This window comes from Pseudomonas sp. M47T1 (assembly GCF_000263855.1).
Classification (GTDB): domain Bacteria; phylum Pseudomonadota; class Gammaproteobacteria; order Pseudomonadales; family Pseudomonadaceae; genus Aquipseudomonas.
In genome coordinates this window covers 111,881-168,148 of record NZ_AJWX01000010.1, presented here as the reverse complement: position 1 = coordinate 168,148, position 56,268 = coordinate 111,881, and the positions used below count along the sequence as shown (strand labels likewise).

Here is a 56,268-nt window from a genome sequence, read left to right as displayed (position 1 = left end):
GCGTATTTTCGCCAGCATCAGCCGCCGCTGCTGGCGGTCTGGGGCAAGCATGACCCGGCGTTCATCCCACCGGGGGCGCAGGCCTACCGCAAGGACATTCCAGATGCCGAAGTGCACTTGCTGGACACCGGCCACTTCGCGCTCGAAACCCATGCACCGCAGATTGCCGAGTACATTCACGAGTTCCTGTCGCGCACGCTCAAGGGACTGGATATCCTCGGTGAGGCGTAGGGCCAGCGCAGCCTTCGGCCGCGGCTACGGGGTTGAATTCAACAATGTCCGCGCCAACGCCACCCACGCCTGTGCCGCAAACGACAACTGCCCATGCCGCCGCCACGCCAGCACCAGCTTCCAGACCAGCGCCGGTGAGCGCACCTCGGCAATGGTGAATTGCTCGGGGCGCAGGGTCTGGCAGTACATTTTCGGCAGCAGGGCGATACCCACGCCCAGCCCCACCAATGAGGCAATGAAGTCCCACTGGCCGCTGCGCCCGCTGATGCGCGGTACAAAGCCGGCTTCCGCGCAGGCGTCGCCCACCAGGTCATTGAGGGCGAAGGCGTCACCGTAGAAGATGAAGTCGCAGTCGGCCAGTTCCCGCAGTTCCACCCAATCACGGCCCGTCCAGGGCGATTGCGCAGGCGCCAGCAGGCACAGGGGCGATTCGGACAGGGGCAGGGCGTCGAACTCTGACCAGATGTCGGCCACCCGCGGGAAGTCCAGCAACGTGCCCAGTTCCAGGCCGCCGTCGCGCAGGTCGGCGACCGTGGCGTTGCTGCCGATCTCGAACAGTTTCAGTTCGATCTTCGGGTAATAGGCATGGTAGGCCGCCAATACCGGCGCCAGCACCGTGTGAGTGAAGGGCGACAGGCCCATGCGCAGCACGCCGCGCTCCATTTGCTGCAAGTCCTGGACCTCCACTTTCATGGTGTCGTGCAGGGCAATCATCTCCCGCGCCCGCTGCAGCACGATCGCCCCCGCATCGGTCACCTGAAAGCGCTTGCCATCGCGCGCCAGCAGGGCCACGCCGAAGCTCTGCTCCAGTTGCTGGACCATCTTGCTCACGGTGGGCTGGGTCACGTGCAACTTCGCCGCAGCGCGGGTGAAGCTTTGCTGGTTCACCACTTCGACGTAATAACGCAGTGCGCGAATGTCCACGGATGCATTCCAGATTGGCATGATTTTAATGAAGTTAATTCATTATATCTTTCATGGTCAACTGGCTAGCATGGCACCTCTTCGCCTGACCTATCGCGCTTTCCTGGAACACCGACCATGTTGACCTCTTCCCCTCAAGAACCCCTGGTTTCGCCCGGCGATGCCCTGCGCAAGACCGGTATGCGCTGGTTGCAGACCATCGGCCAGATGCTGTGTCTGATGCTGTTGTGGGCCGTGGCCGACCGCCTGGCCACGGCGTGGCACCTGCCGGTATCGGGGGGCATCCTGGGCTTGCTGATACTGGTGGCGCTGATGGCGGCCGGAGTGGTCAAGGCACCGATGTTCGATCGCGGCGCCGAGGTATTGCTGGCCAACATGCTGTTGTATTTCATTCCGCTGGTGGTGTCGGTGGTGCAGTACACCCAGTTGTTTGAAAGTGAAGGGCTGAAGCTGATGGTGGCCATTGGCGTGGGCTTTGTGTCGGTGCTGGTGGTCACGGCGCTCACGGTCGAATGGGCGTGTGCCTGGACGCGCAAGCGCCAGTTGCAACGCCTGACCCAGCAGCGCCGAAGCCGCCCGGCTCGCGCCCTCGTGCTGCCCGCCGGCGAGGGGCGAGTGCGATGAAGAACTCGATCATTTCCCTGGTGTTTCTGGTCATCACGGTGGGCGTCTTCTATGGCAATCAGGCCATTTATCAGCGTCACAAGCGCATCTGGCTGATGCCGGCCATCGTCACGTCGCTGGTGCTGATCCTGCTGGTGCAGGCTACGGCCACGCCCTACACGCTGTATTTCCAGGATGCCCACTGGCTGGTGTGGCTATTGGGGCCAGCGACCGTGGCCTTCGCCTTGCCGATCTACCAGAACCGTCGCCTGATCCAGAAATACTGGCTGGCCCTGTGCGTGGGCAGCGTGGCGGGTATTGCCGCGTCTATCCTCACTACCGAGCTGCTGGTCAAGGCCATGCACATTGACACCCCCGTCGCTCGCAGCCTGCTGGCACGTTCGGTGTCCACGCCGTTCGCGGTGGAAGCCACCCTGCACCTGGGCGGTACCGCGCAACTGACCGGGTTGTTCGTGATCATCACCGGCCTGTTCGGCATTGTGCTGGGGGAGGTCATCCTGACGCTGCTGCCCCTGCGCTCCCGGGTGGCCAAGGGCGCGCCCTTTGGTGCGGCGGCCCATGGTTTTGGCCTGAGCGTGGCCCGGGCGGTCGGGCCGGAGGAGGGCGCGGTGGCGAGTTTGACGATGATTTTCAGTGGGGTGCTGACGGTGCTGTTGTCGCCGGTGATTGCGATGGTGTTGGGGTGACGGGGCTGCTCCAACCGCCGCTTTCCCCTGTAACAGCAACGGTCGTCTTGCCAGTGAGCGTTTCGGGCCTCAACCCGGCGAAAGACTGAACGCCTGCTTCCCGGTGCTCTCGAATTCAGTAGTGCTGCCACGCCGGTCGAAACGGACCTTGTGCGGCTCCCCCTTTGAATCCAGGAGCATAGGCCATGGAAACGTCATTCATTTTCGACCTGGACGGCACGCTCACCGACAGCGTCTACCAGAACGTCGCTGCCTGGAAGGAGGCCCTTGACGCCGAGAAAATCCCGCTGGCCATGTGGCGCATTCATCGCAAGATCGGCATGAGCGGCGGCCTGATGCTCAAGTCGCTGTCGCGGGAAACGGGGCTTGAGCTCAACGAACAGCAGGCCAAGCGCCTGAGCGACCACCACGGCAAGGCCTACGAGCGATTGCAGGGGCAGATTATCGCGCTTCCCGGTGCCGTTGAACTGCTGCATGCGCTGACCCACGCCGGGTTCAAGTGGTGCATCGCCACCAGCGGCGGCAGCGATACCGCGACCATCAACCTCAAGGCTTTGGGGTTGGATATGAAGGATGTGACCCTGATCACCCGCGACGACGTGAAGCAGGGCAAACCCGACCCTTCGCTATTCCTGGCGGCAGCACAGCGCATGGCGGTGCCCATCGAAAACTGCCTGGTGGTTGGCGACGCGATCTGGGACATGCTGGCCGCCCGCCGTTGCAAGGCTACCGGTATTGGGGTGTTGTCAGGCGGCTATGACATTGCCGAGCTGGAGCGGGCAGGGGCCTTGCGGGTTTACGAGGATGCGTTGGACCTGCTTAATCACCTGGATGAGGTGGCGTCGCGGCCATGAGTCGACGGTGCTTGGATGGCTTATGGCTAGCATCGACGGTTGCCGCGCCGGGTGAAACACTCCAGCCCTCTGGCGCATTAGGGGGTGACGTGGACATTCAGTGGGAGGGCCTGCAAGGCATACAGGGCGAGGTTGTTGTCGTTGAGGACGATCCAACGCTGCGTGAGCTGATGGTGGAGATTGTCCAGCAGTTGAACGCACCCTGTGTGGCGTTCAACAATGCCGATGATGCGCTTATCCATATGCTTCAGCCTGGCAGCGAGTTTGCTTTGCTGATTGCCGATCATGGTGTGCCGGGGAGTATTCAGGGGCTGGAACTGTCGTCGATGGTGCGCAGTAAGTGGCCTGACGTCGGCATTATCCTGACCTCGGGGTATTTGCTGGAGGCGGCGACGTTGCCGGCGGGTGTCGCGTATCTGCTCAAGCCTTGGGCGATTGATGATCTGGTGATGACGATTGCCCGGTTGGTGCAGCCGGAGCGGGTGTTGCGCAAGAAGGGCGGTTGAGTCTGATACGCCAAGATCAACTACAGTGAGCGCTCATTCCTGTGCTCCAAGGCCTGCCACTCAAGGAAAACACCGTGTCATCAGCCAATCGAATCGCAGCAGCCCTGTTCAGCCTGCTGTGCAGCCAGCCGCTGTGGGCTGTGGAAGCGCCAACGCGCCTGCAGGTGCCCACGTTGGCCTACGATGATCACCAGATCATGCTGGTGTGGGACAAGCCAAGCGCTCACGCCGACATCAAGGACTACCACGTCTACGCCAATGGCACGCTGCTGGGCAGCGCCAATGCCAACTACGCCGAGGTCTCGCCGGCCAGCCCCTACGTGAAACGGTTCTACCAGCAGGACACCGCCGGCTTTCACCAGCCCATCGGCATTCACAGCTTTACCGCCCAAGGGCTCACGCCCAACACCGCGTATGGCTTCACCGTGCGGGCCGTTGGCGCTGACGGCAAGGAGTCGGCGGACAGCCCGATGCTGGTGCATGGCACGGCACCGGTCGCGCCGGTGTTCGACGTGCGTCGCTACGGCGCGATCGGCGACGGCGAGCACCTGGACACCGCGGCCATCCAGCGCGCCATCGACGCTTGTACCCGCGGGGGCAAGGTGTTGCTGCCCAAGGGCGTCTACAAAAGCGGCGCCCTTTACCTGAAAAGCAACATGACCCTGGAGATTGCCAAGGGGGCGACGCTGCTGGGGTCGGAACGTGCTGAAGACTACCCGCTCAAGGGCTATGCGCAGTACAGCTACTCCACGACGCAGCGGCCTGCGTCGCTGATCAATGCCGTGGCGCGCGATCCGCATCAGCCCCTGGAGAATATCCGCATCGTGGGCAGGGGCATCCTCGATGGCAATGGCTGGAAGCGCAGCGCGGACGTGGTCGACCCGTCCGGGCATGCCATGGCCGTGTACGCCGCCAGCAACAACGCCCGTTACCAGCAGGATGGTGTGCTCGCCAAGGCCCAGGTTGACGCCGCCGTGGCAAGCGGCATGGACGTTACGGACGCCTACGGGCAGATGCGTTCGTCGCTGATCACCCTGAGCCACGTGAACAATGTGTTCTATGGCGGCCTGACCCTGGTGAACCCGGCCTTTCACGGCATCATGAACCTGGAAACCCGCAACGTGGTGCTGGCCAACACCTCCATCCGCACCTATGACGCCAACAATGGCGACGGTGTCGAGTTCTCCAATAGCCGGGGCGCCATGGTGTTCAACAACTTCTTTGCCACCGGCGATGATTGTGTGAACTTTGCCGCCGGCACCGGTGCCGATGCGGCCGGTCAGCCGCCTCAGGAAAACGTGTGGATCTTCGATAACTACTTCTACAAGGGCCATGGCATGGTCGTGGTGGGCAGCCATACCGGGGCGTGGATTCAGAACATCCTGGCGGAAGACAACGTAGGTGACGGTACCGACACGGGCCTGCGCATGAAGAGCACGAGCTTCATGGGCGGCGGCGGTCGCAACATCACCTTCCGCGACTCGGCGCTGCGCAACATCGTCAAGCAGGCCTTCATCTTCACCCTGGACTACAACGACCCCAACGCCAAGCTGGACTTCAAGCCTGCGGCGGCCGGGCAGTTCAGGGATATTCATGTGAGCGCTGTCAGTGTCCAGAACACCCTGGGCACGGCTATCGAGGTCAAGGGCGACAACCAGCGCAAGGCGTACCACCAAGGGCTGGTGTTCAAGGACGTGCGATTCAGCGGGGCGGCCAAGGTGCATATCGACGGGTTGAAGGATTCGCGTTTCGAAGGGGTTGAATTCAGTGGCAACGGCGGGGTTGATCCGTGGCAGGTGAGTCATAGCCACGGGTTGGTTTTCGAGCACGTGACGCCAACACCCGCGTCGGCAGAAGGAACCCTGTAGCCGCAGGGCCGTATCGCCGCTGCGGCATACGATTTATGCCTGGCAGGCATGGCATGCGCGCGCGTAGGCCACACGCGGTTTATACCTTTACGAACTAACAACCAGATTTTTCAGTATTTTATTTTCCATCGGATACACCTCTATCGTGCGCCTGACTTCCATCCTCCCGATGGCATTTGCAGGAGCATCTTCCATGTCACCCTCCCGTTTCTTGCGTCCGTTGTTTGCCGTCTCTCTGGCGGCCTGCCTGGTGTCCGGCGCCGCGTGGGCCGATGCCGTGAAAGAAATCCGCATCGCCGTGCCCGACATCAGCGCCGGCACCACCCCCAGCGGCGCCGGTATCGTCGATGTGCTGCGCGACCAGCAAACGCTGGAAAAGGAATTCGAGAAAGACGGCATCAAGGTCCGCTGGGACTTTTTCAAGGGCGCAGGCCCGGCGATCAACGAAGCCCTGGCCAACGGCCAGGAAGACTTTGCTTTCCTGGGCGACCTGCCGGCCATCGTCGGCAAGGCCGGCGGCCTGGACACCCGCCTGCTCAGCGCCACCGCCCGCGATATCAAGCTTTACCTGGCCGTGCAGCCGGGCAGCGGCATCACCTCGCTGCAGGCGCTGAAGGGCAAGCGCGTGGCGATTTTCCGTGGCACCGCCACGCAGCTGTCGTTCGCTTCGGCCTTGGCCAGCCAGGGCCTGAAGGAAAGCGACTACAAGGTCATCAACCTCGATTACAACGCCGCCAATACCGCTCTGGTGGCCAAGCAGATCGACGCCACCTGGTCCGGTGCCGGGCTGATCGCGCTCAAGGTGCGCGGCCTTGCCGAGCTGCCCGTCAGCACGGTGGACCTCAACGGTGCTGGCAGCGTGCAGACCGTGCTGCTGGGCCGCGGCGCCTTCGTCGACGCCCACCCCGATTTGACCGCACGCCTGCTCAAGGCTCAGCAACCGGCCGTGGCTTGGTTGCGTGACGAAGCCCATAAACAAGCCTACGTAGATCTTGTGTCGCGCCTGGCCAGCTACCCGGCAGCCATCCTCGCCACCGACGCCGCCGACCAGTCCTTCACACGTATTTTCGACCCGCAACTGGACGCCGGTTTTGTCGGCAACCTGCAGCACAGCGTCGACCTGGCGCTGCAGGCTAAACTGATTCGCAAGGGCTTCCAGGTCAGCACCTGGGCCCAGCCACAGTACCTCAATGCCGCACTGCAACCTGACACCACCCCACAAGCCAGCCGCTAAGGACCTGCCATGACCACGCTGTTCATTTTTCCGGGCGCCTGCTCGTTTGCCGCCCACGTTGTGATTGATGAGCTGGAGCTGCCCATCGACGTCGAGGCGGTGGTGCTCAACAGCCCCGACTCGCCTTACCGCAGCATCAACCCGCTGGGCCGTGTGCCAGCCCTGCGCCTGGACGATCACACGCTGTTGACCGAGAACACCGCGATCCTGCCATACCTGGCCGACCAGCGCCCGGGTACGCCGCTGTTTGCCGCGGCGGGCACCGTGGAGCGTGCGCAGATTCAGTCATGGCTGGGCTACATCGCCACCGAGATCCATACGGGCGCCTTCCGCAGCATCAACCGTCCCGAGCGTTTCACCCCCGATGAGCAGGCCTTCGCCGGCATCCGCAGCAAGGGCGTGCAACGCCTGGCCGACGCGCTCAAGCCACTTGAGGCGCGCCTGAGCAGCCAGGACTACCTGGTGGGCAACCGCTTTACCCTGGCCGACGCCTACCTGGGCGTGTTCGTGGGCTGGAGCGCGCGGGCCGGCGTGCTGCTGCAGGACTTCCCTGCGCTGCAGGCGTTCCTGCAGCGCTATCGTGCGCGCGAATCGGTGGTTCGCACCCTGGCCGCCGAAGGCCTGTCCTGAATCACCCAGCATGAACCGAGGCTGAGGAGGCACCATGTCGACATTCCACACCATTGCCACCTGGGCCCAGGTCATCGCCCGCACCCTGGAGGCGCAGGGCATTGCCAGTGGCCCGCTGTTGCACGAAGCGGGCATCGGCCGCTTCAACCTGCATGACCCCAATCAGCGCATCGAGCTTGAGGGCATGAGCGCATTCTGGCGCGCGGCGCGGCGGGCCAGTGGTGACGAGTGCTTCGGTTTGCGCGTGGCTGCCTGCAGCTACCCCACCGACTTCCACGGCCTGCAGTTCGCGGTGCAAAGCAGTTCCACCTTCATTGAGGCCTTGGAGCGCGGCGTGCGTTTTGCGCCGGTGATTACCACCGCCGCGGTGATGGGGCTATTGCGCGGGCCGCAGGTCACGCGCCTGATCTATGGCGTGGCGGACGGCGCGCAGGTTGAACAGATGGCCACCGAAGCCTCCATTGCCTGCGCGGTCAGCTTCACCCGGCAGACCTGGCCGGGGCTGCCGATTGTGCTGGGCGTGCACCTGGCCCGGGCGCTGCCGGCCAACCCGCAGCGCTGGGCGGAGCTGTTAGGCTGCCCGGTGCACTTTGGTGCCGCGCACAACGCCATCGACTACGCCAACCGCTGGCTGCAGACGCCGTTGAACACCGCCAACCTGGAGGTGGCCCAAGGGTTGGACGCGGTGCTGGACGGCTACCTGGAGCGCCAGCGGCGCCTCAACCTGCCGCAGCGGGTGCGCAGCGCCATTCTGCGTGACTTGCCCCTGGGCGAAGTGCAGCAGAGCCGCGTGGCCGATGAGCTGGGCATGAGCGTGCGCAACCTGCACCGGCACCTGCTCAAGCATTCCACCAGTTTCAAGGCGCTGGTGGACGATTGCCGGCGCCAGCTGGCGTTCGGTTACCTGCGCCGCAGCGACTGCTCCATCAACGAAGTCTGCTACCGCCTGGGCTTCAACGAGCCCAGCAGTTTCAACCGCGCGTTTCGCCGCTGGACCGGTGCCAGCCCTGGCCAATGGCGGCGTCACGACCAGGGTGGCATGGCTTCTGCGCAGGCCCCGCAACACCTTTCCATCGCGGTATAGGGAGGCTGTCCGGCGCGGACCACAGGTTGTCCGCCCAGGCCCCATTCACCACGCTCGCACCCTCTAGCATGAGCATCCTGAACGTGCATTGGCCCATGTCGCCGCACGCAACCCAAGGAGCCTTTGCCCATGCTGTCACGCTACGCGGCCACCACGGCCCACCGCCTCAAACCCCTCAGTCTGTCATTGGCCATGGCGTTGCCAAGTGGCTTGTGGGCCACCGCCAGTAACGCTGCCGATGACAGCGCCCCGGCATCCAGCGAAGCCCAGGCTGACAGCAGCAGCCCACGCCTGGCGCCGGTGACCGTCACCGCCCGGCGGCGCGCCGAAGCCTCCCAGGACGTGCCCACGCCCATCACCACCCTGAGTGGCGATAACCTGGAAACCCAGCGCGTGTACAAAATTCAGGACCTGCAACAGGCACTGCCCAGCGTCAACGTGGCCTACGTGCATGCGCGGGTGTCGAGCTTCGCGGTGCGCGGCATTGGCAACAACCCGGCCAGTGACGGCCTGGAAGGCAGCGCGGGCATCTACCTGGACAACGTGTACCTGGGGCGCCCGGGCATGGCCGCCTTTGACATGCTCGACGTGGACCAGATCGAACTGCTGCGCGGGCCTCAGGGTACGCTGTTTGGCAAAAACACCACGGCCGGCGTGCTGAACATCACCACCCGCGGGCCGACCTTCACGCCCGAGCGCAGCCTGGAAGTGTCGGGTGGTCAGGACGGCTATTTCCAGGGCAAGGGCACGGTCTCCGGGCCGCTGACCGACACCCTGGCCGGGCGCCTGTCGTTCTACCGCACCCGCGACGACGGCTACCTGGACAACAAGCATGACAGCCGCACCTTGCTCGGCGGCGAACGGGAAGGGCTGCGCGGGCAGTTGCTGTTCAAGCCCAACGACGATTTCAGCCTGCGCTGGATCAACGAGTACAACACCGAGAACTCCAGCAGTGGCAGCAGCGTGATCTACGGCGCCGGCCCGCTGTTCTGGAAACGCGCCACCCTGGTGGGGGCCAACCCGATCCTGGGCCACAGCAACATCGACGGCCGCCAGAACGTCAGCGTGCACCAGAATGCCAGTTCCCTGGAAGCCAACTGGAACCTGGCGGGCGGCTACACCCTGACCTCCATCAGCGCCTACCGCTATTGGCACTTCAACCCGGCCAACGACGCCGATCAATTGAACGTGCCGGTGATTCGCGACTTCGGCTATGAAGTGCACGACCGGCAGTTCTCCCAGGAAATACGCCTGGCCTCGCCCAAAGGCGAGCACTTTGACTACGTGCTGGGTGCCTACGCCTTCAAGCAGGACCTGGGCAACCGCATTTTCACCCACTTTGGGCCGCTGGCCGACCTCGACCTGATTGGCGCCAACCTCAATGCGCTGAACAACGTCGACAGCAAGGTCAATGGCAAGGTCGACACCGAGAGCTACGCCCTGTTTGCCCAGGGCACCTGGCACCTGACCCCGCGCCTGGACTTCAGCGCCGGGCTGCGCGGTACCTACGAAGAGAAAGACGCCAACGTGCAGCGCTTCGCGCCCACCGGTGGCGGGGCGGCGGTGGTGATTCCCGGGGTGGTGGACGGCAATGCCATTCGGGCCGGGCAAGTGGGCGCTTATGACAGCGGCAACCTGCACCTGCACAACGCCGCGCCGTCGATGCTGGCCAGCCTGAGCTACCGGTTTACCGACGACGTGCTGGGCTATACCTCGCTGTCCCATGGCGAGAAGTCCGGCGGGGTCAACCTGGCCGTCGGCTCGGCGCCCAGCGCGGGGGGCGAATCGTTGCTGGTAGGGCCCGAGCGGGCCAACGATGCCGAACTGGGCATCAAGAGCCAGCTGTTCGACCACCGCCTGCAACTCAACGCCAACCTGTTCTGGACCGGCGTCAACGGTTACCAGGCCACCACGTATTACCAGCCGCCTGGCTCGCTCACCGGCTACCAACTGTTGACCAACGCCGGCACCGTGCGCTCGCGCGGCGTGGAGTTCGAGGCCACCACCGTGCCGGTGCGCGGGCTGACCGTGAACGTCAATGGCTCGTTCAACGACGTCACCTACCTGTCCTTCAAGGACGCCCCGTGCCCCGCCGAGAATACCACCGCGGCCACCTGCGACCTCAGCGGCCAGCGCGTGGCCGGGGCCTCGCGCTGGATCGGCAACGTCAACGGCGAGTATAAGTGGCCGCGCATCAACGGCATCCAACCCTACGCCACGGCCAGCTACGCCTACCGTTCGGCCAGCGAAGGCACGCTGGACAATTCGGCCTTGTCGAAGATCGACGGCTACGGCCTGGCCAACTTCTCGGTGGGTGCCCGCGTGGGCTATGGCGACGGCCTGGTGGACGCGTCGTTGTGGGTCAAGAACGCTTTCGATCGCGAGTACTACCTGGCCGTGGGCAGCGCCTCCAACGGCCTGTACACCGCTTCCCCGGGCCAGCCGCGCACGGCTGGCATCACCCTTCGCTATGACTTCTGAGGCATACATGAGCACACCACACATGAGCCTGGGCGCTTTTCTCATGGGCAGCGGCCACCACGTCGCCGCGTGGCGCCACCCCGGCGCCTGGAACGGTGGCGGCCTGGACTTCGAGCATTTCAAACAGCTGGCGAAAACCGCCGAGCGCGGCAAGTTCGACGCGGTATTCTTTGCCGACAACCTGGCGCTGATGGGCTCGCCGGAACTGGGCCAGTACACCACCGCCGGTGACGTGTTCGACCCACTGGTGCTGCTGTCCGGCCTGGCCACCGTCACTCAGCGCATCGGCCTGGTGTCCACGGTGTCCACCAGCTACAACGAGCCGTACCTGCTGGCGCGCAAGTTTGCCTCCCTGGACCACCTGAGCCAGGGGCGCAGTGGTTGGAACCTGGTGACTTCGGCCACTGACCTTGAGGCACTGAACTTCGGCCGCGAAGCGCATTTCGAGCACGGCGACCGTTACCAGCGCGCCGAGGAATTCATCGATGTGGTGACGGGCCTGTGGGACAGTTTCGAAGACGACGCCTTCTTGCGCGACAAGGCCAGCGGCGTGTACTTCCAGCCCGGCAAGCTGCACACCCTGGGGCATCGGGGCGAGCATTACCGGGTACGTGGCCCGCTGAACATTCCGCGCTCGCCCCAGGGCTACCCGGTGTTGATCCAGGCGGGCTCCTCGGAGCCGGGCAAGGTCCTGGCCGCGCGCACCGCCGAAGTGATTTTCACCGCGCAGCAGACGCTGGCCAACGCCCAGGCGTTCTATGCTGACGTCAAAGGCCGGCTGGCGGCATACGGGCGTGGGCCTGAAACACTGAAAATCATGCCGGGGATTTCGCCGGTGATCGGCCGCAGCCAGGGCGAGGCCGATGACTTGTTCGGGCAGTTGCAGGACGCTCTGGACCCCCGCGTTGGGCTGGGCTTGCTGGCGGGCATGGCCGGTGGTTTCGACCTGTCCGGGTATGACCTGGACGGGCCGCTGCCGGAGCTGCCCGTCAGCAACGCCATGCAAAGCCGCCAGGCGCTGTTCATTGACCTGGCGCGCCGGGAAAACCTGAGCATCCGCCAGCTGTACCTGAAAGTGGCGGGCGCCCGCGGCCACCACACCGTCATCGGCACCGCTGCGACGGTGGCCGACACGCTGGAGCAGTGGTTTGTGGAGCAGGGTGGTGATGGCTTTAACATCATGCCGCCGGTGCTGCCGCGCGGCCTCGATGACTTCGTCGACGGGGTTGTGCCGATCCTGCAGCGGCGCGGCCTGTTTCGGCGCGACTACAGCGGCAGCACCCTGCGCGACCACCTGGGCCTGCAACGGCCGACCAACCGCTACGCCTGAAGCAGCCTCCAGCAGCAACGGTCCGGTATGAAGTAGGTAGGCGCTGACGTCAGGCTGCGAAAAGATCCGCAGGACCTTCAGCGGTGTCGTCTTGATCGCGGGCGCGCGTTGCGCACCTTCGCAGCCTTCGGCAGCGGAGACGGTTATGTTAAAGGGGTTGGTTTTGGGCGATGTCGTTGCCGCAGCGCCAATGGCAGGTGGCGGCTTCGTCGCTGGCGGCGAAATCAGGGTGGTGCGCGGCAAACTCGATGGCGTCGACATGGGCCTTGAGCTTGGGCCAACTGCTGAACCCCGGCGCCTTGGCGACCTGCCAGTGGGCATCGGACAGGGAGGGTGCGGCGGCGTCAACGGGGGCCTGTTGGCGGAGGTGCCTGAGCAGTTCCTTGGCGCGCTTGCGCTGCTGTTCCAGGTTGATGCGCCCGTCGTTGGATGAAGCCTGATGAGAAGCGGGCATACGATCTCCTTGTGCATACCTTGTCCGCTTTAAGGTCGGGAGTCGTAATGACAGGAATGATGTGAATGTCCTGGGCGCAGCCCTTTGCGCGGGTGGTGGCGTGGATGACGCCTGACGGCCATATAGGCAATCGACGAAGGCTTTGCAACGCGGTACCTCGCACCTCGCCTTATAGCCCTACGGCATAACCCGGCACCATCCATTATTGGACGCCTGCCACCCTGGCCACCGATGCTGGCGTTATTTGCACTGCCACAGGGAACCTTGCCCATGAGCACCGCGCGACAACTCAAACTGGGCGCTTTCATGCGCCCCGTCAGCATCCACACTGGCGCCTGGCGTTACCCGGGCGCCTGGCCGGACGCCAACTTCAATTTCCAGCACCTCAAGCGCCTGGCCCAGACCCTGGAGCGGGGCAAGTTCGACGCCTTTTTCATGGCCGACCATCTGGCCTTGCTGAACATGCCGTTGGACGCGCTGAAACGCAGCCATACGGCCACCTCGTTCGAGCCTTTTACCCTGCTGTCCGCCTTGAGCCAGGCCACCGAACACCTGGGGCTGGTGGCCACCGCGTCCACCAGCTTCGACGAGCCATTCCATATCGCCCGGCGCTTTGCTTCCCTGGACCATCTGAGCAACGGCCGTGCCGGCTGGAATATTGTCACCACGTCAAACCCGGACGCGGCCCTGAACTTCGGCCTGGAGCAGCACCTGGACCACGACCAGCGCTACGCCCGTGCGCGCGAGTTTTACGACGTGGTCACCGGGTTGTGGGACAGCTGGGCTGACGACGCTTTTGTGCGTGACGTGCGCAGCGGAGAGTTTTTCGACCCCGCCAAGCTGCACACCCTCAACCACAAGGGCGAGCACTTGTCGGTGCGCGGCCCGCTGCACATCGCCCGGCCGGTGCAGGGGTGGCCGGTGATTGTGCAGGCAGGGTCTTCGGAGCCGGGCCGGCAGCTGGCGGCCGAGACGGCGGAAGTCATTTTCGCCGCGCCTGCCACCCTGGAGGAAGGCCGAGCCTTTTATGCCGACGTGAAAGCGCGGCTGGCGCCGCTGGGCCGCGAGCGCGATCACGTGAAAATTCTACCAGCAGCCTTCGTGGTGGTGGGCGACACGTTGCAGCAGGCCCGTGACATCCGCGCCCGGCTAGATAGCCTGGTACATTACCAGAGCGCCATTGCCTCGCTGTCCATCGCCCTGGGCACCGATGCCTCGCGCTTCGACCCGGACGGCTACCTGCCACCGATCCCGCAGACCAATGACAGCCAAAGCAGCCGGGAACGGGTGCTGGCCATCGCCGACCGCGAGCAGTTGACCGTGCGCCAGTTGGCCCTGCGCCTGGGCGGCTACGCGGGCCTGGCGTTCGTGGGCACGGCGCAGACTATCGCCGACCAGATGCAGGAATGGCTGGAGCGCGAGGGCAGCGATGGCTTCAACGTGATGTTTGCGTGGCTGCCGGGCGGTGTGGATGACTTCGTCGACAAAGTGGTGCCGGAACTGCAAGGGCGCGGCATCATGCGCCGCGAATACGAAGGCAGCACGCTGCGTGACAACCTCGGCCTGCCACGCCCCGCCAACCGCTTTTTCCCCCGATAACGCAACCCCGTCTTGTGCGAGATTGATACGTAGGCCCGTGGCCGCGAAGCAGGCGCTGCGGTTTATCGGGTAGAGCGCGGCATGGCCTTCGCGGACACGGTCCGCGCCTACAGGGTTACGCGGTACCGTAGGCGCTGCGGGGGGCGCGTCTTGCGACGCGACGTCAGGCAATGCGCGGTGCTTTTGAAGCGGCCAGCACGGTGTTTTTCAGCAGGTAGGCGATGGTCATCGGGCCCACGCCGCCGGGTACCGGGGTGATGGCGCTGGCCACCAGGCGCGCGCTGTTGTAGTCCACGTCGCCCACCAGCTTCGGGCCGTGGGGGGTGTCGATGCGGTTGATGCCCACGTCGATGACCACCGCGCCCGGCTTCAACCAGCTGGCGTCGATTAGTTTCGGTTTACCCACCGCCACCACCACGATATCGGCCAGGCGGCACAGTGCCGGGGCGTCGACGCTGCGCGAATGGACAATGCTTACCGAACAGTGGGCCTGCAGCAACAAGGTTGCCATGGGTTTGCCGACAATGTTGGAACGGCCGATCACCACCGCATGCTTGCCACTCAGGTCGCCGCAGGTTTCCTCCAGCAAGCGCATGCAGCCGCTGGGCGTGCAGGGCGTCAGGACGTCCTGGCCCTGCACCAGGCCGCCAACGTTTTCACGGTGAAAGCCGTCGACGTCCTTGGCCGGGTCGATGGCATGGATCACGGCCGCTTCGTCGATGTGCGCCGGTACCGGCAGTTGCACCAGGATGCCGTGCACGCCCGGGTCGGCATTGAGCATGGCGATCACTTCGAGCAGTTCTTGCTGGCTACAGGTGCTCGGCAGGCGGCGTTCGATGGACACGATACCCGCTTCGCCCGCCCGCAGGATCTTGTTGCGCACGTACACCTGGCTGGCCGGGTTATCGCCCACCAGCACCACGGCGAGCGCCGGGTGAATGCCCTGCGCGGTCAGTTCGCGTACCTGTTCGGCGACCTCGCCAAGCACGGTGGCGGCGATGGCCTTGCCGTCGATGTCGCGGGCCAGGGTAGCGGGGCTGTTCATGGTGGGCGTGTCCTTGTCTGGGCAGCGAAAGGGCGCCAGGCGCGCCCCGGAAAAGTCGCCCATGGTACGTCATCCGCCGTCAGGCGTCCTTGAGCACCGAGCGCAAAATGGCGTCCAGGTCCAGCCAGGGGTATTGGTCAACGTCCGTGCGTGCCGCGCAACCGGCCAGGTGCGTGAAGGGCGCATAGGCCTTGCTGGCCAGCTGCGACTGGCCGCAGGTGGGGCACTGCAGGTGGTCGCCCAGCAGCCGCCAGGCGCGGTCCCAGTTCCTGAGTTTGAGTGGTCTGTCCGGCATGGCTCAAGGCCTCGCAACAGGCGGAACGCGTATCATGCTCTCCCACGTGGGCGGTTGAACACTGGCACGCTCAGCCGTTGGTCGGGACCGCAGCGCTGACCTTATGCAGCCGTTTGCAACGCATGGGCAATGGCCTGGTTGAACGCCGGCAAGTCATCGGGCGTGCGCGAAGTGATCAGTGTCCAGCCGTTGGCCGGGCACTGCTTGACGGCCTCATCCACCCAGCCTGCGGCCTTGGCGTTAAGCAGGTCTGTGCGCACGCTGGGGTAGGAAGTCAGCGTCTTGCCTTCAATGACTCCGGCATCGATCAGCGCCCAGGGGCCATGACAAATCGCCGCCACGGTTTTGCCGGCGCTGACGAACTCCTTGATCAGGCGCCGGGCATCACTGTCCTGGCGCAGGGTATCGGCGTTGACCGTGCCGCCGGGAATCACCAGGGCGTCGAAATCCGCTGCCTTGAGCCCGGCCAGTGTAGCGTCCGATTCCACCGTGCGGTCTTTCTCGGTGTCGTGCTGGAAGGTCTGGGTGCTGCCGCCCTTGATCGAGCCGTGAACCAGGGTGGCACCAAAGCCGCGCAGTGCTTCCAGAGGCCTGAGCAGCTCGTCGCGCTCGATGCCGGTGTTGCTGGTGATGACAAGGATGTGTTTGCCGTTCAATTGAGTGCTCATGATGAAACTCCTTCTGTGGTTATTACCGTTGCCTGACGGCAGCGGTTACGCAATGTCCCAGCTGTGGATCAGGGCCTGCGCCTGCTCGCGGCCAAGCGGCTGCTTCATGCGTTGGGCCAGGGCCGCCATGGCGCGCGAATAGCCGCAGGCCACGACTGCCAGGACCTGGTCGGCGCGGCAGTGCATGGCAATGAATTGAAAGCGTGGCAGGTCGCCTTCCAGTGTGGTGTGGTCCCAGTCACTGGCGTGCCCCAGTACCTCGAGGGTCTTGTTGTGGTGGTAGGTCCAGAAGAACGGCACGTCGGCGTACACCTGGGCGTCCCCCAGCAGGTTGTCGACAGCCACCCAGGCCTGTTGCTGGGCCACGCGCCAGTGCTCGATGCGCACTGCCTGGCCGTTGAACGGGAAGGTGACCATGTCACCGGCCGCCCACAGGCCTTCGGCCGCGCTCAGGTGTGTATCGACCAGCAGCGATTGGTCCTGCGCCAGGGGCAGGCCCTTGAGCAGGTCGGTGGCAGGCTTCACGCCGGTACCGAACAGCACCAGGTCGGTGGCCAGGCGCTCGCCGTTGGCCAGCAGCACGGTCTGTACGTGGGTGTCGCCTTCCACGGCCACCGGCTCGGTGGGCGCATGGAACACCACGCCATGCTGCTGGTGCAGGTCACGCAGCGCCCGGCCAATCTCATCGCCCAGCACCTTGGCCATGGGCACTGCGTGGCGGCTGACCACGTGCACCTGCACGCCCAGTTGGCACAGCGCCGAAGCTGCTTCCAGGGCAATGAAACTGCTGCCGATGATCACCACTCGCCGGGCCTGGCGGGCCGCGTCGAGCAACTGCGCGGCGTGGTCGCGCGAGCGCAGCACATGAGTGCCGGGCAGGAGCGCACCGGGAATATCAGGGCGCTGGGCGATGCCGCCGGTGGCCACCAGCGCCCCGTCGTAGGCCAATTGCTGCCCGTCCGCGAGGGTGATGGCCTTGGCCTTGGCATCAATGTGGTTCACCGTGGCGTGGAGGTGCAGCAGGTTGGGACTGGCCTGAGTCTGTTCATCCAGCAGCGCAGGTGTTTGCTCGGCAGGCATGTCGCCGGCGATGACAAATTTGCTCAGCGCGGTGCGGTCGTAGCTGGGGCTTTCCTGCGCATCCACCCACACCAGGCGCCCGGCGAAGCCCTTGCTGTCCAGCCTGGCGACGGCTGCGGCCCCTGCGGCGCCACCACCAACAATCACCAGGCTGCGTGCCGGTTCGCGGGGCGTGGGCACAGGGGCCGGTTGCGGTTGGTCATCCACCCACACCTCACCCTTTTGCACATGGGCCGGGTAGCGCGTCAGTCGGCTCAGGGCAGGGGGTTCGCACACCTCGCCATCGTCCACGGCAAAGGCTGCCTTGTGCCACGGGCAGATCAGCCGATGTTCGCACACGGCGCCTTCGTCAAGGGGGGCGCCGGCATGGGGGCAGTCAGCCTGAAAGGCGCGCACGTTGTCGCCAACGCGCAGCAACACCACGTCCTGTTCGCCAGCCTTTACGCGGGTGGCGTGGCGCTCGTCGAGTTGATCCAGGTGGGCGACAGCATGCAGGGCCATGACAATCCTCCAGGGCAGGCAAGCAGCAGGTTTGCGTCTTGACTGCCAGGCCAACCGTGCGACTGCACTGGTTCGACGAACGGTTGCACATTCACCACTCGTCAGCGATTGGCGTAATTCTCTGAACGCAGGGGGCGCTACGCCTGATCTGATTTCTAGTAAGCGCGTCAATTTTCTTCGTCTACCTCCACAGGAGAATCACATGAAAGCAATCGTCTACAACGGCCCCCGCGACGTCAGCGTGCAGAACGTTCCTGATGCCAAAATCGAAAAACCGACCGATGCCGTGGTGCGCATCACCACCACCAATATCTGTGGCTCGGATCTGCACATGTATGAAGGCCGTACTTCGTTTGAACAGGGGCGGGTGTTCGGCCACGAAAACCTCGGCGAGGTGATTGAGGTGGGTGCCGGTGTCGACCGCATCAAGGTCGGCGACCGGGTGTGCCTGCCGTTCAACATTGGCTGCGGCTTCTGCGAAAACTGCGAAAAGGGCCTGACCGGTTTCTGCCTCACTGCCAACCCCGGCAGTGCGGGGGCCGCCTATGGCTTTGCCGAAATGGGCCCCTACCAGGGCGGCCAGGCTGAGCTGCTGCGCGTGCCCTACGCCGACTTCAACTGCCTGGTGTTACCCGAGGACGCCCAGGAGCGTGAAGATGACTACGTGATGCTGTCCGACATCTTCCCCACCGGCTGGCACGCCACCGAACTGGCCGGCCTGCTGCCGGGTGAAAGCATTGCCATTTACGGCGCCGGCCCCGTGGGCCTGATGGCCGCACACTCGGCCATGATCAAGGGCGCCGCGCAGGTGTTCGTCGTCGACAGTCACCCGGACCGTCTGCAATTGGCGGCCAAGCTGGGGGCTACGCCGATCAACTCCCTGGAGCAGGAAGCGGTGGACCAGATCCTCAACCTGACCCATGGCAAAGGCACCGACCGCGGCTGCGAATGCGTGGGTTATCAGTGCTGCGACCGTCACGGCCACGAAGCCAACCATCTCACCATGAACAACCTGGTGGCCTCCACCAAGGCCACCGGCGGCATTGGCGCGGTGGGGGTATTCGTGCCCCAGGACCCGGGTGCGCACAACGAACTGGCGAAGGAGGGCAAGATGGCCTTCGACTTCGGCGCCTTCTGGTTCAAGGGGCAACAGATCCGCACCGGCCAGGCCAACGTCAAGGCCTACAATCGGCGCCTGGCCGAGCTGATTCACCACGGCCGCGCAACGCCATCGCAGATCATTTCCCACCGCCTGAAACTGGCTGAAGCGCCCAAGGCCTACGAGCATTTCGATGCCCGTGACAATGGCTGGACCAAAGTGGTGCTCAAGCCCGCTGCCTGAGCCCGTCCTGGCAGGGCGGCGCTTGCGTGCCTGCCTGTAACCGTGAACCGCGCGGGCCACAGGTCATCAAGAACCTGCCTGCCAGGCGCGCCGTCATTGACCTGATGAGGTGTCACCATGAGCGCCAACCCCCTGGGCGTAGAGCCGGTCGTGTTCCAGCCCGACTTTGAGCAAATCCCCTATGACGAGGCGCAGACCAGCGCCGAGCTGGTGCAGGCCATGCACAGCATTCTGGAGAAAACCCAGGCAGACTACGGCCACCCGGTGCGCAGCGTGCACGCCAAGGCCCACGGTTTGCTGGCCGGCAGCCTTGAGGTGCTGACAGGGTTGCCGGCCGAGCTTGCGCAAGGGTTGTTTGCCCAGCCTGGCACTTACGGCGTGGTGATGCGCCTGTCCACCAACCCAGGGGACATGCTTGACGACAACGTGTCCACGCCACGGGGCATGGCCATCAAGGTCATCGGCGTGCAGGGCGCGAGGCTGCCTGGCAGCGAACACGACACCACCCAGGATTTCGTGATGCAGAACGCCCGCGCTTTCACCGCAGCGACGCCCAAAGCGTTTCTCAAGACGTTGAAGCTGCTGGCCAAGACCACCGACAAATTGCCTGGCCTGAAGAAAGCCATGTCGGCGGCCCTGCGCGGCATCGAGGCAACGGTGGAGGCCATGGGCGGTGAAAGCGGCACTTTGAAAAGCCTGGGCGGCCACCCGCGTACGCATCTCCTGGGCGAGAGCTTTTTCACCGTGGTGCCTATGCTGTACGGCAGCTATTACGCCAAGGTCAGCGTGGTGCCGGTATCGCCGCCACTGCGCGCGCTCACCGGCCAGGAAGTGGACCTGGATGGCAAGCCCGACGGCCTGCGCGAGGCCGTGGGGCAGTATTTCGCCAGCCATGAAGGCGTGTGGGAAGTGCGCGTGCAACTGGCCACCGACACGGAAAAAATGCCTATCGAGGATGCGTCCGTGGTGTGGCCGGAAGACCTGAGCCCCTACGTGACGGTGGCGCGCCTGCATGTGCCGCAGCAGGACGCCTGGTCAGCGCAGCGGGTCAGCCATATTGACGATCGCATGGCGTTCAGCCCGTGGCATGGCCTGGCGGCGCATCGCCCGCTGGGTGGCATCATGCGTGTGCGCAAGCCAGCCTATGAGCACTCGGCGGGATTTCGGGGCGAGCACCTGGGTTGCCCCATGCACGAGCCGCGTAAGGTGGAAGATGTGTAGCGAAGGGAGGTAAAAAGGTGTGGAGTACATGTGTACTCCATTACCGTTAATACAACCGTCGGGCCCCGATCAGGGCTCGGCGGATTCCGATGACGTGGTGGCGTCACTGTCCGCGCGCGCGGTTCGCTGGCCGGCCAGGCGCCATTTCACCTCGGTGATGCCGTAGCGCTCGGCCATGGGCTTGCTGACCTGACGCACCTGCTGGCGGCCGAATTTGGGAATGATCCCGACGCCGGCATCGCAACTGGCCCAATGCCAGGCGAGGGCATTGTCCATTTTCTCCAGGCGAATGATGAACGTGGCCGGCTTGCCGTGAAGCCGGTATTCGATGACATAGAGCTGTGGGTTCATGGGCGCCTCCGGTCAATCCCTGAAAATGGGATTGCAGGGGGCCGGCAGTAATTCAAAAAAAATGCTTATGGAAGCGATAAGTGGCGCATCTGCACGGCAGGCGCCGTTTTCCTGACGCACTGGCCAAACACCGTAGCCGCCCTGTGTTGTGAGGGGGTGTAGCCGCCGCTATAGGTCCTTAGCCCAACCGCGCCAACGCCGCCGCACAACAGGCCTGCAGAATCTCATCCGCCAGCGCCGAGTCGTCCGGGCAGGCTCGGGACAGCATCACCGCGCCGGCCAGCTGCGCCATGGCATCGATGCGTCGCGCACGCGCTTCGCGGCGCGCGTCCTCGCCCTGGTCGGCAGCGTCGTCAGCAGCCTTCGCCAGCGCGCGCTCGATGCTGTCGGCGAACACTTGCTTGACCGGCGGCGGCTGGCGCGCAGCGTCCGATGACAGTGACGCCAGCGTGCAGCCTTCGCCAGGCGAGTCGCGGTGCTCGCGGGACAGGTACTGCTGGATCAAGTCGCAGCGGTCGGCCTGGTCGGTGACCGCCTGGGTCTGGGCAAAACCGCAGGCAGCCGCCTCCACCATCAGGTCGGCCTTGGAGGCGAAGTGTTTGTAGAAACCGCCGTGGGTAAACCCAGCGGCGGCCATCAGGTCGGCCACGCTTACCCCGTCGTAGCCGCGTTCGCGGAACAGGGCTGAGGCGGTTTCAACGATGTGCGCGCGGTTGGCCTGGACCTGCGCTTTGCTGACTTTCATAAAAACTCCCGCGTTGAAGCAGATAACAGGCCCCATTATACATTGATGTCGTTCAACATCAAAATGCTTGACGGTTTAGATTTCGATCATCATCATAAAGTCATGCCCTTGGCCGTTCCGGCGGTGCATCCCCCCTCATTCAGGAGCAACACTTCATGAGCAAGCTTCCCACCGTTCTGATCACCGGCGCTTCCAGCGGCATCGGCGCTACCTATGCACAACGCTTCGCCCGCCGTGGCCACAACCTGGTGCTGGTAGCACGGGACAAGGGGCGGCTGGACGCCCTGGCGGCCCGGTTGCGTGACGAAAGCGCGATCACCGTCGACGTGGTGCAGGCTGACCTGACCCACGCCGCCGACCTGGCCAGGATTGAAACGCGCCTGCGGGAAGATGCCAGCATTGGCATCCTTATCAACAATGCAGGCGTTGGTCAGAACGGTGGGTTTGCCCAGCAGACCGCCGACAGCATCGACAGCCTGGTGGCCCTCAACATCACCGCACTGACCCGGCTTGCCGCCGCCATCGCTCCACGTATCTCCCAGGCAGGCGAGGGCGCCATCGTCAACATCGGCTCGGTGGTTGGCCTGGCGCCGGAACTCAACATGACCGTGTACGGCGCCACCAAGGCCTACGTGCTGTTCCTCTCCCAGGGACTGCAACTGGAACTGGGCCCCAAGGGCGTCTACGTGCAAGCCGTGCTGCCTGCGGCTACCCGCACCGAGATCTGGGCGCGCTCGGGCATGGACATCGACCAACTGCCGGAAGTGATGGAAGTGGGCGACCTGGTGGACGCGGCGCTGGTGGGCTATGACCGCCGTGAAGCGGTAACCATTCCGCCACTGCATGTGGCCGAACGCTGGGACGCCCTGGACGGTGCCCGCCGGTTGCTGCTGTCCGACCTTCGCCAGGCCCAGCCTGCCGAACGCTACCGCGCCAGCTAAGCCACCCCGTTCATGAAGGCATTCATCATTGAGGGTTACGGCAAGGGTAGCGTCGGCAGGGTTGCCGACCTGCCCGAGCCAGTGGTGCACGAAGATGATGTACTGATTCAGGTGCACGCGGCGGGGGTCAACGCCCTCGACGCGGAGATCAGCAACGGCGAATTCAAGAGGATCCTGCCGTATGCATTGCCGCTGATGCTGGGCAACGACGTGCCGCGCCGGTCACTGCGGGTACTGAAACCGGGCGGGCGAAGGGCAAGGTGGTGGTGAAGGTGCGCTGATCAGCCCACCATCGATTCCAGCAGCCACTCCCGAAACACCTCGGCACACGCCGAGCGTTTGCGATGCTTGACCGACACCAGGTATTCGCCGTTGCCGGTCACGCACTCAAACGCCGTTACCCGTTGCAGTTCGCCCTTGGCCAGGGCCTCGTCGGCCATGAAACTCCACGCCAGGCCAATGCCCATGCCTTGCTGCACCGCGCGAAACGCCAGGGTCAGCTGGTTGAACACTGGCGCCTTGTCCTGTGGGCTGTAGTCGATGCCCAAATGACCGAACCACTGGTGCCAGTCCATGCATTGCCAGGCCGCGGTGTCGATTTGCACCAGGTTGGCCTGGGCCAGTTGCGCCAGGGTTTTCACCGACGCGACCGGCAGGGCGGGGTGCGCCACGGCGTAGACGATTTCCGGCAACAGGAAGTCGCTGTCCAGCGTCGACCACTCACCTGAACCGTAGAGAATGCCCACGTCGAAATCGTTGAGGCTAGCCGCCTCGAATTCGTTCATGGCGTGCACGTGCACGGCGATGTCAGGGTAGGCCTTGTTGAACTCGATCAGCTTGGGGAACAGCCAGAACTGCGCCAGTGCATGGGTGGCCAGCACCGAGACCGCGTTGCTCTGGTGCACGTTGCGGATGCGCGTGACGCTTTGGTACAGGGTGGTCAGCAGCACATTGACGGTCATCATCAGCTCGTCCCCGGCGCTGGTCAGGCTGACGCCCCGCGGTTTGCGCTCGAACAGCGGCACGCCCAGGCTGTCTTCCAGCTGGCGCATCTGTTTGCTCACTGCGCTTTGAGTGACGAACAGCTCGGTGGCCGCAGCGGTGAAGCTGCCATGGCGCCCCACGGCTTGGAAGGTGACCAGGGTTTCCAGCGGCGGCAGGGTACGCAGGTAACGGTTGATGATGATGCTCCTGGTCGTGGGGTATGCCGCTGGGGAATGGGTAGCCTACTTTTTATCGCAGGTGGCGGTTGAATGCCAGGGATAGAATGCCGCTGAACACAACCTGTCCGAGTGCAGATGATGAACAGTGGCGTGATGTATGCGGTGTTGGCGGGAGCGATCTGGGGCGGGGTGATCATCGGCCCGGCGCTGTTGCCTGAATTCAACGCCGTGCTGATCAGCAGCGTGCGCTTTGCCTTGTACGGGTTGATCTCGCTGGCGCTGGCCTTGCCCCTGGCGTCCCGATTGCTGGCCCGGCTGACCCGCCGCGACGTGATGATGCTGCTGCGCTTGGCGCTGACGGGCAACGTACTCAACTACGCGCTGCTGGGTGCGTCGGTGCAGTTGAGCGGGGTGACCACTGCGGCGCTGATCAACGGCATGCTGCCGGTGGCCATCACCTTCCTGGGGCGTGGCGACGCGGGCTCCCTGCCGGTCAGCAAACTCAAGTTGCCGCTGCTGATGGTATTCCTGGGCATCGTGGCAGTGAGCCTGGCGCACACGGGCGGGCCACTGTCGCAGCCATCGCTGTCGTCGCGTTGGCTGGGGCTGGCCTGCGGGCTGAGCGCGGTGGTGTGCTGGTCGTGGTACGCCACGCGCAACGCCCGTTATCTGAAGCAAAGTCCCTTCAACAGCCATGAGTGGTCGACGCTGCTGGGTATTGTCACCGGCGTGGTGGCGATGGCCTTCGGTGCCGTGGCGTTGCTGCTGTTCCCCAACCTGGTGCCTGCGCAGGTCGACCACAGCCGCTGGGTGAGTCTGCTGTGGGTGTGCCTGTTCCTGGCACTGTGCGGTTCGTGGATTGCCAACGGCTTGTGGAACGCTTGCTCGCGGCGCATGCCGGCGTCGCTGAGCGGCCAGATGATCGTGTTCGAAACGCTGTTTGCCTGTGTCTACGGCTTTCTGTTCAGCCAGCGTGTGCCCGGGTTGATGGAGGTGACCGCCATTGCGCTGCTGGTGGGCGGGGTGGTGTGGGCGGCGCGGCGTCATCAGGGGGGGCCGGCGTTGACCTCGGTCTGACCGACGTGTATCCGTTGGCGCCAGGTTGTCAGTCATTCAAAAATACCCTCAAAACCGCCCAAGCCGGTAGGGCGTCACCGCCGGCAACCCTTGCAGGGAACCTGGCTGCACCAACTGCGCCACCATCTGTGCCGTGATGGCGGCCTGGGTCAGGCCCAGGTGCTGGTGGCCGAAGGCAAGCAGGACCTTGCCATCGCAGACCTTGTCGATCACCGGCAGCGAGTCAGGCAGCGATGGCCTGAATCCCATCCACTCGGTGGCGCCTTCGGCATCCAGTTCGCGCGTGAACAAGCCTCGGCTCAGCCGCTGCAATTGCCGTGCGCGGCCCATGGACGGTGGTGCGTGCAACCCGGCGAACTCCACGGTGCCGGCCAGGCGCAAGCCGTCCTGCATGGGCGTCATGATGAACTTGCGTTCCAGTGACGTCACGGCGAACGGCAGACGCTGCTGTTCGCGCGGCAGCATCAAATGGTAGCCGCGTTCGGTGTCCAGCGGCACCCGCTTGCCGGTCAGGCGCGCAGTGAGGTGGGCCGAATGAGCGCCGCAGGCAATCAACACCTGGCGTGCCTGGAAGGTGCCCTGATCGCTGCTCAGCGTCACACCGGCGGAGTTCACCTGGCCGTCCGTGACCGCTTGCTGATGAAACTCCACGCCGCAGGCCTTGGCCGCCGCCACCAGCTCATTCACTACCCGGTAAGGGTCGATGAAGTGGCCGGTGGCGGGGAAAAACAGGCCGCCCTGCAGGTGTTCGCTTAACTGCGGAGCTGCCTGGCGAATGGCGTCGGCCTGCCACACGTCCACCGGCACCTGTTGCTGGCGCAAACGTGTCTGCAAGGCGTCGATGGCCTGGCGCGATTCGGCACGCTCGAACACCAGCAGCGAGCCATCGTGCTTGAGCAGATGGGGCCGTTCGATGGACTGCAAAAGGCGCTGCCAGGCGCCCAGGCTGTTTTCATTCAGCGCACGAATGCCTGCCACCGTGCGCTGGAACGGCGCCGTGCGCAGGTTCAGCAGCAGGCGGGTAAACCATGGCAAGGCCTGTGGCAGGTATTTCCAGTCCAGGCGCAGCGGGCCCATGGGGTCCATCAGCATGGCCGGCAGGCGCTTGAGTATCGACAGGTCGGCGATGGGAAATACCTGCTCGGTGGCCAGGTGCCCGGCGTTACCATAAGAGGCCCCCATGCCCGGTGGCTGACGGTCGAGGACCGCCACCCGGAGGCCTTGGCGAGCCATCGCCAGGGCGCAGCTGACGCCGATGATGCCGGCGCCGATCACGGCAATGTCAGTGGTACGGTTGGCGTCGGTCATCACGTCAGGCTTCCCGCTGGCCGTCGAGCAACCGACGCAAGTGCAGGGGGTTGGCCTGGCCCAGGGCTACCGGCAACAGGCTGTCGGGGAAGTCCTGGTAGCACACCGGGCGCAGAAACCGCAGGATGGCTGCCGTGCCTACCGACGTGCCGCGGGCATCGGAGGTGGCCGGGAAGGGCCCGCCATGCACCATGGCATCACACACCTCCACGCCGGTCGGCCAACCGTTGACCAGCAGGCGTCCGGCCTTGCGTTCAAGGGTGGGCAGCAGCGCCCTGGCCAGCGGCAGGTCGCTGTCATCCAGGTGCAGGGTGGCGGTCAATTGGCCTTCAAGGTGCTCGGCTACCTGGCGCATTTCGGCCTCGTTGGCGCATTGCACGATCAGCGCCGTGGCGCCGAACACTTCGGTGTGCAGCGCCGGGTCGGCGAGCAGGTGCCGGGCGCTGGTCACGAACAGATGGGCCTGGCCTTGGTTTGGGCCTTGGGCACCAGCACCGCTGGCGGCAAGGTGCGCATGGCTATTGGTGTTCAACGCGCTGACGCCCTGCTGGTAGGCCTGGTAAATGCCGGGGGTGAGCATGGTCTGCGCCGGGCAGTGCGCCAGGTGCGCCGACGCGGTGACGATGAACCGGTCCAGGTCGGCACCCTGGTGAGCGAGCACCAGGCCGGGGTTCGTGCACAATTGCCCCGCGCCCTGGGTCAGGGACGCGATAAAGCCCTGGGCCAACGCGTCGCCGCGTGCGCGCAGGGCCGCTGGAAATAGGAGTACCGGGTTGATCGAACTCATTTCCGCGTACACCGGGATCGGTTCCGGGCGGGCGTGGGCCACGTCGCACAGGGCCAGGCCACCACTGCGCGAGCCGGTAAAGCCCACGGCTTTTACGCGCGGGTCGCTGACCAGCGCCACGCCCACTTCGCGCCCCGAGCCGAACAGCAGCGAAAACACCCCTTCGGGCAAACCACAGTGCTGCACCGCGCGGGCCACTGCCTGGCCCACCAGCTCACTGGTGCCGGGATGAGCGCTGTGAGCCTTGACCACCACCGGGCAGCCGGCCGCCAGCGCCGAGGCGGTGTCGCCGCCGGCCACCGAAAAGGCCAGGGGGAAATTGCTGGCGCCGAACACCGCCACCGGCCCCAGGGCAACCTGCCGCTGGCGCAGGTCGGCGCGTGGCAGGGGCTGGCGTTGGGGCAGGGCCGGGTCAACGCGCGCGTCCAGCCATTGGCCGGCACGCACCACGCGGGCGAAGCTGCGCAGTTGCTGGCAGGTGCGCCCGCGCTCGCCCAGGATGCGTGCGCGGGCCAGGCCGGTTTCCGCCACCGCGCGGTCGATCAGCGTGTCGCCCAGCGCGTCGATTTCGCTGGCAATGGTTTCCAGAAAGGCGGCGCGGTTTTCCAGTGAGGTGTCCCGGTAGGCATCAAAGGCGGCCCAGGCCAGGGTGCACGCCTGCGCCACATGGGCGGCCGTGCCACCCGGGTAGCCTGGTTCCAGCGACTGGTCGGTGGCCGGGTTCATCGCGTGGAGTGCCTCGCGGCTGCCAAGGATGGCCCGTTGGCCAATCAGCATCTTGCCTGTCAACGTCATGGTGCTTCCTTGAAAAAGTAGACGGGGCCGGGCGCGCACGCCCGGTGCGGCAAGGGCTCAGGCCAGGTTCTGCTCGGCCGACCACGCCGCGTACCACTGGCGGAACAGGGTGTACTGCTGCTCGGCGTAACGGCGCTGGGCATCGCTGAGCACGTCGGTTTGGTTGAAGTGCAGGGTGTATTCGGTGTCACCGTTAAGCACCATCAGGTGCTTGTAGTACAGCACCAGGTCGCAGCCTTCATCGAAGGACGACAGTACCGCCAAGGCCGTTTCCAGTTCCCGCGCCAGGCGACGTGCGCGCGCATCGCCCTTGGCCGCCTGCTTACTCAGCGCCACCAGGTGCAGCACTTCGCGTGGCAGGGCGTTGCCGATGCCGGTGATGGCGCCGGTGGCGTTGCAGTTGACGAAACCGTGCACCACCTGGGTGTCGACACCCACCATCAGGGTCACGTCGTCGTCCTGGGAGGTGATATTTTCGGCGGCGTAGCGTAGGTCGGCGGCACCGCCAAATTCCTTGAAGCCGATGAGGTTGGGGTGTTCGCGGCGCAGTTCGAAGAACAGCTCGGCGCGGGTGGCGAAACCGTAGTAAGGGCTGTTGTAGATCACTGCGGGCAGGTTCGGCGCGGCCTGCAGGATGGCGGCGAAGTGGGCCTTTTGTGCCGCAGGCGATGCGCCACGCGACAGCACGCGGGGAATGACCATCAGGCCATGGGCGCCGACTTTCGCCGCGTGCGCAGCATGGGCCACGGCCTCGCGAGTGTTCACTGCGCCGGTACCGACGATGGTCGGTACGCCGGCCGCCACCAGCCGGGCCACGCCTTCCTGGCGCTGGGCTTCGGTGAGCAGCGGCCAGTCGCCCATGGAGCCGCAGTACACCACGGCGCTCATGCCGGCTTCGATCAGTTGGCGACCCTTGGCCACCAAGGCATCGAAGTCGGGCAGGCGGGCGGCGGTGCACGGGGTCATCAGGGCGGGCATGCAGCCGGTGAAAATGTTGTCGGTCATGGTGCTGTTCTCCACAGATTCAGGGTCGAGGCAAAAGGGAATGCGCGGGGCTCAGATGCCCCAGGCGAAAGGGTCCTGTTCGTCGATCAGCAACGTGCTGTCGGCGGTCATGTAGGCGCGGCCGGTAATGAACGGGCGGATGCGCTCGCCCTGCCATTCGAAGCGGCCTTCGAACTGGCTGCCGGTGATGCTGGCCTGTACCCAGCGCTCGCCCTCGGCGAGCTTGCCGTCGGCGGCCAGGCACGCCAGCTTGGCGCTGGTGCCGGTGCCGCAGGGGGAGCGGTCGTAGGCCTTGCCCGGGCACATCACGAAGTTGCGGCTGTTGGCCACCGGGTCGGCGGCGAACAGTTCGACGTGGTCGATCGGGCCGCCGTCTTCACCGCGTAGGCCCTGGGCATCCAGGGCCTTGAGCAGCGCCCAGGTGAAGTCGGTGAGGGCCTCGACGTTGTCCAGGTCCAGGCGCTGATCATGCTCGGCCACCAGGAAGAACCAGTTGCCGCCCCAGGCGATGTCGCCGCGCACGCTGCCGTGGCCGGGGATGTCCACCGGCACGTTGTGGCGGTAGCGGTAGGACGGGACGTTGCCCAGGGTGACGTTACCGTCGGCGTGCAGCACCGCGCTGACCTGGCCCACCGGCGTGTCGATGTTGTGTTCGCCGGGGCCGATCAGCCCCAGGTGGTGCAGGGAATTGACCAGGCCGATGGTGCCGTGACCGCACATGTTCAGGTAGCCGGCATTGTTGAAGAAAATCACCCCGCAGGTGGCGTCTGCCGACACCGGTGCGGTGTACAGCGCGCCCACCAGCACGTCATTGCCGCGTGGCTCCAGCAGGCAGGCGCGGCGCCAGTGGTCATGCAGCTCGCGCAACTCGTCGCGGCGCTGGGCCATGGTGCTGCCGGTCAGGGCCGGGAAACCTGTCATCACCAGGCGCGTAGGTTCACCGCCGGTGTGGGAATCGATCACGTGTACCTGTTTCATGAGTCTGTCCATAACAAGCAAAGAAGGGGAGCGATCAGTACGCACGGGCACCGGGTGGCACGGCGTTGCCAGCTTGTGCGGCGGCTGCCTGCTGCTCGTCGTCATCGGCATCATCGGCGTCCAGCCGCACCAGGTGGGCCGGCACGCCGGTGGCGGCGCCCCAGTAGTAGATGAGCAGCGCGCTGGCAGCCACCGCCAGGGTGTCGAAGGGGTGGCTGAGCACGCCCAGGCCACCGAAACTGCCCAGCCACGACAGCAGGATAGTCACGGCGTAGAAGCCGATCAGCCAGGCCGACGAGCGCACCTGCTGGCCGATGCTGAGGTGGTCGGTGGGCACCAAGCGCTTGCACAGCAGGTACACCACGAACATCACGATTTGCAGGCCCAGCAGCCACGACACAGTGCCCCAGCCCGACCAGTAGACAATCAGTGCGGCGATGATGAACGACACCGGGCCCAGCACGGCGAAACCCTTGACCCGGAACGGGCGCGGCATGTCCGGCGCGTTGCGGCGCAGGGCGGCCACCGAAATGGGCGCGATGGCGTAGCTCAGCACCAGGGCGGCGGACACCACATTGATCAGCGCTTCCCAGGACGGGAACGGCAGGGTCCAGAACACCGACAGGGCGAAGGTCAGCCACAGTGCCGGGCGCGGGATGCCGGATTTTTCGTCGATGCGGGTGAACACTTTGAAGAAGGTGCCGGTGCGCGCCCAGCCGTAGATCACCCGGGGCGTGGCGTTCATGTAAATGTTGCCGCAGCCGCTGGGCGAAATCATCGCGTCGGCCACCACCAGGTAGGCGAGCCAGCCCACGCCCAGGGCCAGGGCGATGTCGCGGTAGGGCAGCGAGAAGGCCTTGCTGATGCCGCCCCAGCCTTCGCTGAGCATGTCGGTAGGCACGCCGCCCAGGAAGGCCAGTTGCAACAATACGTAGATGGCGGTGGACAGCAGTACCGAAAGAATCAGGGCAATGGGGATGGTGCGCTGTGGGTTGCGCACCTCGCTGGCCACAGAAATGATGGGCGTGAGGCCCAGGTAGGCGAAGATGATGCCGCCGGCCGACACGGCCATTTCAATGCCCGACAGGCCAAACGGCGCGAAACCATGCACGGTGAGGTTCTGGGGTTTGAAGAAGGTGAACAGCACGCCGATCACCAGCAACGGCACAATGAACTTGAACAGGCTGATGAAGTTGTTGGCCTTGGCGAAGGTTTTCACGCTGTAGTAATTGAGCGCGAAAAACAGGCACAGCAGGCCCAATTGCAGCAGCCAACCGGCCACCGTGGGGTTGCTGCTGCCGGGTTCGGTCAGCACCGCGAACCAGGCCGCCGCGTACTGCCGGGCCGCGACCACTTCGATGGCCACCAGGCTGGAAAACGCGATCAGGGTAATGAAGCCCATCAGGTAGCCCAGCAACGGCCCATGGGAAAACACCGGGTAGCGCACCACGCCACCGGCGCGGGGCAGGGCAGCGCCCAGTTCGCAGTAGACGATGCCCAGCAGCAAGACGGCGAAGCCGCCCAGCATCCACGAGAAGATGCCGGCCGGGCCGGCAATGGTCGATACATGACTGGCCGCGAACAGCCAGCCGGAGCCGAAAATGGCCCCCAGCCCGATGAATGTCAGGTCCATCAATGAGAGCTGTTTCTTGAATTTACCTTTGCCGGACATGGCGTTGCCTTCTTGTGAGTTATTGATCGGCAGGAGTGATGTCGCTTGGGTGTTGTTGTTCTGTTGTTGGCCATACAGTGAACCTGTGGGCGCCGGTTTACTTGATGGTTTTCTACAGGTGTGATGACGAAATCAGCATAATTGATAATTTCCACCCGTGCGCTGGACAGCCCATCTGGCCTGGGGCAAGCTGCCCGGCAATAGCGGAGGACACACACCGATGGCCCACGATGCACTGGCGCTGCTGGCTCAGGGCAACCCCCTGCAGCGGCCGCGCAACCTCGAGGAAATGCTGGCCGGCGTGGCGCCGTTGTTGCCCATGCTGGACGTGATCCCCAATGCAGTGATCTTCATCAAGGACCTGGATGCGCGCTACCGCCTGGCCAATCGCACCCTGGTGCAGCGCTGCGGTTTCAAGCGCCTGCAACCGTTGCTGGGCAAGACCAGCGCGCAAGTCTTTCCTGCACAATTGGGCCCTGGCTACACCGAGCAGGACCGCCGTGTGCTGGAAGAAGGCCTGGTGCTGGAGGATCAACTGGAACTGCACCTGTATGGCAGCCGCGAACCGGGTTGGTGCCTCACCCACAAGCAGCCGATCTACGACCGCCACCAGCAGATCATCGGCTTGGCGGGCATCTCGGTCGACCTGCAAAGCGCCAGCGCCGCGCACCCGGCCTATCGGCGCCTGGCCGCGGTGGACGAGTACATCCGCGGCCACTTCAGCGGGCCGGTGAGCATGCAGGCGCTGACCCGCATCGCCGGCATTTCCGTGGCGCAACTGGAGCGCTACTGCAAGCGGGTGTTCCACCTCACGCCCCGGCAGATGCTGCACAAGGTGCGCCTGGAACACGCCCACCGCCTGTTGCTCAGTGACCTGCCCATTACTGACGTCGCCATGCAGTGCGGCTACACCGACCACAGCGCGTTCAGCCGCCAGTTCAAGACGTTGACCGGCTTTACCCCTCGCCAATACCGGCAGGCGACGGCGCGCTGAGCGGCGCGTTACCATGGCCGCCGTGAGGGCCGCCGCTTCCTGGCGGCCGCGAAATGGGAAACTCGCCATGCTGTTCGTGGTCATGCTGGGCGGTAAACACCCCCGCGCAAAAATCGAAGTCCATGACGTGGCGTTCGTCGTCGCCGACAGCCTGGAGGCGTGCTATCCGCAGCTGCGGCAAAGCTGGTTCGGCAGCCAGGCCGGCCTGCACATCGACGCCTGGATGCAGGTGGACGGGGTAGCGGACTGGAAAGTGGAACTCAGCCCCCTGGCCCCCAAACCGGGTTCAGCGCGCCTGTACTTCATCAACCTGGGCGGCTACGAAGGGCAGGCCTTTGGCGAGGCGCACCAGTACGTACTGGTGGTGGCCATGAACAAGACGCAAGCCAAGGCCAAGGGCAAGCAGCAGATGCTGGCCCACTGGGGCAAGGGCCATACCGATGCGTTGATGGACGTGGATGACTGCCTGCCAATTGACGAGGTGGGCGGGCGGTATGTGCATTTGGTTGAGGGCGCGCATGGGGGCGTGGTGCAGCGTAATGATTACATCGTGCTGCCGCCGGTCGTGTAGCCACTGCCGAGCAGGCTGCGCACGGTCTCCGGAACACCAAAGAACTGACGCCTTGCACCTAAAAAATGCAAAAAAAACATATTAACTTATTCCTAAAATGAATTTCACATCGATCTCTATGGACGTTAGCTTATAAGCATCGGTTAGCACAGAAACCGCTGATATAACCGTTCGCCTATAAAGCCCCCGATGGAGATTCCCATGCGCACAATCCTGCAGCTGGCCGCCGCCGCGCTGGCCACGTCCATCAGTCTGGGGGCTTCGGCGCTGACCCTGACCGTGGGTGATCAGAGCTATAACACCCGCGCCGTGATGGACGCAGCGGGTGTGCTGGATAACCTGCCCTATACCCTGGAATGGAAACAGTTCACCGCCGGCTCCCCCGTGGCCGAGGCGCTGAATGCCGGCAGCCTGGACCTGGGCCTGCTGGGCGATGCGCCGCCGTTGTTCCTCGGGGCGCTGGGGGCGCCGATCAAGGTGATTGCCGTGACCCAGCAAAACCTCGGCGGCGTGGCCATCGTGGTGGGCAAGCACTCGCCGATCAAGACCGTGGCCGACATTCGCGGCAAGCGCGTGGCGATCTGGAAAGGCTCCTGGAGCCAGCAGTTGTTGTTCGCTGCACTGGACAAGGCCGGGGTGCCCCGTGACGCCGTCGACATTCGCTACCTCAGCGCCCTGGACGCCTCCCATGCTCTGGACGGTGGCTCGGTGGACGTGATCGCCACCTGGGAACCCTACGTGACCCAACAGGAACAACAGGGCGGCCGCGTCATCGCCACGGCACAGGGGTTGATTCCGGCGCAGAGCTTCGTGGTTGGCAACAACCGCTCCCTGGCGGAGAAACGCGCGGCCATCAGCGACTTCCTGCAACGGCTGAAAAAAGCCCGAGAATGGAGCGTCACCAACCCCGCCCACAATGACGCCTACGCCGACGCCTGGGCCGAACGCACCCACGCCGACCGCGACATTGCCCGTGCCTGGTTCAGCCGGGCGAAAACCGACGTGGGGCCGGTCAGCCCGCAGAACATCGCCGATGCCCAGACCACCATCGATTTCTTCAGCGGCCTGGGCCTGATCAAGTCCTACCCGGCCGCCAGTCTGTTCGACACCTCCTATAACGCGGCGCTGCAGCAACCCGCCACCGCCCAGACCATCACCGCCAAGGAAAGCCCCCATGAGTAAGCGACAACTGAAACTCGGCGCCCTGACCATGGGTGTCGGCGGCCCGGGCCGGCACAACCTGTGGCTGGACCCTGAGCTGCCCGCCGACGCCAGCGTCAATATCGACTGGTACATCGACATTGCCCGCCAGGCGGAAGCGGCCCTGTTCGACCTGATTTTCATCGTCGACAGCCAATTCATCACCCCTGGCTCGCCGCCGCATTACCTCAACCGCCTGGAACCCCTGACGCTGCTGTCGGCCTTGGCCGTGACCACCCGGCATATCGGCCTGGTGGGCACATTGACCACCTCGTATAACGAACCCTATAACGTGGCCCGGCGCCTGGCGTCGCTGGACCTGATCAGCAAGGGCCGCGCCGGCTGGAACGTAGTGACCAGTGGCGATGCCGGCACCGCGGGCAACTACGGCCGCGACGAGCACTACGATTACGACACCCGCTACGCCCGCGCCGAGGAGCATGTGCAGGTGGTGCAGGGGCTGTGGCAGTCCTGGGAGGACGATGCCTTTGTTCGTGACCGGGCCAGCGGGCGCTATTTCGACCCGGCCAAGCTGCACGCGCTGAATCACAAGGGCGAGCATTTCGGGGTGGTGGGGCCGCTGAACCTGCAACGCTCGCCCCAAGGCCAGCCGGTGATCTTCCAGGCGGGTGATTCCGAGCAAGGACGTGACCTGGGCGCGGCCATTGCCGACGTGGTGTTCACCCACGCCCCCAGCCTGGAGCAGGGGCAGCAGTTCTACCGCGACATCAAGGCACGTGCGCAGCGCCAGGGTCGCGACCCGGAACAGGTATTGGTGCTGCCGGGCGCCGAGGTATATGTCGCCGACACTGACGAGCAGGCCAGGGCCATCGAGCGTCATTACCATGAGGCCGACCACAGCTTCGAGCAGGCGTTGCTGGAGTTCGGGCGCTCCTTTGGTTGGCACGACTTTAGCCAATACGAGCTGGATGCGCCGTTCCCGGTGCAGGCGCTGGAAGCCGCGCGCAACAGCTTTTTCACCGCCGCCAAGCGCGTCACCGACCAGGCCGTTAGCCAGAACCTGACCTTGCGCCAGGCGGTGCAGGCATCGCGCACCTTGCGCCCCGGTACCTTTGTCGGCAGCCCCGAGACCGTGGCGGCGAAAATGGCCGAGTGGTTCGAGGCGCGCGCCGTGGACGGCTTCAATATCTACATCGGCCACCCCGAGCAATTCCGCCGTTTCACTGAACAGGTGGTGCCGTTGCTGCAGGAACGCGGCGTGTATCGTCGCGAATACCCAGGGCGCACCTTGCGGGAAAATCTGGGCCTGGACATTCCGCGCAACGTGCGTTAAGGGCTTCAGTTCGCGGCCACGGGCACCAGTTCACCGTCGCGCCCCAGGCGATAGCGCTGCAAATCCTCCGCCAGGGTCAAGCGGCCGCTGTAATGCGCGGCGGCTTCCTGCTGTACGTCGTCAATGCTGGGGCTGCGCTGGGGGTTGCTCTGGTACCGGGCGCTGAAATGGGTCAGTACCAGGTTCGGCAAGCCGGCCGCCTCGGCGAACCGCGCCACCGCCGCCGCAGTGCTGTGCCCATAGGTGGTCTGGCTGCGTTCAATCACCGGCACCGTGAAGGTGGCCTCATGCACCAGCACCTGCGCACCCTTGGCCACCTCGGCCAGCAGTTCGGGGCGGTCGTTGTCGCCGCAGACAATGATGCGCCGCGCCGGTCGTGATGCCCGCAGGTAATCCCCAGGCTCGATGAGCCGGCCGTCATGGCTGACGCTGCGCCCGTGGGCCAGCTCGCCCCACATCGGCCCGCGAGGAATGCCATCGTCCTGCAAGCGTTGCACGTCCAGCTGCGGGTCGGGGTTGAGCTCGTCGAACACATAACCGTAGCTGGGCACCCGGTGGGACAGCGCCACCGTGCTGACCTGCATGCTGCCGTTGCTCCAGCCGTCCAGGGTTTCCAGCGCATGCAGGTGCAGGTCGAACGGCAGGTGGGTGTCACTGACCGCCAGGCTCTGGCGTACCCAGGCGTGCAGGGCCAGCGGCAGCACCAGTTGCAATGGCTCGGTGCGCCCGGACATGCCGGCGCTGGCCAGCAACCCGGGCAGGCCGAAGCAATGGTCACCGTGCACATGGGTGATGAAGATCGCGCGCAAGTCGCGCATCGACAGCGAGCTGTGCAACAGCTGGTGTTGCGTGCCTTCGCCGCAATCCACCAGGTACCAGCCCTTGCCGGATGCCTCGATCAGGGCCGTGGCGCTGACGTTGCGGGCCTTGGTGGGCACCCCGGAAGAGGTGCCCAGAAACTGCAGGTCCATTGATGTGGGCTCCTTGTAAAGGCGCAGTGTACCGTGTCTATTACGAGGCGCGGCCCCTGCGTGGCAACACGATGATCATTAACGACTATTCCGAATTGTGGCAATATGCCACCCATCGTGTTGGCGCTTTCGTCCTGCGTAAAAACCCCACGAGCGTTTACAATTAATGCCTTAACCGCACATCACGCAGGCCCGTTCCACCATGTCGCTCGACCCCGTCACCATGCTCACCCTTTCGATCGCGCTCGCTGCTGCCGCTTCCCTTTACCTGGCGATCGAGTGGGGCAGCGTGCGCGAACCTTCGCTGCTGTTCTGGAGCGCAGGCTTCGCCACCATCAGCATCGGCACCATCCTGGCGCTGTTGCGCGGCAGCGGCTTGCTGGTGATTGGCATCTGGTTCGCCAATGGCCTGCTGGTGACGGCGCACGGGTTGTTCCTGCTGGGGGTGGCGCGGTTTACCGAGGCGCGGCTGTCGCGCAACTGGTATCTGATTATCGTGGTCTGGGTGGGCATGCTGTGGCTGCCCAATGACCCGTCGTGGTCCAAGATCATGCTGGCCACCAACTCATTGCTGGTCAGCGTGGTGACGCTGCGGGCCAGTTTCCTGTTACGGCCCCATGGCAAGTCGTTGAGCGTGGGCGCGGTGCAGTTGCGCTACGTGCTGCTGGTGCACGGCCTGTTCTATTTTGCCAAGGCGCTGTCGGTGGTCATCCCAGGCACCTTGATTGACCTGGCGTCGCTGCGCGGTGAAATCATTCAGGTTTCGCTGGTGGAAGGCGCCATGGCGATCATGCTGATCGCGCTGTCCATGACCGGCACCGAGCGTTACCGGCGCGAGAAGCGCATCGCGCGGTTGGCGGCGCGCGACCCGTTGACCGCGCTGTACAACCGCCGGGCCCTGGAAGTACGGGCGCCGCGCCTGCTCGAAGGGGTGTCTGCGGCCCGGCCAGGGGCGTTGCTGCTGATTGATATCGACCATTTCAAGCTGGTCAACGACCTGTTCGGGCATACCGCCGGCGACCGTCTGCTGGTGACCCTGAGCGAAATGATCCGCTCGGTGCTGCCCGAAGGCTCCTTGGCGGCGCGGCTGGGGGGCGACGAGTTTGTCATCCTGCTGGAGAACACCTCACTCGAGCAAGTCGTGAGCCTGGGCGACCACCTGCGCGCGCAGTTTCATCAGTCGGCTTCACAGACCTTTGCCACGCCTGCGGCGGTCACCCTGAGCATCGGCGCTAGCCTGTTCGACCAGGCGCCGGCCAGCCTGGCGGCCCTGATCGAGTTGGGCGATGCGGCGCTGTACGAGTCCAAGCGCGGCGGGCGTGACAGGATCCGGGTGGTGCAGCGGGCCTCGGTGCAGTCCTAGGCGCTGTATGAGTTGCATCCCCGCTCGGCCATGCTGCGTTGAAAACAGGCTCGCAATGCTCATTGACAACCCGTAAAGTCGAGCGCGACCCCGGCCTTTGCTCGCCTGTTTTCGCCTTGCCTGACCTTCGCTGGAATACATGTCATACAGACCCTAGCAGGCCTCTTTGATTGGCAACGCCCTTTCCAATGGGCGCAGCCCTGTAAATGCCATGCCGGCTGCCACCATCAGCAGCAGCGCCGACGCCAACAGTGCCAGGTTCAGGCCGGGCATGAAGGCGTTGGGCTGGGTATCGCGGACCAGGTAGCCGAACACCGCCACGCCAATGATGCCGCCCACCTGCCGCGCCGAGTTGAGCAGCCCTGAAGCAATGCCGGCATGGGTGCCGGCCACGGCCGAGAGCGCGGCGTTGGTGATGGTAGGGAGGGTCAAGGCTATGCCGCTGCCAGCCAGCACCATCGGCACCATCAGCAGCCAGGTCGACTGCGCGGGCAGTGCCGGTATCATCAGTCCATAACCCAGTGCGCTGACCAGCAGGCCCGAGGTGGCCAGTGCCCGCGCACCAACGCGGCCCAGCAGCCGGCCGGCGACAATGTTCATGACCATGAGCACGCCCATCATCGGCAGAAAGGCCAGCCCCGTGGCTTCGGCTGACAGGTGCCGCATGGACTGGAAATACAGGCTCAAAGTGAACACCATGCCGTAGAACGCCAGGTTGGCGATCAGGCCAATGACGGTCGCGCTGCGCACGGTTGGGTCGTGGAACAGCGTCAGGGGCAGCATGGCCGTGGGGTTGTTCGCCTGTAGCCACACGAACAACGCGCCCAGGCCGATGCAGCCCAGGCCCGTGGCGAGAATCATCGGGCTTGCCCAGCCCAATTGGCTGGCCTGGGTCAGCGCGAAGGTCAGGGCCGCCAAGGCCAGCGCGCCGGTCACTTGCCCCGGCAGGTCCATCGACCGATGCCGCTGGGGCGTGGAGGGCGGGGCATGGCGTGCGGTGATCCACAGGCCGATGAGGCCGATGGGCACATTGATGAAGAACAGGCTGCGCCAGCCCAGGCTGGCAATCAGCATGCCGCCAATGACCGGGCCGGCCGCCAGCGCAATGCCACCGCCGGCGCCCCACCAGCCCACGGCCCGTTGCCGCGCCGCGCTGTCGGTGAACAGCTGCTGCAACAACGCCAGTGACGTGGGCACCAGCAACGCCGCGCCCAGGCCCTGGGCCAGGCGCCAGACCATCAGCGCTTCAAGGCTTTGGGCGGTGCCACAGCCGAGTGAAGCCAGGGTGAAAACCGCGTAGCCCAGCATGAACACGCGCTTGGCGCCCATGCGATCGCCGAGGGTGCCGGCCATGAGCAGCAGCGATGAAAACACCAGGCCATAGGCATTGATGATCCATTGCAGGTCGGTGACTTGGGCGTCGAACGCGGTGCGCAGGGCCTGCAAGGCCACATTGACCACGCTGACGTCCATGAGCACCACGAAGAAGCCCAGGCAGGTGGCAATCTGAACCAGTCGTGCAGTGCGGGGGGATGGGGCAGGCATAAGGTGACCTCCAGGTTGGAGAGGCCAGCATACGAGCGCATACTCGGTGCGAAAATTCCATATGGCTGCACAGCATCCTGGAGAAAACGCACCGATGTTCGATTGGGAAAGTTTGCGCGTCTTCATTGCCATCGCCCAGGCCGGCAGCCTGTCTGGCGCGGCGCGGGTGCTGAAGGTCGACCACGCTACGGTCAGCCGTCGCCTGGGCGCGCTGGAGGCCGAACTGCAAGTGCGCCTGGTGGATCGCTTGCCGCGTGCCTGTCAGTTGACGCCGTTGGGTCATCAGGTGCTCAAGGTGGCTCTCGAAATGGAAGCGAACGCCTTCACCGTGGCGCGCATCGTTCAGGCCGGGCAGTCACCGGCGGCCGGGCGTGTCACCGTCAGTGCACCGCCGGTGCTGGCCAGCCACTTCCTGGCAGGCCAGATGCAACGCTTCCGCCAGGCCTATCCGCACGTGCAGTTGTCCGTTTCCAGCCAGGCCCACAGCGTCTCCCTGGGCCGCCGGGAAGCGGATATCGCCCTGCGCCTGTACCGGCCCACGGAACCGGACAGCGTCACCCGCAAGCTTGGCGCCATGCCCTTCGCCCTGTACGCCAGCCGGCACTATGAACACCTGTATCAACCTGAACAGTGGGCATTCATCGCCTATGAAACGCACCTGGCCGACATGCCCCATCAGCAGTGGTTGCTGTCCGTCGCCCAGGGCCGCGCCATTGCCTGTGAAGTGAGCGACATCGCCACCCAGCACGCTGTTGTACGCACAGGCGCCGGGGTGGCCGGTTTACCTACGTTCATTGGCGATGGCGATCCGTCGCTGCAACGCCTGCCGTGGGGCGGCGAGGGGTTTGTCCGCGATATCTGGCTGGTGGTGCACGCGGATCTGCGCCATTCGCCGTTGTTGCGGGCGGTGATGGATTTCATGGTTGAGGTGATGCGCGAGCCGTTTGCTTCACCCGCGGGCAAAGGCACGCTGCTTCTGTAGCAGCAACTGTCTTGCAGTAGCGGGTGTCGAGCTGCCGCCAGGCTGCCATGAGGTGTGTCATACACTGCGCGGTGCTTGCGACGCGGCCATCCGGCTGCTGCTACAAAAGGAGATTGCATGCTTATCGTGTTCAGCGGCCTGCCGGGTACTGGCAAAACCACCATTGCCCACGCATTGGCCAAGCGGGTCGGGGCGGTGTACCTGCGCATCGACACCATCGAGCAGGCGCTGCGTGACAGCGGTGCGCTGGCCAGTGACGTGGGCGCCAGTGGTTACCAGGTGGCCAATCAACTGGCATTGAGCAACCTGCAGTTGGGGCAGCAGGTGGTGGTGGACTGCGTCAATCCGGTTGCTCAAAGCCGGGCCGCCTGGGCCGAGGTTGCTGCTCGCGCTGGTGTGCCCTTGGTCAATATCCAGGTGGTGTGTAGCGACGTGGCGGAGCATCGGCGGCGGGTGGAAACGCGGATGGTCGACGTGCCCGGCCTGGTGGCGCCAAGCTGGCGATCGGTACTGGCGCACGACTACCAGCCCTGGGATGAACCACCGCTTACCCTGGATACCGCCAGCGTTTCGCCTGATGAAGCCATAGCCCTCATCCAGCACCAATTTCAAGTCGTGTAGCCGCGGCGGCTACACGCTGGGATTTTCAGGCCGTCGCGGTAGATGCCCAGGTACAGCGGCAGGCATCACTGCGCTGCTTCCCGGAAACCTGCCACGCCGACGCGCCTTGAGCGCCAGTTGAACACCAGCACCATCAGCAGCCCCAGCGCACCCATCAACGCTCCGGCCAGGGAAATCGCCGGGTAGCCCAGCCCCGCGTTGATGACCGCACCACCCAGCGCCGCGCCGATGGCGTTGCCCAGGTTGAACGCGCCGATGTTCACTGCCGACGCCAGGTGGGGGGCGTCCTTGGCGGCTTCCATTACGCGCATTTGCAGCGGTGGCACCAGGGCGAAACTGGCTGCGCCCCACACCAGGATCGCCAGCGCGGATGCCAGCGGCCAGCGCATCAGTACCGAGAAGGCCAGCAGTACGACGATCAGTACGGCCAGGGACAGCATCAAGGTGCGGTCCACCGAGCGGTCCGCGGCCTTGCCGCCCCAGGCGTTGCCCAGGGTCAGGCCGATACCGAACAGCACCAGCATGCCGGTGATGAAGTTGGTGGAGGCGTGGGTGGCATCACGCAGGATGGGTGCGATGTAGGTGAACACGGTGAACATGCTGCTGGAACCCACCACGGTCAACGCCAGCGCTGCCAGCACCGGGCCGCGGCCCAGTACACGGATTTCCGCCATCAGGCCGTCGCTTTTGGGGGCCGGCACGTTGGGCAAGGCCATCCACAGCGCCGCCATGGCCACCGCGCCCAGGCCAGCGATGCCCCAGAACGCAGTGCGCCAGCCAAAGGTTTCGCCGAACCAGGTGGCCAGGGGCACACCACCGATGGTGGCCAGGGTCAGCCCCATGAACATCGCCGCCACCGCGCCGGCACGCTTGTCGGGCGGCACCACGCTGGCCGCCACAATGGAGCCGATGCCGAAGAACGCGCCGTGGTTCAGCGAGGTCACCACCCGTGCCAGCAAAAGGGTGTTGTAGCTGGTGGCCAGCGCCGACAGCAGGTTGCCGAGGGTGAAAATCGCCATCAGCCCGATCAGCAGGTAGCGGCGCGGCACGCGCGCGGTGGCCAGGGTCATCAGCGGCGCGCCAATCAGCACGCCCAAGGCGTAGGCGCTCACCAGCAGGCCGGCGCTGGGAATGGACACGCCCAGGTCATTGGCGATGGCGGGCAACATGCCCATGGGGGCGAATTCGGTGACGCCGATGCCAAAGGCGCCGACGGACAATGCTACAAGGGGGGGATTGATACGCATGATGGCTCCTCATCTATGCGTCAAATGCTACAGTGGGGCGTTTTAAGGCGGTAGCCATAGAAAAGTACCAAGAGTTTTGCGCCAGGAGCACAAATGGACATCAATGGACGGTCAGGGGAAATGGCGGTGTTCGCCCGGGTGGCGCAAGAGGGCAGCCTGTCGGCGGCGGCCCGCGCCCTGGGCCTGACACCGTCGTCTGTCAGCCGCATCATCGCCCGCACCGAGCAGCGCATCGGCACGCGCTTGCTGATTCGCACCACCCGCGCCATCACCCTCACGGCCGAAGGTGAAGCCTACCTGCGCGGCGCACGGCGGATATTGGCCGACATGGCCGAGGTGGAAGACGCCATCACCGACCAGGGCGTGCCGCGCGGACGGCTGCGGGTCAGCGCCTCGCTGGCCCACGGGCGCCTGGCCATCGTGCCGCTGATTGCGGCGTTCAGCGCCCGTTACCCGGCCATTCTGGTGGACCTGATGCTGAGCGACGAAGTGGTCGATATTCTCGGCGGCCAGGCCGACGTGGCCATCCGTTTCGGCACCCTGGCCGACAGCCCGCTGACCGCACGACGCCTTGGCGACACCGGCCAGGTGGTCGTCGCCTCGCCCGACTACCTGGCCCGCCACGGCACCCCGCAAGTGCCGGAAGACCTGCTGCAGCACAATTGCCTGCGCTTCAGTTTCCGCCGCGCCGCCTCTGACTGGCCATTGCGCCGGGACGGCCTGGATCTTTCGTTGAAGGTGGCCGGCACCATCGAAGGCAACAGCGGCGAGGCCCTGGCGCAACTGGCCCGTTTGGGTGCGGGCATTGCGCGCATCGGTCAGTTCAGCGTGGACGAAGACCTCAAGAGCGGTCGCTTGGTGGCGCTGCTGGAAGACTACAACCCGGGCGATCGCGAACCGATACACGCTGTGTTCATCGGCGGCGCAGCGATGCCGGCGCGGGTGAGGGCGTTTGTGGATTTTTTGGTGGAGCATCATCGCGCCTGACTGTAGCCCCTGCCGAACAGAAGCCATAAAAAAACCCGCACTAGGCGGGTTTTTTGTGTTCAAGGTGCGGTGTAAAACACCTCAAACGAATGATGGTGCCCAGAGACGGAATCGAACCGCCGACACGGGGATTTTCAATCCCCTGCTCTACCGACTGAGCTATCTGGGCAACGGCGCGAATTAAACGTTTTTTTCTGTGGGGCGTCAAGTGTCGGCATCAAAAAAATCAATGAATACCTGCGCTTAGGTGGTGGGCAAGGGCGTTTCAGGCGTATGCCCACTACACTGTCTTCACCCACTGCCACCCCGGAGAGCGAACATGACCCGCAAGAATACCGTCTGCCTCTGGTACAACGGTGACGCTCTGGAGGCTGCCACCTTCTAAGCCCAGACGTTCCCCGACAGCACCGTGGGCGCCGTGCGTCGAGCGCCGGGCGATTATCCGGCGGGCAGGCAGGGCGACGTGCTGACGGTGGAATTCACCGTGATGGGCCTGCCGTGCCTGGGCTTGAACGGTGGATCGACGTTCAGCCACAGCGAGGCGTTTTCGTTTCAGGTGGCCACCGATGACCAGGCGCAAACCGACCGCTGTGGAACGCCATCGTCGCCAACGGCGGCCAGGAAAGTGAGTGCGATGGGTGCAAGGACAGGTGGGGGCTGTCCTGGTAGATCACCCCCAGGGGGCTGACAGCGGCCTACACCAGCCCCGACCGTGCCGCCCCAGCGCGCGTTCAGCGCCATGATGGGCATGAAGAAAATCGACATCGCGACGATCGAGGCGGCCATCACGGCGCAACCCTGACCTGCGTCACTAGCCCTGCGTGACGGCGTTCGCCTCGGGAAAACCGGCGTGGCGGGCCGACCAGGCCACGCCCAGCGTCACCACCAGCAGGCCCACCATGGCTGGCGCCAATGCCTCAGGGCCGAACTGCTGCAACAACAGTCCACCCACCACGCCGCCGCCGGCGATGGCCGTGTTCCAGGCGGTGACCAGCATGGCCTGGGCCACGTCCATGGCGTCCCCCGCCGCATGGGCCAAGGCGGTCTGGAACAAGGTGGCCGCGCCGCCGAATGCCAGGCCCCAGCAGGCGATAGCGACGTACACCAACAGCGGTTGGTGGATCGCCGTGGCGGCCACCAGCATGGCCAGGCCGAACAGCAGGGTGCTGGCCAGGGTCAGGCGGCGCAGGTGGCGGTCAATCAACACGCCGGTCACCCAGATGCCCAGCAGTGAACTGACGCCGAATACCAGCAGCACCAGGTCGGTCCGTTGCGCCATCTGCGCGGCTGCCAGGTAGGGGGCGATGTAGGTATAGAGAATGTTGTGCGCCAGCACGAAGCCCAGCACTACCCACAACACCGGACGCACGCCTGGCACCTGCAGCACGCTGCGCAGTGATGTGCGCTGGGTGGCCGCGTGGCCGGCAAAGTCGGGCACGCCCAGGCGCACCCAGAGCATCAGCAGCAATGTCAGCACGCTGATCAAACCGAAGCACAGCCGCCAACCCAGCACACCCCCCAGCCAGGTCCCGGCCGGCACCCCCAGGGACAAGGCCAATGGCGTGCCCACCATGGCGATGGCAATGGCACGGCCTTTCTGCTGGTGGGGCACCATGCGCGCCGCGTAGCCGGCCAGCAACGCCCACAGTAAACCGGCCGACACCCCCGCCAGCAGACGCGCGCAGAGCATCAGCCAATAGCTGGCCGAGAGTGCGGTGACGCTGTTGGCAATGGCAAAGCCGGCGATGGCGGTCAGCAGCAACGGTCGGCGCCGCAATCCTTGAGTGGCGGCTGTCAGCGGGATGGCGGCCAACAACGAGCCCAGGGCGTAGACGCTCACCGTCTGGCCGACCCAGGCCTGGGGCACGTGCATGCCCAGGGCCATCTGCGGCAGCAAACCGGCGGGCAGGGCCTCGGTGAGGATGGTGATGAAGCCGGCCAGGGCCAGGGCCAGCAGCGACAGCAGCGGCAAGGGTTGCAAGGGGGGGGAGGGTGAGCGAGCGCGGGTCATGGAACGGTCCTGTGAATGCCTGGGCCGTCAGCATAGAAACCCCTCGATTATGGAAAAAGTAGGGTAAGGTTCCAGGCTCTTAGGACCTTATGTTCCGCAATAAGGAGCGGCGATGGACAGCCTCAATGGCTTTGTGGTGTTCGTGCAAGTGGCCGAGACGCGCAGCTTTACCGCGGCGGGCCGCTTGCTGGGGGTGTCGGCTTCGGCGGTGTGCAAGAGCGTGGCGCGGCTGGAGGAAAAGCTGGGCGTGCGCCTGTTCCACCGCAGTACGCGCAGCGTCACCCTGACCGCCGAGGGCACGATGTTCTTGCAGCGCAGCCGGCGTATCCTCGACGAAATCGAAGCGGCGCAGCTGGAGTTGTCCCAGGCCACGGGGGCGCCGCGCGGGCGTCTGCGGGTCAGCCTGCCGCTGGTCAGCGCGCTGATGCTGCCGGTGCTGGGGCAATTCATGGCGGATTTCCCGGACATCGAGCTGGACCTGGACTTCAGCGACCGCCTGGTGGACGTGATCGACGAGGGCTTCGATGCGGTGATCCGCACCGGGGCGCCCAGTGACTCACGGCTGTCGGCGCGCAAGCTGGGCGGCTACCGATTGCTGCTGGTGGCGTCCCCCGACTACCTGGCCCGGCGCGGCACGCCAACCTCGCCGGCCGACCTGCAAGGCCACAGCTGCCTGCATTATCGCTTCCCCAGCAGCGGCAAGCTGGAAACCTGGGTGCTGCAGCAAGGCGCCGGCCAGCCTGAGTTGCAGCCGCCGGTGTCGATGATCTGCAACAACATCGACACTCGGGTGTGCTTCGCCTTGCGCGGGCTGGGCATTGCCTACCTGCCGGATTTTGCCATCCGCGAGCCGCTGGCCGATGGCCGGCTGGTGCCGATCCTGACCGGGCAGGTAGGCGACGCCAATGTCTTCCATGTGCTGTGGCCGGGCAGCAAGCACCCGTCGCCCAAGGTGCGCGCGCTGGTGGATTATCTGTGTGAATACGTCTTTCCTGCCAATTGCCAGTCCCGTCACACACCCTTCACCTGACTGTCATATTCCCTTGCTAGGTTGGCGCCGCTGGCGCTCGACCAGTAACAAATACGACATAAAATCCTGGGTCAGGTATCGAACATGCAGGCAGGTGCCACGCGCAAGCAGATCGTCATCCGCTCCGATGCCATGGGCGCGGATGACTTCGGCGGTCTTTTCGCCAAGGTATTCGGCAGCCTGTATGCCGACGTTCCGCGCGTGGGCGCGGCCATCAGCATTGCCGGTGTGTATGGCCGCTACGAGGGGGTGAGCTTTCGGCACATGAGCTATCGTGGCGACTTCACCGTGCAAATCCCCGACCTCAACGACGAGATCACCTTTGTACTGCCCACGGCCGGGCGGATCATCTTCAACCTGGGGGACGACACCGTGGGCATGCCCCGGGTGGGGTTGGCGGTGGAAAAGAGTGCGGTGCGCTCGGTGACCTTTATCGATGGGCATGGCCAATTCGGCGTTTCGATTCGTCGCGGGTTGTTTACCGAGCGGCTGGCCACGCTGTTGGGTCGGCCCATCATCAACAAGGTGCGCTTCGAGCCCCAGGTGGACCTGGATCATGCCGGTTTCGAAGGCCTGAAGGCGTTGTTGGGGTTCGCCACCGGCGGTGAGCTGGACGCGATGATCAACGCCAGTGCGCTGATGCCCACGCGGTTGCAGGAGATGCTGGTGGACGCGGTGCTCGAATGCTGGCCGCACAACTACACCGAGCAATTGCGTCGCCCGGGGCCGTCCATTGCGCCGCGGCATGTGCGCCTGGCCATGGAATACATTCAGGAACACCCCCAGGTACTGGTCAGCGGCACCGAGCTTGCCGAACTGGCCAACGTCAGCCTGCGCGCCTTGCAGGAAGGTTTCCGGCGTTTTGCGGGCAGTTCCATCGTGGCCTATCAGCGCCAGGTGCGACTGGAGCGCGCCTACCAGGCGTTGCGCGCCAGCGGTTGCGGTTCGGTGACCCAAGTGGCCCAGGAACTGGGTTTCACCAACCTGGGCCGCTTTTGCCAGTACTTTCAGCGTGCCTATGGCGTGACGCCCCAGGCGTTGAAGATCAGCGCCAAGCCACGGGTTTGATCGGGTTGTTGCGCGCAATGGGGTAAACTGCGCAGGTCCGGACAAACACTGGCTGCTGCACCTGAAGGGATAGACCCTGTGGAAGCTGGCAGTCGTTTGGCCTTACTTTCAATTAGGAAACCCCATGAAACAACGCATCCTCGACGAAATTGCCCAGCACCGCCGCGATGGCGAAACGGTGGTGGAGCTGCACCTGTGGTCCAAGGCGGCCATCGAGGCGATTACCCGCAGCAAAGAATACGCCGACGAGGCCTTCATGGGCATTGCCGTGCAGATTCAACAGCAGGATGTGCCCGGCATGGACTACATCGTCATCGTCGAAGGTTGAGGGCCGCGCTCGCCCTGTGGTGGGGCAAACGCGTCGACGGCGCTCCGCAATGTGGCGCCGTTGTGTAGAACGCCCGTGCCGAAAGGCACCCGCGCCGTGGCAAAAAACACCTGAGAGGCTCTATCCCGGCCTTTCGCGCCGTACATGGCAAGCAATATGCAATAGCTGACCAGTTGATCAGGTTTTTGCAGGCACAGGCCCTGGCAAAAATCCGACCTGTCACGTTGTCTTGTCATTACGGTACCTCGCCATGTCACTGTCCACTTCGTCTTCTCGCCCACTCGACATCGTCATCATTGGCGCCGGCATCGGTGGCCTCAGCGCGGGCATCGCCCTGCAGCAAAGCGGCCACCGGGTCCGCCTGTTCGACCGCGTGCCGCAGCTGACGCCCGCCGGCGCCGCCATTTCCATCTGGCCCAATGGCGTCAATGTCCTGGAAAAGCTGGGCCTGGGCGAAGCCATCAAGGCCGCCAGCGGCGACATGCTCGCCATGAGCTACAACACCGCCCAGGGTGAGTTGCTGACCCGCTTCAGCCTCCAACCCCTGTACCAGGCGGTGGAGCAGTGCGCCTGCCCCATCGCGCGCACGGCCTTGCAAGGCATTTTGCTGGAAGCGTGCGGCCCGGAACACGTTACCTTGGGCGTCACCTGCGAGGCGGTGCAAGCGCTGGCGGACGGCGTGCGGGTGACGTTCAGCGACGGCCAGCAGATCGATGCCGACCTGGTGATAGCCGCGGATGGCACCCATTCGCGCCTGCGCAACCATGTGGTCGGCCAGGAGGTGCAGCGCCAGTATTGCGGCTACGTGAACTGGAACGGCCGCATCGACGCTGCCCAGGACCTTGCGCCGGCCAATGAGTGGACTCAGTTCGTTGGCGACCACAAGCGTGTATCGCTGATGCCCATGGGCAATGACCAACTGTATTTCTTCTTCGACGTACCGCTGCCTGGCAATAGCGCCAACGTGCGCGAAGGCTACCGTGACGAACTGGGTGTGCATTTTGCCGACTGGGCCGAGCCGGTGCGCAAGCTGATCGAGCGCCTGGACACGGCAGTTGTGAGCCGCGTGGAGATTCACGACATGGCGCCCATCGGCAGCTTCGTCAAGGGCCGCGTGGTGCTGTTGGGCGATGCCGCGCACCCCATGGCGCCGGACCTTGGCCAGGGCGGGTGCCAGGCCATGGAGGACGCCTGGGTGCTGGCGCGCTGCCTGGAGGCCGACGCCCAGGACCTGAAGGCAGCCCTGGCCAGCTACGACGCCGCCCGGGTTGAGCGCACCGCACAGATCATGCAGCGTGCCCGCGCACGCTCCGACGTGACCCACGGCCGCGAACCCGAGCAGACCCAGGCCTGGTACCAGGAATTGGCCGCGGAAACCGGTGAGCGAGTGATCGCGGGGCTGGCGAAGACGGCGATGGGCGGGGGGGCGTGGCTGGATTAGGGGTTGAATGCCTGCGGGTTGAAAACAGACGGACGGCAACGATAGCCATCACGTTATTTTCACATCAACAGGGGTACTGTGAAGACGCTAAGGTGTAAATGAAAAAGCCCGCTACCCCCCATCGCGGGCTTTTTCATGCCTGGCATAAAGCCAGGCCCCTCACCAGGTGTGCAAACGTCAGGCTTTCTCCACCGGCAACACGTTCTGGGCCTCATTGATCAGCAGCATGCTTTGCGGCGCCGTCAGGGTCACGCCCAGGTCGCGCAGGCGCCCCAGAATGGTGAACAGCAAGTCACTGCGCGCGCCCGACACCGAGCGCGGGCTGTTGACGTAGCCGCTGGCGCTGATGATCAGGCCGTTGCTGGTCAAGTCCTTGAACGACACCGACGGCGCCGGCGCATCCAGAATCGATTCGTGTTCGTTCAGCGCATTCAGCAACAGCTCGCGAATTTGCAGCACGTCCGTGTCCAGCGGCAGGGTCAGGCTGATGCCCACCACGCCCAACGCATTGCCCATGGTCACGTTGCGCACGTTCTGGGTAATGAATTGCGAGTTGGGCACGATCACCGTGGAGCGGTCCGACATCTGGATCTCGGTGGCGCGTACGTTGATGCGGCGAATATCGCCTTCCACGCCGGCCAGGCTTACCCAGTCGCCGACCTTCACCGGCCGCTCGGTCAGCAGGATCAGGCCCGAAATGAAGTTCTGCACAATGGCTTGCAGACCGAAACCGATACCCACCGACAGCGCACTGACCACCCAAGTCAGGTTGGTGAGGCTGATGCTCAGGGTGGACATCACCACAATGGCCAGCAGCACATAGCCCAGGTAACCCACCAGGGTCACCAGCGAGGCACGCATGCCGGCGTCCATGTTGGTTTCCGGCAGCAGGCGGTCGCTCAGCCAGTTCTTGACGATGCGGATACTCACCAGGCCGCCCACCAGCAGGGCCACCGCCATCACGATATCGCCGGGCAGCACCTTCATGCCGGCCAGGGGTTTGTTGCCCAGGTCCAGCAGGGTAATGCTTTCCAGCAGCTCGCTGGGGCTGGAGCCGGACGGCATCAGCGCAATCAGCAGCGCCACAATCAACAGCACGGTACGGCCGATGCCCGCCAGCAGCGTGCTGGCCTGGGCCTGGTGGCGTTCCGACAGGCCCAGCACCGAGGCCAGCGCCAGGCCGCCCGGTTGGCGCGGCGACAACAGGGTTTCGCACAGGTCGCCGAAACAGGCGATCAGCAGGTAGGCAGTGGTGGCCACCACGCTGATCCACAGCAGTTTCACCGTGAGGAAGTAGGCCAGGGTCAGGTAACCGCTGACCAGCGCCAGCAGTGCCAGGCCTACCCACGCCCCAATCACCAGCGGAATCAAGGCGACAAAGCCGGTCGGCCGCTCCAGGTCAAAGCGGCGGTGGGTACGGTGGTAGCGCACCAGCGCGTAGAAGGCTACCAGCGACACCGCCAGCGCGGTCAGGCCGTTGACGGCCACGGTCAGCGCCAGGCTGCTGGCGATCACGCTGTTCACGCGCTCCTGGGTGCCAATGATCAACAGCGCCAGGGCGAGGATTTTCGGGAACGGGCCCAGGGCCGTGGCGATCTCGTCGTGAATGGGCGGCAGGCGCCACGAGGGGCGGCGCAGCATCAACATGGCACGGCCAAGGCCGACGATGAAGGCGCAGAAAATCACCAGGGTCAGTAACTGGTCGATCAGGTTGAGCACGTTGGTGCTCAACTCGCTGCTGTTGGTCACACCCCAATGCAGCACCGAGGCCGAGGAGCTGATGGTCAGCACCGTCGCCAGGCCCACCGCCAGTGCCAGGGCGCTGCGGCGCAGGCGGCCTTCGGGCAGCCAGCGGATCATCGCCCAGGCCAGGAAACGTTCCAGTTGGCGGCGCACCACCACCCAGATCAGCACCGCCAGCACCACCGACGCCAGGAAGAACCAGCGCCCCCCGGGGGCCATCACGGCGACTGCGGCGCTTTCGACGTCCTGGAACAGGCTGTCCAGGCGGCGCAGGTCATCGTCGGTAGGGCGGATCAGGCTGGACCAGAACGCCGGGCTCAGCGGGCTCGCCGAACGGGTGCTGATCTGCGAGTTGAACAGGCTGCGGCGCAGGTTGACGATTTGCGAGGCCAGGTCCCGGGCCGATTGGCTCAGGGTGCCAAGCTGGCGCTGGTCGTCCACCAGCGCATTGCGCTGGGTGGTCAACGCCTGGCGCTGATGGGTGAGGGCGGGGGCCTCGTCGGCCGCTACGGGGCCTATCACCTTGAGCTGATCGTCCAGGTGCTCGATGCTGACAGTGCGCTGGGCGTTCAGGTCATCGGCCTGTTTCTGCACCTGCAAGGCCGCTTGGCGCAGGCTGGCCAGCAGGTCATCGTTGGCGCTGGCCGTCACGCGCTGGCGAATCAGGTCCAGTTGATCGTTGAGGTTATCCAGCGTCGCGCCGTCGGCCAGCGTCGGCACAGGCCCGGCAGGGGGCGTGGCGGCCTGGACGGCAAAGGGCAGGGCAAGCCCCAGTAGCAGGGTAAACAGTGCTGCGTAAACGCGGTTCAGCATGGGGTGCTGCATGTAGGTGCCTCGTTGAGCGGTGTACGGCCAGACGTGCATTGACCGTGGTGGACAGCGGGAATTCCATGGGGGGGCTACTTTGTCATCTTCGCGGGTTGAGAAGACGGCAGAGCAGCCCGGCCCGAGTGCTTCAGGCAGGTGAATTTTCAGCGCACGAACCAGGGCTGGTGACGCAGATGCTACAGGCCATGGCGCGTTGCAACAAATGTAGCGGCCGCCACGCTACGAAGCGCCGCGCGGTCTTGAAAGCGCGGGAGATCTCACGCACACACCGGTTAGCCCCGCCGCGCTCATGTAGTCTGGCGGCAGCGGCACGAATTGTAGTGTGGCTGTCAGCCTCCAATCCATATTGACGCCGCTGGAAATATTCAGATTATCCCCCCATGACCTCATTCAACCGCGTAAACATGATGCGCCCCATGATGACCGCCTCGCGGGCCATAGGGCGATGCGCGCATAGCCGCTGCCTGAGGCTGCGCTGGCGGCCCTATACGCTGAAGATTTTCAGGGTGCTCAGATCCGCGCAACCCAATGCCTTATGGAAGCCCCCAGCGGCTATCGGGTTTACAGTAAGCTGCCATCCTCCGCAGCCAAAGGCCCCCCGCATGCGCCGCCTCCCATCCCTCACCGCCCTGCGCACCTTCGAATGCGCCGCCCGCCACGCCCATTTCGGCCGCGCCGCTGCCGAGCTGTGTGTCACCGACAGCGCCGTCAGCCATCAGATTCGCCAGTTGGAAGGCGAGTTGGGCGCCGAGCTGTTTGTGCGCGAAGGCCGCCAGGTGCGCCCGACCCCGGCGGCGTTGCGTTTGCTGCAGCGCTTGCAGCAGGCTTTCGAGTGGGTGGGCGACGCCTGCGACGAGCTGCGTGACCCGGCGTCCCAGGCCGTGCTGCGCATTGCTGTCACCGCCGAGCTGGCGCAGAAGTGGTTGGTGCGCAGGTTGGCGGATTTCAGTACCCAGTGCCCGCACATCACCCTGCATGTGCACGAGCAACCCATCGAGGCCCGCGCACCGGGTGAGGACATCGACCTGGCCATCACCTATGGCGCAGGGCCCGAGGATGGCAGCGGTTACTGGGTAAAGCCGTTGCCGGTGCTGATCTTTTTTCCGGTGTGCAGCCCCGTGCTGTTCAACCAGGGCACCCTCACCGAGCCGGCCGACCTGGCGCGCCATGGCCTGTTGCACGACGACCAGGACGGCGCCACTTGGGCCACCTGGCTGGCGGCCCATGCCGGTGATGCGCAAGGCAGCCGCCACGTGTATTTCGCCCACGCGGGCCTGGCCCTGGAAGCCGCGGCGCAAGGCCAGGGCGTGGCCATGGGCGACAACCTCACGGCCACCGAGGACCTGGCCAGCGGCCGTCTGGTGCGGCCGTTCGCGGCCAGTATCACGGCGCTGGGGCAGTACGCCATTGTGTGTGACCGCCTGCGGCTGGAGCGTCCGGCGGTGGCCGTGTTTTTGCAGTGGCTGGAGGCGCAGTTGCAGCGTGCCTGAATTTAACTCATCTATTGCTTAGAAATGCTCGTTGGAAGGCTCTGCGACGGCGGTGTTAGCGTGCCGGTCATTCCCCACAACGAGGCGTTGCCCATGACCCGTTCGCTGCTCACCACCCCCAAAGCCGATGGTTTCCGCTTGCCTGGCGAATTCGAACCCAAGGCCCGTTGCTGGCTTGGCTGGCCCGAGCGGCCGGACGTGTGGCGCAACGGCGGCAAGCCCGCCCAGCAGGTGTGGGTGCAGATTGTCAGCGCCATTGCCCACAGCGAACCGGTGACGGTGTGCGCCTCGGCGGCGCAATACGCCAATGCCCGTCAGCTGTTGCCCGAGCACGTACGGGTGGTGGAAATGACCTGCAACGACACCTGGTTTCGCGATAGCGGCCCCTGCTTTGTGGTCAATGACGACAGCGGCGAGGTGCGCGGCGTGGACTTCCAGTTCAACGCCTACGGCGGCCTGGACGGCGGCCTGTATTACCCCTGGGACAAGGACGACCAGATTGCGCAGAAGATCCTCGAAATCGAGCATTTCGACCGCTACCGCGCGCCGCTGATCGCCGAGCTGGGCGGCCTACAGAGTGATGGCCAGGGCAGCATCCTGACCACCGAGCAATGCCTGCTCAACCGCAACCGCAACGCCCACCTGGGCAAGGACGAAGTGACGCGCCGGCTTACCGACTACCTGGGTGCCGAGCAGGTGATCTGGCTGCCGCGCGGCTGCAAGTTCGACGAGACCGACGGCCACGTCGACGACCTGGCGTGCTTCGTGCGCCCCGGCGAGGTGGTGCTGCAATGGACTGACAACCGCGATGACCCACAGTGGGAAATTTACCAGGAGGCCTACGACATTCTGCGCAGCACCCGCGACAGCCGCGGCCGGGAGCTGATCGTGCACAAGCTGGCCCAGCCCGATGTGCTGGAGTGGACCGCCGAGGAGGCCGCAGGCCTGGACCATATCGACGGCACCCATGTGCGCCAGGCCGGCACGAAAATCTGTGCGTCGTACATCAATTACTACGCCGGCAACTCGGTCATCGTGGTGCCGCTGTTCGGCGGCCGCTTTGATCAGGCGGCGCAGGCGACCCTGGCCGAACTGTTCCCCGGCCATCGCATCATCGGCATCGAAAATTCCCGGGAGATTCTGCTCGGTGGCGGCAACGTGGCGTGCATCACCATGCCGCAATATGCCGGCGGAGCACGGGCATGAAGGGCCTGTGCGCCGCCGCGCTACTGACCGCTGCCATGGGGGCGGCGGCCGCCGAGCCGCCCACGGTAAACCTGTATATCTGGGGTGAGTACCTGGCCCCGGACACCCTCAAGCGCTTCGAGGCGCACACCGGGATCCGGGTGGTGGAAGACCATTTCGATTCCCTGGAAACCATGGAAACCAAGCTGCTGACCGGCGGCAGCGGCTATGACCTGGTGCTCAGTGCCGGCCAGCACCTGAGCCGCGCCATTGAAGCGGGCGCCATTGAACCGCTGGACAAGTCGGCGCTGCCGCATTTCGCCGGCATCGGTGAAGAGTTCCGCCAGCACATGGCCGTGTTCGACCCAGGCAACCGTTATGCCGGCATCTATGGCTGGGGCACTACCGGGGTAGGCTATCAGCAGGAAGCCATCAACAAGCGCTTGCCCAATGCCCCGGTGGACAGTTGGGCGATGCTGTTCGACCCGGCGGTGGTGGCGAAATTCACTGATTGCGGGGTCAGCCTGCTCAACGACCCCAACGAGCTGTACGCGGCGGTGGAGCGCTACCTTGGCCTGGACATCAACAAGCAGAGCCTGGACGACCTCAAGCGCGCCCAGGCGCAGTTGATGAAAATCCGCCCCTACATTCGCTACTTCGACAATGACCGCAATATCAGCGACCTGGCCAATGGCGATACCTGCGTGGCCATGTCCTGGAACGGCAACGTCGGCATCGCCGCCACGCAGGCGAAACAGGCGGGCAAGCCGTTCAGCCTGCACTACAGCATTCCTCGCGAAGGCACGTTGATCTGGTTCGACGCCATGGTCATCCCCAAGGACGCACCGCACCCGGCGGCGGGCCTGAAGCTGATGGACTTTCTGATGCGCCCCGACGTGATCGCGCCCATCACCGACACCATTCATTACGCCAACGCCATCAGTGCAGCCGACGCCCTGGTGGACCCGGCCATACGCAACGACCCCGGCACCTACCCACCGGCGAGCGTACGCGCCACGTTGTTCAACAAGAATGACAACAGCAAGGCGTTCGACCGGGCGCTGACCCGGGCGTTCAGCAGCCTGAAAGCGGGGGGGTGAGGGCCACACGCGTCGCAACACGCAGCCTTCGGCGGCTTGCGCTGAGTAGCAGCGCAAGCCGCGTCACAGGCACTGCAGCGTTCCAATCAATACACCCCCTTTTTCCACGCGTACCCGCACGAACGACACGCCCCCTGACTTGCGATTAGCCTGCGCTGATTCTTGAGTGAAGGAGGCGGGGATGAAGTCGTGGGGCGAGATCAGTCTGTGGATGGAGCAGCTTGACGAGCCGCGGCGTGTGCGCCCAGCGCTCGATGCGCCGGTGCAGGCCGACGTTGTCATCATTGGTGCAGGTTATACCGGGCTGTGGGCGGCTTATTACTTCAAGCGCCAGGCGCCGCACTTGCGCGTGGTCATGCTCGAAGCCGAAGTGGCCGGGTTTGGTGCGTCGGGCCGCAATGGCGGCTGGCTGATGGGCAACCTGCTGGGCGAGGACCGTATGCTGGCGGCCTTGGCACCCCAGCAGCGCCGGCAGTCGTTTGACCTGCTGCACGGCATCCCCGATGAAGTCGCACAGGTGGTGCAACGCGAAGGCATCGACTGCGACCTGCGCAAAAGCGGCGTGCTGTATTGCGCCGCACGCTACCCCGAGCAATTGCACAGCCTGCGCCAGTACCTGGCGCACCTGCGCGGCCTGGGCCTGAGCGAGGACGATTATCGCTGGCTGGAGCCCGGCGAGTTGGCAGGCCAGGTGCGCATGGCCAACGCCTACGGTGCGGTGTACAGCCCGCACTGCGCCACCCTCAACCCGGCGCGGTTGGTGCGCGGCCTGGCGCGCAGTGTCGAAGCG

At 64.8% G+C, this 56,268-nt stretch carries 50 protein-coding genes, 1 tRNA gene and 3 pseudogenes (2 of these 54 only partly in view); 34 read left to right on the top strand and 20 right to left on the bottom strand.

The window, feature by feature from the left end:
• Positions 1-231: the 3' end of an alpha/beta fold hydrolase gene (locus PMM47T1_RS13165; RefSeq protein ID WP_008369499.1), read on the top strand. 672 nt of this gene lie to the left of the window's left edge; 231 of the gene's 903 nt are visible here — the last part of the coding sequence; its start codon lies beyond the left edge, outside the window; the stop codon is at positions 229-231.
• 24 nt (positions 232-255) lie between these two features.
• On the opposite strand, the gene PMM47T1_RS13160 is transcribed toward PMM47T1_RS13165, so the two are convergent.
• Positions 256-1,155, bottom strand: coding sequence for a LysR family transcriptional regulator (locus tag PMM47T1_RS13160; protein ID WP_008369497.1), 900 nt, complete (start codon positions 1,153-1,155; stop codon positions 256-258).
• A gap of 117 nt (positions 1,156-1,272) precedes the next feature.
• On the opposite strand from PMM47T1_RS13160, the gene PMM47T1_RS13155 reads away from it, so the two are divergent.
• From PMM47T1_RS13155 to PMM47T1_RS13110, 10 genes are all read left to right on the top strand, one after another.
• Positions 1,273-1,779, top strand: a complete 507-nt coding sequence (locus tag PMM47T1_RS13155) for a CidA/LrgA family protein (protein WP_008369495.1) — start codon at positions 1,273-1,275, stop codon at positions 1,777-1,779.
• On the top strand, positions 1,776-2,465 hold the full coding sequence (locus tag PMM47T1_RS13150) for an LrgB family protein (protein WP_008369493.1): 690 nt from the start codon (positions 1,776-1,778) through the stop codon (positions 2,463-2,465). Before PMM47T1_RS13155 ends, PMM47T1_RS13150 begins: the two co-directional genes overlap by 4 nt.
• A gap of 185 nt (positions 2,466-2,650) precedes the next feature.
• Entirely contained in the window at positions 2,651-3,319 is a 669-nt protein-coding gene (locus tag PMM47T1_RS13145; RefSeq protein WP_008369491.1) for an HAD family hydrolase, read from the top strand.
• Positions 3,320-3,408: 89 nt separating this feature from the next.
• Positions 3,409-3,825 (top strand): response regulator, encoded by a 417-nt coding sequence (locus tag PMM47T1_RS13140; protein WP_043301000.1) that lies wholly within the window; start codon positions 3,409-3,411, stop codon positions 3,823-3,825.
• A 74-nt stretch (positions 3,826-3,899) separates the two neighbouring features.
• Positions 3,900-5,693 (top strand): glycoside hydrolase family 28 protein, encoded by a 1,794-nt coding sequence (locus PMM47T1_RS13135; protein WP_043300999.1) that lies wholly within the window; start codon positions 3,900-3,902, stop codon positions 5,691-5,693.
• A gap of 193 nt (positions 5,694-5,886) precedes the next feature.
• Complete coding sequence (locus tag PMM47T1_RS13130) at positions 5,887-6,927, top strand: ABC transporter substrate-binding protein (protein ID WP_008369485.1); 1,041 nt, start codon at positions 5,887-5,889, stop codon at positions 6,925-6,927.
• A 9-nt stretch (positions 6,928-6,936) separates the two neighbouring features.
• A complete protein-coding gene (locus PMM47T1_RS13125) occupies positions 6,937-7,557 on the top strand; it encodes a glutathione binding-like protein (RefSeq protein ID WP_008369482.1) in 621 nt (206 codons plus the stop codon).
• A 34-nt stretch (positions 7,558-7,591) separates the two neighbouring features.
• Positions 7,592-8,641 (top strand): AraC family transcriptional regulator, encoded by a 1,050-nt coding sequence (locus PMM47T1_RS13120; protein ID WP_008369478.1) that lies wholly within the window; start codon positions 7,592-7,594, stop codon positions 8,639-8,641.
• A 129-nt stretch (positions 8,642-8,770) separates the two neighbouring features.
• Positions 8,771-11,122 (top strand): TonB-dependent receptor, encoded by a 2,352-nt coding sequence (locus tag PMM47T1_RS13115; RefSeq protein WP_008369475.1) that lies wholly within the window; start codon positions 8,771-8,773, stop codon positions 11,120-11,122.
• A gap of 7 nt (positions 11,123-11,129) precedes the next feature.
• Positions 11,130-12,452: an LLM class flavin-dependent oxidoreductase gene (locus tag PMM47T1_RS13110; RefSeq protein WP_043300981.1), complete on the top strand. Its 1,323-nt coding sequence runs from the start codon at positions 11,130-11,132 to the stop codon at positions 12,450-12,452.
• A gap of 151 nt (positions 12,453-12,603) precedes the next feature.
• On the opposite strand, the pseudogene PMM47T1_RS13105 reads toward PMM47T1_RS13110, so the two are convergent.
• Positions 12,604-12,906 (bottom strand): annotated as a pseudogene (locus PMM47T1_RS13105) (DUF1835 domain-containing protein); the annotation flags it as partial.
• A gap of 270 nt (positions 12,907-13,176) precedes the next feature.
• On the opposite strand from PMM47T1_RS13105, the gene PMM47T1_RS13100 reads away from it, so the two are divergent.
• Positions 13,177-14,505, top strand: coding sequence for an LLM class flavin-dependent oxidoreductase (locus PMM47T1_RS13100; RefSeq protein ID WP_008369469.1), 1,329 nt, complete (start codon positions 13,177-13,179; stop codon positions 14,503-14,505).
• Positions 14,506-14,668: 163 nt separating this feature from the next.
• Here the strand turns inward: PMM47T1_RS13100 and PMM47T1_RS13095 are convergent, their stop codons facing one another.
• The 4 genes from PMM47T1_RS13095 to PMM47T1_RS13080 form a co-directional block, all read right to left on the bottom strand.
• Positions 14,669-15,550, bottom strand: coding sequence for a bifunctional 5,10-methylenetetrahydrofolate dehydrogenase/5,10-methenyltetrahydrofolate cyclohydrolase (locus PMM47T1_RS13095; protein ID WP_043300996.1), 882 nt, complete (start codon positions 15,548-15,550; stop codon positions 14,669-14,671).
• Between the two features lie 79 nt (positions 15,551-15,629).
• A complete protein-coding gene (locus tag PMM47T1_RS13090; RefSeq protein WP_008369466.1) occupies positions 15,630-15,845 on the bottom strand; it encodes a hypothetical protein in 216 nt (71 codons plus the stop codon).
• A 101-nt stretch (positions 15,846-15,946) separates the two neighbouring features.
• Positions 15,947-16,513: a type 1 glutamine amidotransferase domain-containing protein gene (locus PMM47T1_RS13085; RefSeq protein WP_008369464.1), complete on the bottom strand. Its 567-nt coding sequence runs from the start codon at positions 16,511-16,513 to the stop codon at positions 15,947-15,949.
• A gap of 45 nt (positions 16,514-16,558) precedes the next feature.
• On the bottom strand, positions 16,559-18,094 hold the full coding sequence (locus PMM47T1_RS13080; RefSeq protein ID WP_008369462.1) for an FAD-dependent oxidoreductase: 1,536 nt from the start codon (positions 18,092-18,094) through the stop codon (positions 16,559-16,561).
• Between the two features lie 202 nt (positions 18,095-18,296).
• Between PMM47T1_RS13080 and PMM47T1_RS13075 the strand changes: the two genes are divergently transcribed.
• Together PMM47T1_RS13075 and PMM47T1_RS13070 are read left to right on the top strand one after the other, a co-directional pair.
• Positions 18,297-19,436, top strand: a complete 1,140-nt coding sequence (locus tag PMM47T1_RS13075; protein WP_008369459.1) for a glutathione-independent formaldehyde dehydrogenase — start codon at positions 18,297-18,299, stop codon at positions 19,434-19,436.
• A gap of 117 nt (positions 19,437-19,553) precedes the next feature.
• Entirely contained in the window at positions 19,554-20,657 is a 1,104-nt protein-coding gene (locus PMM47T1_RS13070; RefSeq protein WP_008369456.1) for a catalase family protein, read from the top strand.
• Between the two features lie 69 nt (positions 20,658-20,726).
• Here the strand turns inward: PMM47T1_RS13070 and PMM47T1_RS13065 are convergent, their stop codons facing one another.
• Positions 20,727-21,008 (bottom strand): DUF6555 family protein, encoded by a 282-nt coding sequence (locus PMM47T1_RS13065; protein WP_008369454.1) that lies wholly within the window; start codon positions 21,006-21,008, stop codon positions 20,727-20,729.
• A gap of 178 nt (positions 21,009-21,186) precedes the next feature.
• On the bottom strand, positions 21,187-21,753 hold the full coding sequence (locus tag PMM47T1_RS13060; RefSeq protein WP_008369452.1) for a TetR/AcrR family transcriptional regulator: 567 nt from the start codon (positions 21,751-21,753) through the stop codon (positions 21,187-21,189).
• A 155-nt stretch (positions 21,754-21,908) separates the two neighbouring features.
• On the opposite strand from PMM47T1_RS13060, the gene PMM47T1_RS13055 reads away from it, so the two are divergent.
• Together PMM47T1_RS13055 and PMM47T1_RS13050 are read left to right on the top strand one after the other, a co-directional pair.
• Positions 21,909-22,694 (top strand): SDR family NAD(P)-dependent oxidoreductase, encoded by a 786-nt coding sequence (locus PMM47T1_RS13055; RefSeq protein ID WP_008369450.1) that lies wholly within the window; start codon positions 21,909-21,911, stop codon positions 22,692-22,694.
• 12 nt (positions 22,695-22,706) lie between these two features.
• Positions 22,707-22,907 (top strand): annotated as a pseudogene (locus tag PMM47T1_RS13050) (NADP-dependent oxidoreductase); the annotation flags it as partial.
• Positions 22,908-22,975: 68 nt separating this feature from the next.
• Here PMM47T1_RS13050 and PMM47T1_RS13045 read toward each other — a convergent pair.
• Positions 22,976-23,818, bottom strand: coding sequence for a LysR substrate-binding domain-containing protein (locus tag PMM47T1_RS13045; protein WP_008369446.1), 843 nt, complete (start codon positions 23,816-23,818; stop codon positions 22,976-22,978).
• A gap of 174 nt (positions 23,819-23,992) precedes the next feature.
• Between PMM47T1_RS13045 and PMM47T1_RS13040 the strand changes: the two genes are divergently transcribed.
• The gene (locus PMM47T1_RS13040) at positions 23,993-24,934 is read left to right on the top strand and encodes a DMT family transporter (RefSeq protein ID WP_050990410.1); all 942 of its coding nucleotides are present in this window, start codon (positions 23,993-23,995) and stop codon (positions 24,932-24,934) included.
• Between the two features lie 48 nt (positions 24,935-24,982).
• On the opposite strand, the gene PMM47T1_RS13035 is transcribed toward PMM47T1_RS13040, so the two are convergent.
• From PMM47T1_RS13035 to PMM47T1_RS13015, 5 genes are read right to left on the bottom strand one after another with little or no spacing between them, the layout of a single operon-like run.
• A complete protein-coding gene (locus PMM47T1_RS13035) occupies positions 24,983-26,242 on the bottom strand; it encodes an FAD-dependent oxidoreductase (protein ID WP_008369442.1) in 1,260 nt (419 codons plus the stop codon).
• Between the two features lie 4 nt (positions 26,243-26,246).
• The gene (locus tag PMM47T1_RS13030; RefSeq protein ID WP_008369440.1) at positions 26,247-27,824 is read right to left on the bottom strand and encodes an aldehyde dehydrogenase (NADP(+)); all 1,578 of its coding nucleotides are present in this window, start codon (positions 27,822-27,824) and stop codon (positions 26,247-26,249) included.
• A 57-nt stretch (positions 27,825-27,881) separates the two neighbouring features.
• Positions 27,882-28,829, bottom strand: coding sequence for a dihydrodipicolinate synthase family protein (locus PMM47T1_RS13025; protein WP_008369438.1), 948 nt, complete (start codon positions 28,827-28,829; stop codon positions 27,882-27,884).
• 51 nt (positions 28,830-28,880) lie between these two features.
• Positions 28,881-29,807, bottom strand: a complete 927-nt coding sequence (locus PMM47T1_RS13020) for a 4-hydroxyproline epimerase (protein WP_008369436.1) — start codon at positions 29,805-29,807, stop codon at positions 28,881-28,883.
• A gap of 34 nt (positions 29,808-29,841) precedes the next feature.
• Positions 29,842-31,479 carry an APC family permease gene (locus tag PMM47T1_RS13015; RefSeq protein ID WP_008369435.1) on the bottom strand — a complete coding sequence of 546 codons (1,638 nt, stop codon included), beginning with the start codon at positions 31,477-31,479 and terminating at the stop codon, positions 29,842-29,844.
• A gap of 220 nt (positions 31,480-31,699) precedes the next feature.
• Between PMM47T1_RS13015 and PMM47T1_RS13010 the strand changes: the two genes are divergently transcribed.
• From PMM47T1_RS13010 to PMM47T1_RS12995, 4 genes are all read left to right on the top strand, one after another.
• Positions 31,700-32,473 carry an AraC family transcriptional regulator gene (locus tag PMM47T1_RS13010; RefSeq protein ID WP_008369433.1) on the top strand — a complete coding sequence of 258 codons (774 nt, stop codon included), beginning with the start codon at positions 31,700-31,702 and terminating at the stop codon, positions 32,471-32,473.
• A 67-nt stretch (positions 32,474-32,540) separates the two neighbouring features.
• Positions 32,541-33,044 carry a DUF1543 domain-containing protein gene (locus tag PMM47T1_RS13005; protein WP_008369431.1) on the top strand — a complete coding sequence of 168 codons (504 nt, stop codon included), beginning with the start codon at positions 32,541-32,543 and terminating at the stop codon, positions 33,042-33,044.
• Between the two features lie 201 nt (positions 33,045-33,245).
• Positions 33,246-34,226, top strand: coding sequence for an ABC transporter substrate-binding protein (locus PMM47T1_RS13000; protein WP_008369429.1), 981 nt, complete (start codon positions 33,246-33,248; stop codon positions 34,224-34,226).
• Positions 34,219-35,538, top strand: a complete 1,320-nt coding sequence (locus PMM47T1_RS12995; protein ID WP_008369427.1) for an LLM class flavin-dependent oxidoreductase — start codon at positions 34,219-34,221, stop codon at positions 35,536-35,538. Before PMM47T1_RS13000 ends, PMM47T1_RS12995 begins: the two co-directional genes overlap by 8 nt.
• A 5-nt stretch (positions 35,539-35,543) precedes the next feature.
• On the opposite strand, the gene PMM47T1_RS12990 is transcribed toward PMM47T1_RS12995, so the two are convergent.
• A complete protein-coding gene (locus PMM47T1_RS12990; RefSeq protein ID WP_008369425.1) occupies positions 35,544-36,509 on the bottom strand; it encodes a ribonuclease Z in 966 nt (321 codons plus the stop codon).
• A 202-nt stretch (positions 36,510-36,711) separates the two neighbouring features.
• On the opposite strand from PMM47T1_RS12990, the gene PMM47T1_RS12985 reads away from it, so the two are divergent.
• A complete protein-coding gene (locus PMM47T1_RS12985) occupies positions 36,712-37,872 on the top strand; it encodes a GGDEF domain-containing protein (RefSeq protein WP_008369424.1) in 1,161 nt (386 codons plus the stop codon).
• 153 nt (positions 37,873-38,025) lie between these two features.
• Here the strand turns inward: PMM47T1_RS12985 and PMM47T1_RS12980 are convergent, their stop codons facing one another.
• Positions 38,026-39,417: an MFS transporter gene (locus tag PMM47T1_RS12980; protein WP_008369422.1), complete on the bottom strand. Its 1,392-nt coding sequence runs from the start codon at positions 39,415-39,417 to the stop codon at positions 38,026-38,028.
• A gap of 94 nt (positions 39,418-39,511) precedes the next feature.
• On the opposite strand from PMM47T1_RS12980, the gene PMM47T1_RS12975 reads away from it, so the two are divergent.
• Positions 39,512-40,399 carry a LysR family transcriptional regulator gene (locus tag PMM47T1_RS12975; protein ID WP_008369420.1) on the top strand — a complete coding sequence of 296 codons (888 nt, stop codon included), beginning with the start codon at positions 39,512-39,514 and terminating at the stop codon, positions 40,397-40,399.
• 117 nt (positions 40,400-40,516) lie between these two features.
• Positions 40,517-41,020: an AAA family ATPase gene (locus tag PMM47T1_RS12970; RefSeq protein ID WP_008369419.1), complete on the top strand. Its 504-nt coding sequence runs from the start codon at positions 40,517-40,519 to the stop codon at positions 41,018-41,020.
• A 65-nt stretch (positions 41,021-41,085) separates the two neighbouring features.
• Here the strand turns inward: PMM47T1_RS12970 and PMM47T1_RS12965 are convergent, their stop codons facing one another.
• Positions 41,086-42,267, bottom strand: coding sequence for an MFS transporter (locus PMM47T1_RS12965; protein ID WP_008369416.1), 1,182 nt, complete (start codon positions 42,265-42,267; stop codon positions 41,086-41,088).
• A 93-nt stretch (positions 42,268-42,360) separates the two neighbouring features.
• On the opposite strand from PMM47T1_RS12965, the gene PMM47T1_RS12960 reads away from it, so the two are divergent.
• The gene (locus PMM47T1_RS12960) at positions 42,361-43,254 is read left to right on the top strand and encodes a LysR family transcriptional regulator (protein WP_043300978.1); all 894 of its coding nucleotides are present in this window, start codon (positions 42,361-42,363) and stop codon (positions 43,252-43,254) included.
• A gap of 93 nt (positions 43,255-43,347) precedes the next feature.
• Here the strand turns inward: PMM47T1_RS12960 and PMM47T1_RS12955 are convergent.
• A tRNA-Phe gene (locus PMM47T1_RS12955) sits at positions 43,348-43,423 on the bottom strand.
• A 150-nt stretch (positions 43,424-43,573) separates the two neighbouring features.
• Here PMM47T1_RS12955 and PMM47T1_RS29075 point away from each other — a divergent pair.
• Positions 43,574-44,056 (top strand): annotated as a pseudogene (locus PMM47T1_RS29075) (VOC family protein).
• A gap of 9 nt (positions 44,057-44,065) precedes the next feature.
• On the opposite strand, the gene PMM47T1_RS12950 reads toward PMM47T1_RS29075, so the two are convergent.
• Complete coding sequence (locus PMM47T1_RS12950; RefSeq protein ID WP_008369414.1) at positions 44,066-45,265, bottom strand: MFS transporter; 1,200 nt, start codon at positions 45,263-45,265, stop codon at positions 44,066-44,068.
• Positions 45,266-45,377: 112 nt separating this feature from the next.
• Here PMM47T1_RS12950 and PMM47T1_RS12945 point away from each other — a divergent pair, with 112 nt between their 5' ends.
• The 4 genes from PMM47T1_RS12945 to hpxO all read left to right on the top strand — a co-directional run bounded on the left by PMM47T1_RS12945 (position 45,378) and on the right by hpxO (position 49,132).
• Complete coding sequence (locus tag PMM47T1_RS12945; RefSeq protein ID WP_008369412.1) at positions 45,378-46,295, top strand: LysR family transcriptional regulator; 918 nt, start codon at positions 45,378-45,380, stop codon at positions 46,293-46,295.
• 84 nt (positions 46,296-46,379) lie between these two features.
• Positions 46,380-47,363, top strand: a complete 984-nt coding sequence (locus PMM47T1_RS12940; RefSeq protein ID WP_008369411.1) for a helix-turn-helix transcriptional regulator — start codon at positions 46,380-46,382, stop codon at positions 47,361-47,363.
• A gap of 124 nt (positions 47,364-47,487) precedes the next feature.
• Positions 47,488-47,691 (top strand): hypothetical protein, encoded by a 204-nt coding sequence (locus PMM47T1_RS12935; RefSeq protein WP_008369410.1) that lies wholly within the window; start codon positions 47,488-47,490, stop codon positions 47,689-47,691.
• Positions 47,692-47,941: 250 nt separating this feature from the next.
• On the top strand, positions 47,942-49,132 hold the full coding sequence (gene hpxO / locus PMM47T1_RS12930; protein WP_008369409.1) for an FAD-dependent urate hydroxylase HpxO: 1,191 nt from the start codon (positions 47,942-47,944) through the stop codon (positions 49,130-49,132).
• A gap of 177 nt (positions 49,133-49,309) precedes the next feature.
• On the opposite strand, the gene PMM47T1_RS12925 is transcribed toward hpxO, so the two are convergent.
• A complete protein-coding gene (locus tag PMM47T1_RS12925; protein ID WP_008369408.1) occupies positions 49,310-51,700 on the bottom strand; it encodes a DUF3772 domain-containing protein in 2,391 nt (796 codons plus the stop codon).
• A 605-nt stretch (positions 51,701-52,305) separates the two neighbouring features.
• On the opposite strand from PMM47T1_RS12925, the gene PMM47T1_RS12920 reads away from it, so the two are divergent.
• The 4 genes from PMM47T1_RS12920 to PMM47T1_RS12905 form a co-directional block, all read left to right on the top strand.
• Complete coding sequence (locus PMM47T1_RS12920; protein WP_008369406.1) at positions 52,306-53,193, top strand: LysR substrate-binding domain-containing protein; 888 nt, start codon at positions 52,306-52,308, stop codon at positions 53,191-53,193.
• Between the two features lie 93 nt (positions 53,194-53,286).
• Positions 53,287-54,399, top strand: coding sequence for an agmatine deiminase (gene aguA / locus PMM47T1_RS12915; RefSeq protein WP_008369403.1), 1,113 nt, complete (start codon positions 53,287-53,289; stop codon positions 54,397-54,399).
• Positions 54,396-55,478: an extracellular solute-binding protein gene (locus PMM47T1_RS12910; protein ID WP_008369402.1), complete on the top strand. Its 1,083-nt coding sequence runs from the start codon at positions 54,396-54,398 to the stop codon at positions 55,476-55,478. The genes aguA and PMM47T1_RS12910 overlap by 4 nt, the downstream gene beginning before the upstream one ends.
• 181 nt (positions 55,479-55,659) lie before the next feature.
• A protein-coding gene (locus PMM47T1_RS12905; RefSeq protein WP_008369400.1) for an NAD(P)/FAD-dependent oxidoreductase crosses the window boundary here: on the top strand, positions 55,660-56,268 show its beginning. Its footprint extends 810 nt past the window's final position; only the first 609 of its 1,419 coding nucleotides appear in the window; it begins with the start codon at positions 55,660-55,662; the stop codon falls past the right edge of the window.

Excerpts from the sequence above, each read along its gene's own strand:
- PMM47T1_RS13155 (WP_008369495.1), top strand. The coding sequence starts at position 1,273 with ATGTTGACCTCTTCCCCTCAAGAACCCCTGGTTTCGCCCGGCGATGCC.
- PMM47T1_RS13150 (WP_008369493.1), top strand. The coding sequence starts at position 1,776 with ATGAAGAACTCGATCATTTCCCTGGTGTTTCTGGTCATCACGGTGGGC.
- PMM47T1_RS13145 (WP_008369491.1), top strand. The coding sequence starts at position 2,651 with ATGGAAACGTCATTCATTTTCGACCTGGACGGCACGCTCACCGACAGC.
- PMM47T1_RS13130 (WP_008369485.1), top strand. The coding sequence starts at position 5,887 with ATGTCACCCTCCCGTTTCTTGCGTCCGTTGTTTGCCGTCTCTCTGGCG.
- PMM47T1_RS13125 (WP_008369482.1), top strand. The coding sequence starts at position 6,937 with ATGACCACGCTGTTCATTTTTCCGGGCGCCTGCTCGTTTGCCGCCCAC.
- PMM47T1_RS13120 (WP_008369478.1), top strand. The coding sequence starts at position 7,592 with ATGTCGACATTCCACACCATTGCCACCTGGGCCCAGGTCATCGCCCGC.
- PMM47T1_RS13115 (WP_008369475.1), top strand. The coding sequence starts at position 8,771 with ATGCTGTCACGCTACGCGGCCACCACGGCCCACCGCCTCAAACCCCTC.
- PMM47T1_RS13110 (WP_043300981.1), top strand. The coding sequence starts at position 11,130 with ATGAGCACACCACACATGAGCCTGGGCGCTTTTCTCATGGGCAGCGGC.
- PMM47T1_RS13100 (WP_008369469.1), top strand. The coding sequence starts at position 13,177 with ATGAGCACCGCGCGACAACTCAAACTGGGCGCTTTCATGCGCCCCGTC.
- PMM47T1_RS13095 (WP_043300996.1), bottom strand. The coding sequence starts at position 15,550 with ATGAACAGCCCCGCTACCCTGGCCCGCGACATCGACGGCAAGGCCATC.
- PMM47T1_RS13090 (WP_008369466.1), bottom strand. The coding sequence starts at position 15,845 with ATGCCGGACAGACCACTCAAACTCAGGAACTGGGACCGCGCCTGGCGG.
- PMM47T1_RS13085 (WP_008369464.1), bottom strand. The coding sequence starts at position 16,513 with ATGAGCACTCAATTGAACGGCAAACACATCCTTGTCATCACCAGCAAC.
- PMM47T1_RS13080 (WP_008369462.1), bottom strand. The coding sequence starts at position 18,094 with ATGGCCCTGCATGCTGTCGCCCACCTGGATCAACTCGACGAGCGCCAC.
- PMM47T1_RS13075 (WP_008369459.1), top strand. The coding sequence starts at position 18,297 with ATGAAAGCAATCGTCTACAACGGCCCCCGCGACGTCAGCGTGCAGAAC.
- PMM47T1_RS13070 (WP_008369456.1), top strand. The coding sequence starts at position 19,554 with ATGAGCGCCAACCCCCTGGGCGTAGAGCCGGTCGTGTTCCAGCCCGAC.
- PMM47T1_RS13065 (WP_008369454.1), bottom strand. The coding sequence starts at position 21,008 with ATGAACCCACAGCTCTATGTCATCGAATACCGGCTTCACGGCAAGCCG.
- PMM47T1_RS13060 (WP_008369452.1), bottom strand. The coding sequence starts at position 21,753 with ATGAAAGTCAGCAAAGCGCAGGTCCAGGCCAACCGCGCGCACATCGTT.
- PMM47T1_RS13055 (WP_008369450.1), top strand. The coding sequence starts at position 21,909 with ATGAGCAAGCTTCCCACCGTTCTGATCACCGGCGCTTCCAGCGGCATC.
- PMM47T1_RS13040 (WP_050990410.1), top strand. The coding sequence starts at position 23,993 with ATGATGAACAGTGGCGTGATGTATGCGGTGTTGGCGGGAGCGATCTGG.
- PMM47T1_RS13035 (WP_008369442.1), bottom strand. The coding sequence starts at position 26,242 with ATGACCGACGCCAACCGTACCACTGACATTGCCGTGATCGGCGCCGGC.
- PMM47T1_RS13030 (WP_008369440.1), bottom strand. The coding sequence starts at position 27,824 with ATGACGTTGACAGGCAAGATGCTGATTGGCCAACGGGCCATCCTTGGC.
- PMM47T1_RS13025 (WP_008369438.1), bottom strand. The coding sequence starts at position 28,829 with ATGACCGACAACATTTTCACCGGCTGCATGCCCGCCCTGATGACCCCG.
- PMM47T1_RS13020 (WP_008369436.1), bottom strand. The coding sequence starts at position 29,807 with ATGAAACAGGTACACGTGATCGATTCCCACACCGGCGGTGAACCTACG.
- PMM47T1_RS13015 (WP_008369435.1), bottom strand. The coding sequence starts at position 31,479 with ATGTCCGGCAAAGGTAAATTCAAGAAACAGCTCTCATTGATGGACCTG.
- PMM47T1_RS13010 (WP_008369433.1), top strand. The coding sequence starts at position 31,700 with ATGGCCCACGATGCACTGGCGCTGCTGGCTCAGGGCAACCCCCTGCAG.
- PMM47T1_RS13005 (WP_008369431.1), top strand. The coding sequence starts at position 32,541 with ATGCTGTTCGTGGTCATGCTGGGCGGTAAACACCCCCGCGCAAAAATC.
- PMM47T1_RS13000 (WP_008369429.1), top strand. The coding sequence starts at position 33,246 with ATGCGCACAATCCTGCAGCTGGCCGCCGCCGCGCTGGCCACGTCCATC.
- PMM47T1_RS12995 (WP_008369427.1), top strand. The coding sequence starts at position 34,219 with ATGAGTAAGCGACAACTGAAACTCGGCGCCCTGACCATGGGTGTCGGC.
- PMM47T1_RS12990 (WP_008369425.1), bottom strand. The coding sequence starts at position 36,509 with ATGGACCTGCAGTTTCTGGGCACCTCTTCCGGGGTGCCCACCAAGGCC.
- PMM47T1_RS12985 (WP_008369424.1), top strand. The coding sequence starts at position 36,712 with ATGTCGCTCGACCCCGTCACCATGCTCACCCTTTCGATCGCGCTCGCT.
- PMM47T1_RS12980 (WP_008369422.1), bottom strand. The coding sequence starts at position 39,417 with ATGCCTGCCCCATCCCCCCGCACTGCACGACTGGTTCAGATTGCCACC.
- PMM47T1_RS12975 (WP_008369420.1), top strand. The coding sequence starts at position 39,512 with ATGTTCGATTGGGAAAGTTTGCGCGTCTTCATTGCCATCGCCCAGGCC.
- PMM47T1_RS12970 (WP_008369419.1), top strand. The coding sequence starts at position 40,517 with ATGCTTATCGTGTTCAGCGGCCTGCCGGGTACTGGCAAAACCACCATT.
- PMM47T1_RS12965 (WP_008369416.1), bottom strand. The coding sequence starts at position 42,267 with ATGCGTATCAATCCCCCCCTTGTAGCATTGTCCGTCGGCGCCTTTGGC.
- PMM47T1_RS12960 (WP_043300978.1), top strand. The coding sequence starts at position 42,361 with ATGGACATCAATGGACGGTCAGGGGAAATGGCGGTGTTCGCCCGGGTG.
- PMM47T1_RS12950 (WP_008369414.1), bottom strand. The coding sequence starts at position 45,265 with ATGACCCGCGCTCGCTCACCCTCCCCCCCCTTGCAACCCTTGCCGCTG.
- PMM47T1_RS12945 (WP_008369412.1), top strand. The coding sequence starts at position 45,378 with ATGGACAGCCTCAATGGCTTTGTGGTGTTCGTGCAAGTGGCCGAGACG.
- PMM47T1_RS12940 (WP_008369411.1), top strand. The coding sequence starts at position 46,380 with ATGCAGGCAGGTGCCACGCGCAAGCAGATCGTCATCCGCTCCGATGCC.
- PMM47T1_RS12935 (WP_008369410.1), top strand. The coding sequence starts at position 47,488 with ATGAAACAACGCATCCTCGACGAAATTGCCCAGCACCGCCGCGATGGC.
- hpxO (WP_008369409.1), top strand. The coding sequence starts at position 47,942 with ATGTCACTGTCCACTTCGTCTTCTCGCCCACTCGACATCGTCATCATT.
- PMM47T1_RS12925 (WP_008369408.1), bottom strand. The coding sequence starts at position 51,700 with ATGCAGCACCCCATGCTGAACCGCGTTTACGCAGCACTGTTTACCCTG.
- PMM47T1_RS12920 (WP_008369406.1), top strand. The coding sequence starts at position 52,306 with ATGCGCCGCCTCCCATCCCTCACCGCCCTGCGCACCTTCGAATGCGCC.
- aguA (WP_008369403.1), top strand. The coding sequence starts at position 53,287 with ATGACCCGTTCGCTGCTCACCACCCCCAAAGCCGATGGTTTCCGCTTG.
- PMM47T1_RS12910 (WP_008369402.1), top strand. The coding sequence starts at position 54,396 with ATGAAGGGCCTGTGCGCCGCCGCGCTACTGACCGCTGCCATGGGGGCG.